Annotated in this window: 51 protein-coding genes (1 of these 51 running past the window's edge); all 51 read right to left on the bottom strand. The window is 39.7% G+C overall.

Annotation, left to right across the window (positions count from 1 at the left end):
• Positions 1-784 carry the start of a molecular chaperone DnaK gene (gene dnaK, locus PHC29_04030; protein ID MDD5108663.1) on the bottom strand. The gene continues 1,139 nt to the left of window position 1, outside the view, so 784 of the gene's 1,923 nt are visible here — the first part of the coding sequence; the start codon lies at positions 782-784; the stop codon falls past the left edge of the window.
• A gap of 27 nt (positions 785-811) precedes the next feature.
• Entirely contained in the window at positions 812-1,327 is a 516-nt protein-coding gene (grpE, locus tag PHC29_04025; protein ID MDD5108662.1) for a nucleotide exchange factor GrpE, read from the bottom strand.
• A gap of 5 nt (positions 1,328-1,332) precedes the next feature.
• Positions 1,333-2,067, bottom strand: a complete 735-nt coding sequence (locus PHC29_04020) for a hypothetical protein (GenBank protein MDD5108661.1) — start codon at positions 2,065-2,067, stop codon at positions 1,333-1,335.
• Positions 2,068-2,195: 128 nt separating this feature from the next.
• Positions 2,196-2,453: a MerR family transcriptional regulator gene (locus tag PHC29_04015; protein MDD5108660.1), complete on the bottom strand. Its 258-nt coding sequence runs from the start codon at positions 2,451-2,453 to the stop codon at positions 2,196-2,198.
• Between the two features lie 79 nt (positions 2,454-2,532).
• Positions 2,533-3,792 carry a GTPase HflX gene (gene hflX, locus PHC29_04010; GenBank protein MDD5108659.1) on the bottom strand — a complete coding sequence of 420 codons (1,260 nt, stop codon included), beginning with the start codon at positions 3,790-3,792 and terminating at the stop codon, positions 2,533-2,535.
• Positions 3,774-4,694 carry a tRNA (adenosine(37)-N6)-dimethylallyltransferase MiaA gene (gene miaA, locus PHC29_04005; GenBank protein MDD5108658.1) on the bottom strand — a complete coding sequence of 307 codons (921 nt, stop codon included), beginning with the start codon at positions 4,692-4,694 and terminating at the stop codon, positions 3,774-3,776. The genes hflX and miaA overlap by 19 nt, the downstream gene beginning before the upstream one ends.
• A gap of 5 nt (positions 4,695-4,699) precedes the next feature.
• Positions 4,700-4,912, bottom strand: a complete 213-nt coding sequence (locus PHC29_04000; protein ID MDD5108657.1) for an SPOR domain-containing protein — start codon at positions 4,910-4,912, stop codon at positions 4,700-4,702.
• Complete coding sequence (locus PHC29_03995; protein ID MDD5108656.1) at positions 4,869-5,468, bottom strand: tetratricopeptide repeat protein; 600 nt, start codon at positions 5,466-5,468, stop codon at positions 4,869-4,871. The genes PHC29_04000 and PHC29_03995 overlap by 44 nt, the downstream gene beginning before the upstream one ends.
• A complete protein-coding gene (miaB, locus tag PHC29_03990; protein MDD5108655.1) occupies positions 5,462-6,661 on the bottom strand; it encodes a tRNA (N6-isopentenyl adenosine(37)-C2)-methylthiotransferase MiaB in 1,200 nt (399 codons plus the stop codon). The genes PHC29_03995 and miaB overlap by 7 nt, the downstream gene beginning before the upstream one ends.
• Positions 6,658-6,945, bottom strand: coding sequence for a GIY-YIG nuclease family protein (locus PHC29_03985; protein MDD5108654.1), 288 nt, complete (start codon positions 6,943-6,945; stop codon positions 6,658-6,660). The genes miaB and PHC29_03985 overlap by 4 nt, the downstream gene beginning before the upstream one ends.
• A 71-nt stretch (positions 6,946-7,016) precedes the next feature.
• Positions 7,017-7,694, bottom strand: a complete 678-nt coding sequence (locus tag PHC29_03980; GenBank protein ID MDD5108653.1) for a hypothetical protein — start codon at positions 7,692-7,694, stop codon at positions 7,017-7,019.
• Between the two features lie 104 nt (positions 7,695-7,798).
• Positions 7,799-8,284, bottom strand: coding sequence for an NYN domain-containing protein (locus PHC29_03975; protein ID MDD5108652.1), 486 nt, complete (start codon positions 8,282-8,284; stop codon positions 7,799-7,801).
• Positions 8,229-9,215, bottom strand: a complete 987-nt coding sequence (locus PHC29_03970; GenBank protein ID MDD5108651.1) for a lysylphosphatidylglycerol synthase transmembrane domain-containing protein — start codon at positions 9,213-9,215, stop codon at positions 8,229-8,231. Before PHC29_03970 ends, PHC29_03975 begins: the two co-directional genes overlap by 56 nt.
• A 14-nt stretch (positions 9,216-9,229) precedes the next feature.
• Positions 9,230-10,114, bottom strand: coding sequence for a phosphoribosylaminoimidazolesuccinocarboxamide synthase (locus PHC29_03965; protein ID MDD5108650.1), 885 nt, complete (start codon positions 10,112-10,114; stop codon positions 9,230-9,232).
• The gene (locus PHC29_03960; protein MDD5108649.1) at positions 10,104-11,900 is read right to left on the bottom strand and encodes a phosphoenolpyruvate carboxykinase (GTP); all 1,797 of its coding nucleotides are present in this window, start codon (positions 11,898-11,900) and stop codon (positions 10,104-10,106) included. The genes PHC29_03965 and PHC29_03960 overlap by 11 nt, the downstream gene beginning before the upstream one ends.
• Before the next feature lie 4 nt (positions 11,901-11,904).
• Positions 11,905-12,813, bottom strand: a complete 909-nt coding sequence (trxB, locus tag PHC29_03955; GenBank protein ID MDD5108648.1) for a thioredoxin-disulfide reductase — start codon at positions 12,811-12,813, stop codon at positions 11,905-11,907.
• A 15-nt stretch (positions 12,814-12,828) separates the two neighbouring features.
• Positions 12,829-13,347: a peptide deformylase gene (def, locus tag PHC29_03950; GenBank protein MDD5108647.1), complete on the bottom strand. Its 519-nt coding sequence runs from the start codon at positions 13,345-13,347 to the stop codon at positions 12,829-12,831.
• Positions 13,322-13,672: an aspartate 1-decarboxylase gene (locus PHC29_03945; GenBank protein MDD5108646.1), complete on the bottom strand. Its 351-nt coding sequence runs from the start codon at positions 13,670-13,672 to the stop codon at positions 13,322-13,324. The genes def and PHC29_03945 overlap by 26 nt, the downstream gene beginning before the upstream one ends.
• Before the next feature lie 88 nt (positions 13,673-13,760).
• A complete protein-coding gene (locus tag PHC29_03940; protein ID MDD5108645.1) occupies positions 13,761-14,816 on the bottom strand; it encodes an acetate kinase in 1,056 nt (351 codons plus the stop codon).
• The gene (locus tag PHC29_03935) at positions 14,816-15,745 is read right to left on the bottom strand and encodes a phosphate acyltransferase (GenBank protein MDD5108644.1); all 930 of its coding nucleotides are present in this window, start codon (positions 15,743-15,745) and stop codon (positions 14,816-14,818) included. Before PHC29_03935 ends, PHC29_03940 begins: the two co-directional genes overlap by 1 nt.
• A 1-nt stretch (position 15,746) precedes the next feature.
• On the bottom strand, positions 15,747-16,835 hold the full coding sequence (locus PHC29_03930) for an AAA family ATPase (GenBank protein MDD5108643.1): 1,089 nt from the start codon (positions 16,833-16,835) through the stop codon (positions 15,747-15,749).
• 75 nt (positions 16,836-16,910) lie between these two features.
• The gene (gene trxA / locus PHC29_03925; protein ID MDD5108642.1) at positions 16,911-17,231 is read right to left on the bottom strand and encodes a thioredoxin; all 321 of its coding nucleotides are present in this window, start codon (positions 17,229-17,231) and stop codon (positions 16,911-16,913) included.
• Between the two features lie 171 nt (positions 17,232-17,402).
• Positions 17,403-18,971, bottom strand: a complete 1,569-nt coding sequence (locus tag PHC29_03920; GenBank protein ID MDD5108641.1) for a hypothetical protein — start codon at positions 18,969-18,971, stop codon at positions 17,403-17,405.
• A gap of 301 nt (positions 18,972-19,272) precedes the next feature.
• The gene (locus PHC29_03915; GenBank protein ID MDD5108640.1) at positions 19,273-27,537 is read right to left on the bottom strand and encodes an AarF/UbiB family protein; all 8,265 of its coding nucleotides are present in this window, start codon (positions 27,535-27,537) and stop codon (positions 19,273-19,275) included.
• 277 nt (positions 27,538-27,814) lie between these two features.
• Positions 27,815-28,180: a DUF1573 domain-containing protein gene (locus PHC29_03910; GenBank protein ID MDD5108639.1), complete on the bottom strand. Its 366-nt coding sequence runs from the start codon at positions 28,178-28,180 to the stop codon at positions 27,815-27,817.
• A 549-nt stretch (positions 28,181-28,729) separates the two neighbouring features.
• On the bottom strand, positions 28,730-29,089 hold the full coding sequence (locus PHC29_03905) for a YHS domain-containing protein (GenBank protein MDD5108638.1): 360 nt from the start codon (positions 29,087-29,089) through the stop codon (positions 28,730-28,732).
• A gap of 152 nt (positions 29,090-29,241) precedes the next feature.
• Positions 29,242-31,956: a calcium-transporting P-type ATPase, PMR1-type gene (locus PHC29_03900; GenBank protein ID MDD5108637.1), complete on the bottom strand. Its 2,715-nt coding sequence runs from the start codon at positions 31,954-31,956 to the stop codon at positions 29,242-29,244.
• Positions 31,937-35,173 (bottom strand): CusA/CzcA family heavy metal efflux RND transporter, encoded by a 3,237-nt coding sequence (locus PHC29_03895; GenBank protein ID MDD5108636.1) that lies wholly within the window; start codon positions 35,171-35,173, stop codon positions 31,937-31,939. Before PHC29_03895 ends, PHC29_03900 begins: the two co-directional genes overlap by 20 nt.
• A gap of 18 nt (positions 35,174-35,191) precedes the next feature.
• Positions 35,192-36,331, bottom strand: coding sequence for an efflux RND transporter periplasmic adaptor subunit (locus PHC29_03890; GenBank protein ID MDD5108635.1), 1,140 nt, complete (start codon positions 36,329-36,331; stop codon positions 35,192-35,194).
• A 10-nt stretch (positions 36,332-36,341) separates the two neighbouring features.
• On the bottom strand, positions 36,342-37,595 hold the full coding sequence (locus PHC29_03885; protein ID MDD5108634.1) for a TolC family protein: 1,254 nt from the start codon (positions 37,593-37,595) through the stop codon (positions 36,342-36,344).
• A gap of 1 nt (position 37,596) precedes the next feature.
• On the bottom strand, positions 37,597-37,881 hold the full coding sequence (locus tag PHC29_03880) for a metal-sensitive transcriptional regulator (protein MDD5108633.1): 285 nt from the start codon (positions 37,879-37,881) through the stop codon (positions 37,597-37,599).
• A gap of 189 nt (positions 37,882-38,070) precedes the next feature.
• Positions 38,071-39,183 carry a 2-iminoacetate synthase ThiH gene (gene thiH / locus PHC29_03875; GenBank protein ID MDD5108632.1) on the bottom strand — a complete coding sequence of 371 codons (1,113 nt, stop codon included), beginning with the start codon at positions 39,181-39,183 and terminating at the stop codon, positions 38,071-38,073.
• On the bottom strand, positions 39,180-39,962 hold the full coding sequence (locus PHC29_03870; GenBank protein MDD5108631.1) for a thiazole synthase: 783 nt from the start codon (positions 39,960-39,962) through the stop codon (positions 39,180-39,182). The genes thiH and PHC29_03870 overlap by 4 nt, the downstream gene beginning before the upstream one ends.
• Before the next feature lie 2 nt (positions 39,963-39,964).
• Positions 39,965-40,165, bottom strand: a complete 201-nt coding sequence (thiS, locus tag PHC29_03865) for a sulfur carrier protein ThiS (protein ID MDD5108630.1) — start codon at positions 40,163-40,165, stop codon at positions 39,965-39,967.
• Between the two features lie 98 nt (positions 40,166-40,263).
• Positions 40,264-40,455 carry a 4-oxalocrotonate tautomerase family protein gene (locus PHC29_03860; protein ID MDD5108629.1) on the bottom strand — a complete coding sequence of 64 codons (192 nt, stop codon included), beginning with the start codon at positions 40,453-40,455 and terminating at the stop codon, positions 40,264-40,266.
• A gap of 100 nt (positions 40,456-40,555) precedes the next feature.
• Positions 40,556-41,149, bottom strand: a complete 594-nt coding sequence (gene metW / locus PHC29_03855; GenBank protein ID MDD5108628.1) for a methionine biosynthesis protein MetW — start codon at positions 41,147-41,149, stop codon at positions 40,556-40,558.
• The gene (locus PHC29_03850) at positions 41,139-42,299 is read right to left on the bottom strand and encodes a homoserine O-acetyltransferase (protein ID MDD5108627.1); all 1,161 of its coding nucleotides are present in this window, start codon (positions 42,297-42,299) and stop codon (positions 41,139-41,141) included. Before PHC29_03850 ends, metW begins: the two co-directional genes overlap by 11 nt.
• Complete coding sequence (gene cysK / locus PHC29_03845; protein MDD5108626.1) at positions 42,296-43,231, bottom strand: cysteine synthase A; 936 nt, start codon at positions 43,229-43,231, stop codon at positions 42,296-42,298. The genes PHC29_03850 and cysK (PHC29_03845) overlap by 4 nt, the downstream gene beginning before the upstream one ends.
• Before the next feature lie 56 nt (positions 43,232-43,287).
• Positions 43,288-44,583: an O-acetylhomoserine aminocarboxypropyltransferase/cysteine synthase gene (locus tag PHC29_03840; protein ID MDD5108625.1), complete on the bottom strand. Its 1,296-nt coding sequence runs from the start codon at positions 44,581-44,583 to the stop codon at positions 43,288-43,290.
• Positions 44,584-44,796: 213 nt separating this feature from the next.
• A complete protein-coding gene (locus PHC29_03835; GenBank protein ID MDD5108624.1) occupies positions 44,797-47,139 on the bottom strand; it encodes a sulfurtransferase TusA family protein in 2,343 nt (780 codons plus the stop codon).
• Positions 47,123-47,530, bottom strand: coding sequence for a M67 family metallopeptidase (locus PHC29_03830; GenBank protein MDD5108623.1), 408 nt, complete (start codon positions 47,528-47,530; stop codon positions 47,123-47,125). The genes PHC29_03835 and PHC29_03830 overlap by 17 nt, the downstream gene beginning before the upstream one ends.
• Positions 47,527-48,333, bottom strand: a complete 807-nt coding sequence (gene moeB, locus PHC29_03825; GenBank protein ID MDD5108622.1) for a molybdopterin-synthase adenylyltransferase MoeB — start codon at positions 48,331-48,333, stop codon at positions 47,527-47,529. Before moeB ends, PHC29_03830 begins: the two co-directional genes overlap by 4 nt.
• The gene (thiS, locus tag PHC29_03820; GenBank protein MDD5108621.1) at positions 48,333-49,772 is read right to left on the bottom strand and encodes a sulfur carrier protein ThiS; all 1,440 of its coding nucleotides are present in this window, start codon (positions 49,770-49,772) and stop codon (positions 48,333-48,335) included. Before thiS (PHC29_03820) ends, moeB begins: the two co-directional genes overlap by 1 nt.
• A 62-nt stretch (positions 49,773-49,834) precedes the next feature.
• Entirely contained in the window at positions 49,835-50,770 is a 936-nt protein-coding gene (gene cysK, locus PHC29_03815) for a cysteine synthase A (protein MDD5108620.1), read from the bottom strand.
• Between the two features lie 17 nt (positions 50,771-50,787).
• A complete protein-coding gene (locus tag PHC29_03810) occupies positions 50,788-51,762 on the bottom strand; it encodes an inorganic phosphate transporter (protein ID MDD5108619.1) in 975 nt (324 codons plus the stop codon).
• A gap of 2 nt (positions 51,763-51,764) precedes the next feature.
• A complete protein-coding gene (locus PHC29_03805) occupies positions 51,765-52,490 on the bottom strand; it encodes a phosphoadenylyl-sulfate reductase (GenBank protein ID MDD5108618.1) in 726 nt (241 codons plus the stop codon).
• A gap of 35 nt (positions 52,491-52,525) precedes the next feature.
• Entirely contained in the window at positions 52,526-52,966 is a 441-nt protein-coding gene (locus PHC29_03800) for an Rrf2 family transcriptional regulator (GenBank protein MDD5108617.1), read from the bottom strand.
• Between the two features lie 139 nt (positions 52,967-53,105).
• Entirely contained in the window at positions 53,106-55,301 is a 2,196-nt protein-coding gene (locus PHC29_03795; GenBank protein MDD5108616.1) for a CHAT domain-containing protein, read from the bottom strand.
• Between the two features lie 4 nt (positions 55,302-55,305).
• The gene (locus PHC29_03790) at positions 55,306-56,013 is read right to left on the bottom strand and encodes a hypothetical protein (protein ID MDD5108615.1); all 708 of its coding nucleotides are present in this window, start codon (positions 56,011-56,013) and stop codon (positions 55,306-55,308) included.
• Positions 56,014-56,054: 41 nt separating this feature from the next.
• A complete protein-coding gene (locus PHC29_03785) occupies positions 56,055-56,702 on the bottom strand; it encodes a sigma-70 family RNA polymerase sigma factor (GenBank protein MDD5108614.1) in 648 nt (215 codons plus the stop codon).
• A 118-nt stretch (positions 56,703-56,820) separates the two neighbouring features.
• A partial coding sequence (locus PHC29_03780; protein MDD5108613.1) for a sodium/proton-translocating pyrophosphatase occupies positions 56,821-57,671 on the bottom strand: 851 nt, incomplete at its 5' end.

Here is a 57,671-nt window from a genome sequence, read left to right as displayed (position 1 = left end):
AAGGCAGGTTGATATCTGTGCTAACAGTAGACGACAATTCAATCTTAGCCTTTTCAGCAGCTTCACGCACCCTCTGCACTGCCATTTTATCGCTCATTAAATCAATACCTGTTTCGCGCTTAAATTGTCCGACGATATGGTCAAGAAGAACTTTGTCCATATCTGTGCCGCCAAGCTGAGTATCACCGCTTGTTGACTGAACATGAAATACGCCTTGAGCCATCTCCATAATTGTAACATCAAGGGTTCCGCCGCCTAAGTCAAAAACCATAATTTTTTGTTCTTTACCGGCTTTTTCTAAACCATAAGCGAGGCATGCTGCCGTAGGCTCATTAATTATACGCAAGACCTTCAGCCCTGCAATCTCGCCAGCATCTTTAGTTGCCTGACGCTGATTATCATCGAAATAAGCAGGACAGGTAATTACCACATCTTCAACTTTATCCCCAAGATAACTTTCAGCATCTTGTTTAATTTTCTGCAAAATAAATGCAGAGATCTGCTGGGGAGTATATTCTTTACCATAAGCCTTGAATTTAAAATCCGTGCCCATCTTACGTTTAGCCGCTTGAATTGTCCCTTCAGCGTTAATTGCGGCCTGGCGCCTTGCCGGCTCGCCTACCAGGCGAGTGCCATCTTTGGTAAATGCAACATAAGACGGAAATGCCTTACCTGAAGCAACTCCTGCGCCTTCTGCCGAAGGAATAATCACCGGCCTGCCGCCTTCCATAACCGCAGCCGCCGAATTAGACGTTCCTAAATCAATACCGATAACTTTTGCCATGTTTTCCTCCTTTTACGAGTCAAAGTATCAAATCTTGGAAACTTTGACTTTAGCGGTTCTAAGCACCCGCTCATGAATTAAATATCCTTTTTGTAGAACTTCAATTATTGTATGCTCCGGTAAATCTTTATTCTCAACCTGCATTAAAGCTTCATGATAATTGGGGTCGAATTTTTTTCCTTCAGCCTCAATAGGTTTTACTCCATGTTCCTTTAACATCTCATAAAGATGCGCAAGGATCATTTCTACGCCCTTTAAAAAAGCAGGCAAGTCCTCTTTACTAGCCTCTGCTAAATTTACCGAACGCTCCAGGTCATCCAACACGTTAAGTAAATCCAACACCAAACCCTCATTGGCAAATTTTACAAATTCCTGTTTTTCTCGATCAATACGTTTACGCGTATTCTCAAGATCAGCCTGATTCCTGAGCATTTTATCCCAACTCTCTTTGCCTTTTTTTGCTTCTTCTAAAAGCGCCAGGTATTCGGCTTCTTTTAAGGTAACTGTCTTTTCCTCTTCTTTATTATTCTTTTTCTCTTCCATATTTGTTAAAAATCTTCCAATACTTGACTTAAAACTTCTGAGATATACTCCATAGTTGGAATAATATGGTTATATTCCATACGCATCGGGCCCAGTACCGCAAGCCTACCCGAAGGCTGATCTTTCATCTTAAAACTGGAAACTACTAAAGAACAATTTTCCATTTCTGGGAAACCTAATTCGCTTCCAATATAAACCTTCACTTTACCTGAAAAATCGCGATTAATAATGTCTAAGAGCCGTTTTTTATCTTCTATTAACCCAACCAAAAGGCGTATTTTATCAACATCTCTAAACTCCGGCTGATCCAATATTCGGCTAATCCCTTTATAAAACATTTTCTCCTGCCACTCTAAAAATGAAACAATTCCGGCAAAGTGGGTAATTTCAGAGATTACTTCCGAGGTGTTTTCCAGGGCGTCTTCAAGCCGGCGCATTTTTTTTCTGCAATCTTTTAAAATACGCTGTTTTTCATCATCCATAAGCTCAATCTGCTGGGTGAGAAAATCTACATAATAACGATACCCTTTACCTGTAGGAATTCTTCCACCCGAGGTATAGGGATGCTTCAAATACCCTGAATCATCAAGCTCAGAGAATATATTCCTTATAGTCGCCGAACTTAAATCAAACTCCTGAGCAATATCTTCAGAAGCAACAGGAAGCGCATTCTTGATATAACGGTTAATTGCCGAACTTAATACCGACTTCCTGCGGGAACTATAATCAACAGTACGCACTTATTTCTCTCCAATTCAATGGTTTATCTACATTATTACTAAGAGAGAAATTTTAACACAATTTACTATTTTGTCAATAAAATTAGCAGTTAAATCCCAAGAGTGCTAACTTATAGGTAAAAAAAATTTTATTCCTCCTTTCTTAAGATAATTTTTATTCCATGGATATTAACGCGTTTTTTTTCCATCAAATAATGCACATATTCCAGTTTCTTTAAATCCTTTAATGAATAAAGCCGGCTTTTTTTACCAATACGCTTAGGGACAACAACTCCTGCCTTATCTAGCTGCCGCAATGTCCAAACAGGAATGTCAACCAGCTTACAAACCACACTAATTACATAAACCGGTTCTTCAGGGGGAATCTTGAATCCAAACACTGTCATCTTTTTCCCTCCTCACGTAAGTAATATTAACATATTCATTAATATTTGTCAAGTAAAATAATTATTTTTGTTAGATAATCTAATAGATAATTTTTATATCTTTATCTTCACCGATTTTATTGTAGAGTTCCCGAGAAATCGTTAGCTCTATTCTTATGCCTTCCTGTAAATAATCGATCTTATTTACTTTGGCCATTCGATAAAAAAAATCTACTAATTCCATGCGGCGATGTGGAATAATTATTTTTAAAGTTATCATAAGGCTGGAAAAATATCCTTCTATCTTAAAAACCAGCAAATCTAAGTTCTCTCCTGTTTTGGCTGATATAAAAACAGATTCTCCAAAATCCTGTTTTGAAACTTCTAACCAGCTACGGTCCTCGATAAGATCGACTTTATTTAATGCTACAATTATTGGCACACTACTTGCCCCCAACTCCTTCAGAACACTTTGTACCGCCTGATTATGTTGGTAAAGCCGGCTATCAGCTGTATCTAAAACATGGATTAACAAATCAGCTTCATTGACCTCTTCCAAAGTTGCCTTAAAAGCTTCTATCAAATGATGGGGAAGATCATGTAAAAAACCGACAGTATCAGAAACAATGATATTTTGCCCATTTGGAAGCTGTAAACTCTTAGAAAGAGGATCCAAGGTAGTAAATAATTTCTCTGAGGTAATTTGAGTAGAGTTAGTAAGAAGATTAAGCAAGGTGGATTTGCCTGCGCTAGTATAACCAACCAAAGCAACCAAAGGTAAATTGTTAGCCTTTCTTTTTTTACGTATTGTCTGCCTATGAAAACTGAAATTTTTTAAATCATCCTTTAATTTGTCAATTTTTTTTCTTATTTGACGGCGGTCCATCTCAAGTTTAGTTTCACCAGGCCCCCTAGTTCCAATACCGCCTCCTAAATCAGAAAGCATTACCCCTTTACCGCTAAGGCGTGGAAGCAAGTACTGCAGTTGAGCCAATTCTACCTGCATCTTGCCTTCAGGGCTTTTTGCGCGCCGGCTAAAAATATCTAAAATCAACTGCGTACGGTCAATTGTTTTTTTACCGATAGCTCTTTCGAGATTACGCTGTTGGGTACCACTTAGGTCATGGCTAAAAATTACCGTATCAACACCTTCTTCATTAGCAATAGCGCTGATCTCTTCAACTTTGCCTTTTCCAATAAGGTAATTAGCCGTGGCATTTTGGCAAATAGAAATTATATTTTCAATTACCTCAACAGAAGTTGAACGAGCCAACTCCTCCAATTCTGAAGAAGTATCTTCAATACGCCAGTGGCCTTTATCTGTTTTTATCTGAATGCTAACTAGAAGAGCTTTTTCCATAACTTTAAAGCGATCCTTTGAGGTGTTTCATTATTATTAATATTCATCCACACAACACGTTTGTCTTTCCTAAACCATGTAAGTTGACGCTTGGCATAATGGCGGCTATTTAACTGTATAAGGCACTTACAATCCTCTAAAGAATGTAGACCGTTAAAATAATCTTTTAATTCACTGATACCGATAGCGCCTGTAGCAGTTTTGCTCAATTTATGCTTAAGGAGAGATTTTACCTCATTTATTAAACCCAGATGAAACATTCTATCAACTCTTCGATTAATTCTATCATAAAGCAATTGTCTTTTTAAATTCAATCCAAAAACTTCTATTTCATACTCCCTGCCTAAACCAACCCTGCTTTTTTGTAAAACTGAAATTGGTGTACCTGTTTTTAAATATACTTCCAGTGCACGAATAATCCTCCTTGCATCATTAGGATGAATTTTCTTAGAAGCATCCGGATCAATCTTAGATAGCTTATCATGAAGATAGCTACTTCCTTTAATGCCTAGTTGTCTATTTAATTTTGCGCGAATCAATTTATCTTCCGGAACCTTCGGGAATAATCCGTCTATAATAATCGAATAATATAGCCCAGTCCCTCCGACAAACAATGGAACCTTACCTTTTAAAATAAGCTTATCGCAAATCGACAACGCATCTTTACGATACCTAGCCACATTATACTCTTTGCTCGGCTCAACTATCCCAAGCAAGTGGTGCCTGACTTTTTTCCTCTGGGCTAGTGTTACTTTAGAGGTAATAATATCCATTTTACGGTATACCTGCATGGAGTCGCAAGAGATAATCTCGGCATTAATTTTTTTAGCCAAATTGATTGCTACCGCGGATTTACCTATACCGGTGGGGCCAACGAGAAAAATTATTTTTTTCTTTAGCATAAAATCTACGGGTAGATCTTGGTTTGATAACCTTCTTTGGAGAGCCTGTCTTCTAAATCCTGGGCCTCTTTAAGCGACTTTAACCTGCCTACTTTAACCCTGTAAGCACCGCCGGAGTTTTCAATATAAGCTGGAAAATCTGTAGCCAGTAATTTATCTTTTAAAATATCAGCATTAGTGCTGTTGGAAAAAAAAACCCACCTGCACAGAGTATTCACCTGTATCTGCTATAGAAGCTGCCGGTTTATCCCTGAAAACTAAACCTCTATTTAATCTTAACTCCGGGCTTAAGGGAAACTCCCTTCTTAATTTCGATAAATAATCATTTGACTGCTGGTTATTGCCCTTTTTAAACTCTAACTGGCTCAACCGGTACAGAATCGCCGCTTTTTGGCTGCTATCTGGCGCATCGCTAATCAGTTTGTTGTAAATAACCTCTGCTTCTTGGAATCTACCTCCGATTAAATAGGTATCTGCTAATCCCAATTCAGCCTGCTGTTTAAACTTACCTGATAAACCACCTGATATGCGTTTAAAACAATCCTGGGCTTGCTCTAATTTTAGCTCCTTAAGATAGCTTAAGCCTAAAATGTAGTTTAATTCATCAGCTCCCACAATATTAAGATGGTCTACTTGAGCCTGCGCTTCAAAAATAACCCTGAGATAATTACCTTCTAAGAAATCGACCTTAATACTATCCATATTCGCTGCCCAGCAAACAACAGGAATTATAAAAAGAGGAAAAATAATTATAAAGAATTTATCTTTTAGCATGTTTTACGCTTCTTACCTAATTTATTGGAGATACTCCTTTGTAAGTCCAACAACTCTCTATGCCGTTTTTCTTTTTTATCAAGGCTTAAATCTTCAGTAATCTTTGCCGCTTCGGTTTTTGGCCGAGGCGAATATTTAAAAATATAGGCAGAGTTAAATCTAATTTTTCTGACTAAATCAGAAGTTTCTTTAAACTCTTTATCTGTCTCAGTTGGGAATCCAACAATAATATCTGTAGTCAACAAACCGCCTTTAACAATTCTACGATAAGAATCGATTAAAACCAAGTATTCTTTTGCAGAATAACCCCGATTCATCAATTTAAGGATCCTATCCGAGCCTGATTGCAATGGCAAGTGCAGCCTTTTAGCTAATTTATCCAGATCCCGGATTGCTTTAAATAAATCAGCTGTAGCATCTTTTGGGTGGGAGGTAAAAAAATCTAATTCTTTCAAGCCTTCAAGCGCATTAATCTGCTCAAGCAAATTAGTAAAATTAACTTTATTATCCTGATAAGCGTTCACATTTTGCCCTAAGAGGGTTATCCGGGTAATCCCCTGCGCTATAGCTTCACGTATTTCTTTTAATATGCTTTCTTTTGTTCGATGGCGCAGCGGGCCGCGCACATATGGCACAACGCAATATGAACAAAAATTAGAGCAGCCTTCAGAAATAACAACGAACCCGTGGTTTTTCTCCTGATGGAATCCCGTATGATAAATCTCATCCGGCCGAATACTATTATCCGTTTCCCAAATCTTGCGTTCTAATAAAAGGGGACTGTCCCCGTCTTTTGGGGACTGTCCCCTTGTTTTTAATATCTTCTCAAGTATCTCAGGAATTTTCCCAATATCCTGCGGCCCAACCACAAAATCTATATTCGCATCTCTCTCAAAAGCCTTCTCTTTATAATTCTGAGCCATACAGCCAACCAAACCAATAATAGGGACTGTCCCCGAACGGGGACTGTCCCTAAGATTTTTTAACGCCCCGATTAAACTCCACACTCTGTCTTCTGCGTGTTTTCGCACCGAACAAGTATTAAAAATAACAACCTGCGCCTCGTTATCATCAATACAAATTTCATAGCCAGCTTTCTGAAGTAATCCTGAGATAACTTCAGAATCTCTGGTGTTCATTTGACAGCCGAAGGTGCGTATAAATACTTTTTTTTGTTTAAATTCCTTATTCATAATCTAATACACCTTATTCCTACCAATTCTTCCTTCTGTGCTCTTGTCAATGACTGAATCCGCTTTTCCTCTAAAAATGCTTTCCTAAAATAGCTATACTTCCTACTCCACACCAACTTAACCGGCCCTCTACCTCTGATATATTTTGCACCTCTACCTTTATTATGCAGCTCAATGCGCTTGCCGATATCAGAACTATAACCTGTATAATAAGTGCCATCACTACACTCGAGTATATAAACCCAAAACTTTCCGCTACGCTTAAAATTACCATTTCTTACCATAGCTTTAAGTATAAAAATAAACCCCGCACCAAAAGGCACGGGGTTTATTTATTAAACTAAGACCAAGAACATTATTTTTTCTTTAGTTTTTCCACCATCTCTGCCACATACTTTCCGGCAATATCCTTGCACCCTAAACCAAAAGCCAAAGCTAAACCCAAACCCAAAGAACCTAGGATTATGGAAATAGTTAATTCGGTTATAGTAATACCAATCTTTAGTTGTTCTAATGCAATAAGGACCGCAAAAACAATCACTATGGTTTCAACAATCTGGGCCAGAAGCTTACCCTGGTTTAAACCGGCATTGTTAGCCGCGGTCTGCACGATATTCTTCAATAAAGTCGATACAAACATCCCCAGGATCAAAATAAACAACGCTGCAATAACATTGGGGATATAAAGGATAACTTGTTTTAATAAATCAGCAGCAATAGTTACTCCCACAGCATTAATCGCAACCATAAAGGTTATCAAAAGGCCAAGCCAATAACAAATCCCGGCGATCAGATCGGATAAAGAATAGGTTATTCCCCCTTTTCCAAGCAGTTTATCAAGTTCTATGCGTTCAGAGATATCATCGATCTTGATTAGCTTAAGAGCTTTACCGACAATAGACCTAATAACCTTGGAAAGTAACCAACCAATAACCAGGATAATGATCACCAGTAACGCATTAACCATAAATTGGCTGATTTGAGACAATACTGTTCGCGCAGGTTCTAATAGAACCACTTGCCAACTACTCATATTACCCTCCTTTTTTAGTGCTACTATTTATATAACGTTAACATAACTAGACAGTTATGTCAAGAATTTAATACAGCTTCAACTTATAGAGCACTCCAATCTGTCTATCCTAACCATTTCTTTTTGAGTTCCGCATTTATCTTCTGCATCGCAGAATAAGTCAACTTCAAATCACCTGCATCTGAAATTTTAGCGCAAATTATCTTTTTATTCTCCTTACCGCAAATAAATTCCTCCACACTAGATACCCTAGCATGCAAAAACTTACTCATTATCTGAACTTCTTTATCGTCAGTAACCACAATAATATTCCTCGGTTGAGAAGAATTTTCAACTATTTTTTTTATCAGCTCATCAGCTTCTTTTTTTTGCGAAAACACACAAGTTAAATTAGCTTCTTCAGGGATCTCTCGTCCTGCCGGAGGATACCCGTCAAAAACAAGAATAACTTCGTTATTTTTACTTCCAGATAATTTGTTGAATCTGATAAAATCTGCCAGTGAATACTGGATGTTAATTGATTGTTTTTGTGGCCTAAACCGGGGATGATTTATCAGGTTGTATGCGTCGATGATGTACTGTAAGGACATAGATGAGTCCTCCGATAGCTCCATAAAAAACGATAAAGGAAAAAGATAAAAGTGACATAGCCAAAGCTAATTGTTTTACAACTGCCGCTTTAGCAAAATATACCACAAACAAACCTTCTCTTAAACCTAAACCTCCGACAGCAATAGGAAGTAAAGTAATTGCCCCGATTATCGGTAAAAAAATAAGGAAATAAATAAAGCTTATTTTTATCCCCAAAGAGAGCCCAATATAATAAACACACAGAGGTGAAAGAACTTGTATGAGAAAAGAGGTAGCCAGATTAAGAATAATTATCTTCTTATGATTGCCAAAAACGTGAATCTCTTGATGCACATCTTTTATAACTTCCCTTATCTTGCTTGACTTAGGTGTAGTTAAAAACTTGGTAATCTTGGAATAAATGTAATTATTAAATAAGACCAACAAAATAATAACTAATAATGCTATAATGAAAAAAACAGAGCTGAAAACAACTTTATCCAATATCAATTTCCTACCTAAAAAAAGTGCAGGTAAAACTACAAACACAAGGCCAATATAGCCACTTAGCCTATCCAAAAAAACAGTAGCAATAACCTCTTTTGCCTTCTTTGTGTGTCCGGCAAGATCAACAGTTCTGACAAAATCACCTCCGATTGTCGAAGGTAAAAAAACACTAAAAAAAATACCTCCCGAAAAAGAACTAATCAAGCGACCCAGAGGGATATTAATACCGGCTGCTTTAAGTAACATTTGCCAACGTAAGAAACCAAGGAGATAAATGAAAAAGAAGGCTACAAAACCTACTGATAAAAAAAATTTATTTGCTCCTTTTATATCCAAGATCAGCGTGTGGACATCAATCTTGTTAAACTTAAACAAAAGAACCAGAAGTATAACACTTATTCCGATTCTTAATAAAACAGCTAATACTCCTTTGAATCTCTTCATTTTTATTCTTAAATTTATTTTAAGGTCAATTTTCGGTAAGCTTCCAAGTATTTTTCTCTTGTTTTATTGATTATTTCTTCAGGCAATTCAGGGGCAGGCGGCGTTTTATCCCAGGCTAAAGTTTCCAAATAATCCCGGACAAATTGTTTATCAAAACTTGGGCAAGGCCCTGCGGGTTTATACTGATCAAGCGGCCAAAAACGCGATGAATCCGGAGTAAGCACCTCATCAATGATAATCATCTGATTATCATGCATACCAAATTCAAATTTTGTATCGGCAATAATAATCCCCTTCTCCAAAGCGAAACTACTGGCACGATTATAAACATCTATGCTTGTTTTCTTCAGGCACTGAGCGGTTTCTACGCCTACCGAATCCTCAACATATTTTTGGTCAACATTTTGATCATGGCCAACATCTGCTTTAGTAGTGGGAGTAAATAAAACCTGGGGTAATTTATCTGATTCCCTTAACCCCTTAGGAAGTCCGATTCCGCAAACCGATTGCTTCTCTTTATACTCTTTCCAACCTGAACCAGATAAATACCCTCTCACAACACATTCAATTGGAAAAGGCTTAGTTTTCAAAACTAACATTGAACGGCCCACTAAATCTTCTTTATATTTTTTTAATTCAACGGGATATTTATCCACATCGGTACAAATCAGATGATTCGGAATAATATCTTTAATAAGATCAAACCAAAATATTGAAATATCCGTTAAGATCCTACCTTTATCTGGAATACCGGTGGGTAAAACTACATCAAAGCAAGATATACGGTCTGTTGAGACTATTAAAAGCTTATCACTTAAATCATAAACATCCCGAACCTTACCGCGCCGCCAAAGCTTTAAATCTTTAAAATCTGTTTTTAAAAGGAGCTTATTTGGCATTATTCTTAAATCTCTTCTCTAAAGCATGATACTCCTCCCAGAGCTCTTTAGGCAGGTCCTTCTTAAAGTTACAGAAGAATTTATTTATTCCCTTTAGCTCCTCCGACCACTCCTCTTTATTAATCTTAAAGAGTTGCTCGGATACATCTTCAGAAAGATCAAGACCGGTCATATCAATATTAAAAGGATACGGGATATAGCCAATTGGCGTTTCCATCGCGTCTACCTTATTATTGCAGCGATCCAATATCCACTCTAAAATCCTTAAGTTCTCACAGAAACCAGGCCATAAAAATTTACCTTGTTCATCCGTACGGAACCAGTTAACATGAAAGATTTTTGGGGATTTGACCATAAGTTTTCCCATGTTCAACCAATGTTTAAAATACTCGGCCATGTTATAACCACAAAACGGAAGCATAGCCATAGGATCGCGGCGCACTGCCCCAATCTTCCCCACCTGGGCAGCAGTTAATTCTGACCCCATAGTAGCACCTACAAATACACCATGCTGCCAATTAAATGATTCATAAACAAGCGGAGCAACATGTGCCCTCCTGCCACCAAAAATAATCGCTGAGATCGGCACCCCATGATGTTGTTCCAGCCTAAATGAAGCCGAAGGACAATTTGTAATCGGAGTCGTAAAACGAGCATTCGGATGGGCTCCTTTAACGGATTTTCCTTCCGCATCCAAAGTATTAGGCTTCCAAGGCTTGCCTTTCCAATCAATACCTTGAGTGGGTATTTCTTCATCAGCACCTTCCCACCAAACGGTATTATCCGGTTTTAAAAGCACGTTAGTATAGATAGTATTCTTTTTTATTGTCTCAACCATATTCGGGTTTGATTTAGAATTTGTTCCAGGAGCAACACCAAAGAATCCTGTTTCAGGATTAATCGCCCAAAGCGAACCGTCGGAATCAACACGCATCCAGGCAATATCATCCCCCACAGTCCAAATACGATAACCTTTACTCTTAAGGCCTTCAGGCGGAATCATCATCGCCAGATTAGTTTTACCACAGGCACTGGGAAATGCCGCGGCAATATATTCAACATGCCCATTAGGCTCTTCTATACCCATAATCAACATATGTTCTGCCATCCACTTTTCTTTTTTAGCAATAAAACTGGCAATTCGCAAAGACAAACATTTTTTTCCTAAAAGAACATTTCCCCCATAACCGCTACCTACACTCCAAATGGTATTATCTTCTGGAAAATGCAGGATCAATCTCTTTTTTATATCTAATTCGGCTTTTGAATGAAGGCATTTGGTAAAACCATCGTCTTTTTCCAGCTGCCTTAACACCGCATCTCCGCAGCGGGTCATAATTAACATATTCAAAACTACATATTGTGAATCAGTTAATTCTACTCCGATTTTACTAAAAGAAGAACCCACCGGACCCATCGAAAAGGGAATAACATACATCGTCCTGCCAGCCATTGCTCCTTTAAAAATTGCCTTGGCCTTTCTGTAGGCAGCAGCCGGAGACATCCAATTATTATTTGGGCCAGCATCGTGTTTTTTCTTGGTGCAAATAAAAGTTAGATGCTCGGTCCGGGCAACATCATCCTGGGCGCTGCGATGTAGGAAACACCCCGGCAACTTTTCTTGATTCAAGCGGATTAATTCACCAGAACTCACAGATTCTTTCTCAAGTGCCAGCTTTTGCTCATCAGAACCATTAATCCAAATTATCCTGTCCGGCCCGCAAAGCTTAACCATTTTATCTACCCAATCAACTAATTTCTTATTTGTCGTAGGATACTGCCCCATGCGTTTACCTCTTATTTGCAATGAATTTATAAGCAGAATCAGCTGCCACTGCGCCATCTCCGCAGGCATTAATTACCTGATATAACCCTTTTTTACGGCAATCTCCGCAGGCAAACACCCCTTCAACCGAAGTAGCCATATTTTCATCCGTAAGAATTAGGCCTGTTTCATCCATTTCTAATTTACATTTCAGAAATACTGTTTCCGGAACATATCCGATGTAAATAAAAACTCCGTCACAATTAAAATCACTCTCTTTTCCGGTTAAAATATCTTTAATTGTAACTGCCTCCACCTTCTGCGTTCCCTTAATTTGCGTAACCACGCTGCTTAAAATAAAATTTATTTTACTATTCTGCCGCATCTTTTCCTGCAAGATTTCTGTAGCGCGTAGATCCTGACGGCGGTGAACCACGCTCACTGAGTTGGCAAAACGGCTCAGATATATTGCCTCTTCGGCAACGGCATTTCCTCCCCCAATAATTACCACCTTTTTTCCCTTAAAAAAAGGCGCGTCACAAGTAGCGCAATACGAAACACCACGTCCGGTATATTTTCCTTCACCTTCAACATTTAATTTTCTAGGAGCTGCACCGCTGGCGATAACAATTACGCTGGCTTCATAGGCCGTGCTGGTAGTCTTAACTATTTTTTTAGAACAATCTAGATCCAAAACTTCATCATTTATAATTTTGACTCCTAAATCCCTAACTTGCGCCTCCATCTTCCCCATCAACTCATGCGTAGAAACTCCACCAAGAAAACCCGGATAGTTTTCTATTGACTCACTCATAAGTATCCTGCCGCCGACAGCCATTTTCTCAATCAACAATGTATCCAGCCTGCTACGGCCAGCATAAAGAGCCGCGGTTAAACCCGCAGGCCCTGCGCCAATAATAATTAAATCATGCATTTTACAATATCCTTTTTAAAGCTGCAGTTTACAAACCCGAGCACCTGTTTTCAATGCCATTAACTTTTTTTTAATACGTAACTTTTCTAGAAATGACGCGTAATCAATTATGAGCTTTCCTTTTAAATGATCGATTTCATGTTGCAGGACACAAGCAAAAAGATCATGGGCTTCGATTTTTAACGGATGGTTATTTTCATCTTTAGCTTCTACCCAAACATGTTTTGCGCGCTTGACCTTAATACAAACACCCGGTACGCTTAGGCAGCCTTCGCTAATAGCCTGGCTGCCTTGTTTTTTTATAATTACAGGATTGATCAATTTATAAAGCCCTTCTCCGATATCGACAACAATTAACTGCTGGCTTATGCCAATCTGGGGAGCAGCCAAACCGATACCTGAACCTTCGTACATAGTACCGGCCATTCGGCTTAAAATCTGTCGATGTTCAGAAGAAATCTGCGTAATTAATTTAGCTTTTTTCCTCAAAATTGAATCGCCAAATACTCTAATTTTTAATTTTGTTTCTTTCATCTACTTTAATAATTTTCGATTCTATAGACTTAGCTTCTTTATCTTCTACTGATATATAAGAAACAATAATCACCTTATCTCCGGGGCAAGATCCTCGTGCCGCCGGCCCGTTAAGACAAACCACTCCACTTGCGGATTTTCCTTTAATTACATAAGTCTCGATACGCTGGCCATTATTAAGATTCAAAACTTCAACTTTCTCATGTTCAAGAATATCGGCTGCCTGGATCAAATCGGAATCAATAGTAATACTACCCTCATAATTAAGATTTGCCTCTGTCACCGTTGCTCTATGAATTTTAGATTTTAACATAGTCCTTTGCATATTATCTCCCTTTATTAAACTCTAAATCCTGAATCTTGGGACCGTTTCTATTTTTCTAAATTTAGAAAAATAGAAACGGTCCCGTGTTTTATCTTTTTATTAATTTATAAGTTTGCCGGGCAATCATTAACTCCTCGTTAGTAGGGATAACCAAAATTTTCGGGTTTATTCCTAAACAGGCAAATAAACCTTTGCAAATTTTTTCCCGGATATTGGGCTGATTTTCACCAATACCTGCAGTAAATATTAAGGCATCCAACTCGCACAATACCGCCAAATACGCTCCGATATATTTTCTAATGCGATAAACAAAAATATCTACGGCTAATTTCGCCCGAAGGTTACCCGCATTAGCCTTTTCTTCAAGTAAACGCATATCATTACTGATACCGGATATACCTTTTAAACCGCTTTCTTTATTCAAGATACGATCCATTTCCTTTGTATCGATTTTTTTCTTACGCATGATATGAGTAATCAAAGCAGGATCAGTATCTCCACAGCGAGTACCCATAACCAAACCCTCAAGAGGAGTAAAACCCATGCTAGTATCAACGGATTTTCCTTTATCGACCGCAGTGATACTACAACCATTTCCCAAATGACAGGTTATTAATTTTAATTTATTCAGTGGCTTCCTCAGGATACGGCTGGCTTCCGCAGTCACATACTCATGGCTTGTGCCATGAAAGCCATATTTTCTAATCCCAAACTTTTGATAATAATCATAAGGCAAACCATATATATAAGCATGTTCGGGAATACTTTGATGAAATGCGGTATCAAAAACCGCAACCTGCTTTTTCCCAGGCAGAAGCTTTTGACAGGCGAGTATACCGGCTAAATTAGCCGGATTATGCAGAGGAGCGATTGCGCAACACTTTTTTATCTCTCTAATTACATTTTTATCGACTAATGTAGGCCTTTTAAATTTTTCCGCACCATGGACTACACGATGGCCAACCGCATCCACCAATTTAATCTCTTCTAATATAATTTTTAAACCAGAATAATGGTTACTAAACTTGGAGCCTGCTTCACCAATATGGCCAATGGAACCTTTTGAAATTAACCTCTGTGAGGGCATATCAAAAAGCTTATATTTAATTGATGAACTTCCGCTATTAATCACCAGTATCTTCATTATTGCGCCCTAATTGCTGTCACCGCTACACTATCAACAATATCTTCAACAAAACAACCGCGCGATAGATCGCTTGCCGGTTTATTTAATCCCAAGAATAGCGGCCCAATTGCACGGCAACCGCTCAAACGTTGTACAAGTTTGTATCCGATATTGCCAGCTTCAAGATTTGGAAAAACAAGCACATTAGCCCTACCGTTAATCGGACTATCGGGACATTTTATCTGCGCTACTTCAGGTACAATGGCAGCATCCGCCTGCATTTCACCGTCGGCTAATATATTAGGCGATTGTTCTTTAAGCAAAACTAAGGCTTCGGTGATTTTTTCCACGGATTTTGTTTTAGCTGAACCCTTTGTGGAATAACTTAAAAACGCTACACGTGGAGTAAGATTTAAAACTTTTCCGGCTAATTCAGCAGCAGTTAATGCAATACAAGATAACTGGCGCGCATTAGGATCAGGAATCACTCCGCAGTCGGCAAAAATAAATGTCCCATTATCCCCATACTGACAATTTGGTACATCCATAATGAAACAACTTGAAGCAATGGTAAAACGTTCATCTAAACCAACGCAACGGATACAAGCACGCGCGATATCCGCAGTAGTATGAATTGCCCCAGCAACTAAACCATCAGCCTTACCCTCTCGGGTCATCATTGCCGCATAATAGAGATTATCGGAAAAAAGATTCCTTACTGTAGCTAAATCTATATCCTTTGATTGATATAATTGATAATACTCCTGAATATAACGCTCTAATTCATTCTTATCAATCACATCCGGAGTTAAAACTAAAGGAACGGCCAGTGCCTCCTGCTGAACAATACGCGCAGCTTCAATCGTTCGCTTATCATCATACTCCGGTAAAACTATTTTTTTAATTTTTTTCTGTGCTTGCTTGTGAATCCTGCTAATTGCATCCATCTTAGATCCCCTTTAGAATTTTATTAAAGTCCACATTTTCCTTAATTAATTTCACTACGGCATTAATCTTCTCAGTATCACAACTCCTGATCTTCACCGTTAAATCATGTACGCAAGTAGCCACATCATAAGTATCGGATTTGGCTAATAAAACCGGAATCTGGGCTTTGGACAAAAGATTCATAGTCGGCTCATCCGGAGTAATACCACACGTTAAAACTATTCCGCAGATTTTTAGCTTTTTATTAACTAAATCACGGAAACAGTTCAAGGCAATAGTAATCATATCCTGCCGGTCGCCTGGAGTAATCATTAGGCTATCTTCGGTGATGTAACGTGCGGCATCGCGCGGCTCCATTGCCGCAACAATTACCTTTGAAACTGACCGCTCCAGGTATTCTTTACCACAAATAACCTCAAAATCCGTTTCTTCTAAAATCTGCTCAATTGTCGGCCGGGCAAGCATAGGATCATAAGGCAATACACCTAAAACATCAACCCCTTTTCTTTCCAATCCTTTTCTTACTAACCGGTTAATTTTGTCAAATTTAGTCGGCAGGACTTTATTTACAATTACTCCCAAAACTTTAACTCCTTCTTTTTCAAAAAGGGCCTTATTTAAAATAACTTCATCTATCGGCCTACCAACACCGCCTGAAGAAATAATAATTACTTTTGAACCTAGAAGCTTCGCAACTGTTGCATTAGAATGGTCAAATACCGAGCCCACACCGGCATGGCCAGTACCCTCAATTACAACCAACTCCTGATTTTTAGAGACCCTGCGGAAAGACTCTTGAATTTGGCTAGAGATATTCTTTTTATCGGGCTTGGCTATGTATTTTTCGGTAAAACCTTTTTCTACCGCAATCGGGCTCATATCCTTAAGCCCGGATTTTATCCCACAAACCTCCTCGATAAGAATAGAATCTTCATCAATCTTTAAACCCTCTTCTTCAAGATAGCGCTGGCCGATAGGCTTAATAAAACCTACCTTGCCAAATTTTTCCTGCAGATTCCTAATTATCCCTAAAGAAACCGTAGTCTTGCCGTCATTTTGCTTAGTAGCGGCAATAAAAATTTTTCGCATCCCACACCTTTTCTTTTATTTATTCATTAAGCCCTACACCTTCAAACTTTAGATATAAAGAAGGTGCGGGACACATTAAAGGTTTTCTTCGATCTTGCGCTTCAGATCAGACTTACTGGCTACTCCGACAAGCTGGCCCATAACTTTACCTTGTTTAAAAAATATTATCGTCGGTATTGACATTATCCCGTACTGGGTAGGAATCTTAGAATTGTTATCAACATCAACTTTACCAATTTTAATCTTTCCCGCATACTCTTTAGCTAACTCATCAATGATTGGAGCGATTTGCTTACAAGGAGAACACCAAGCAGCCCAAAAATCCACTAAAACCGGTATTTCAGATTCCAAAACCTCTTTTTTAAAATTTGTATCCGTAAAATGTTGCGTACTCATAACCTTAATCCTTTACATTAATAGGGTTAATAATATTGGCAGGTTTATTTAAATTATCATAAAGATAAGATAATTGCAAGAAAAATTGGGGACAGCCATTTTTGAAATAATGGGACCGTTTCTATTTTTCAGCTCAAAACAGGTAAAAATAGAAACGGTCCCATTATTTTCTTATACTTGAGTCGCCAGTTTTCGAAGCTGCTCTGAGTAATACCCGGCTGTAAGGGAATCAAGTGAAGCGGTCAACTCCTGAAGTTTTAACTGCTTATCAAATCTTTTGCTCCTATCTTCAATAGCTAGATTATCCAACTCTGATTTTACCCTTAAGCGCTCAAAATAGAGCTTATTTACCTGGTCTAAAATATCATTACGCAGTTCCACCATAAGCTTTGAACGCACGTCAATACTAGTTTGAGCGTCATTCCAAACTACATTGCTTAAATCCCAGCTTAATGAAACATCCCAATCAACGGCATCGCGGCCTCTGCGTAGTGTATCGTCGTCGCTTCTAGTGGTTGAGCCGCCTTCCCAGTGCCATAAATCAGTTGAATTCCGGTCCACTCCTACGTTTACCTGCGGCAATAAAGCTTTCTTGGCCGCTTTTTTTCTCCATTGGGATATTTTTTCCGGGCTCACTTCGGCGTATTTTATTGCCGCATCCTGTACTTCTTTAATTTTGGGCTCATTCTTAAGGTATTCCTGTAAAAAAACCTGCGTGCCAAAATTTACATGGTTACTCATCTTGGCATTAAATACCCCTCTTTCTCCTGCTGCGTAAATATTTCCTTTATCATCCAACGCAAAAGATTTTAGTTTTCCTGCCAGTAAACCAAAAGAAACCTCCGCCCAGCGCTCATCGCCATAAAGAAAAATTCCTGATTCGCTAAGTGCCAAAACTTGAGAATTATCCGATAAGCAAACTACTTTGACATCCCGGTTTAACAGGCCATATTCGGGTAACTTTTGCCAGTTCCTGCCTTGGTCCAAACTTTTATAAACCCCTTTTGCGCTAGATAAATATACCAAGTTTATATTATTAATACCAGCCTTTACAAAACGAATATCAGAAGAATTCTCAGGCACATCCACATCTTGATCAACAGAACCAACTTTGTTGTTTTCGCGGGAATAACTTGAGAAAATCCTTTCCCAACTCCTGCCACTATCTAAAGATTTAAATATCCCATTTACTGCGGCTAGATAAATAATCATATCTTTCTTAGAAACAAAATCAATGTTGAGTATAGCGTTCTTATCAATTTCACCCCTTTCTTTATTCCAACTGCGTCCGTTATCCCTGCTGATAAAAAGCCCGGCTTTTGTCCCAACAAATAACGTATTCAATGTGCCAATAATGCTTGTGCATTGCTTCTCTAAGTTATTTTTGCCCTGAAAGATTCTTTCCCAGCGGTCGCCCAAATTATTACTTCGGTATAAACCATTATCGGTAGCTGCGTAAACACAGTTGTAATTAATCGAATTTACCGATAAACAATTGATGTTACGCATTGCTCCTCTTAACGTCAATACGCTGCGCCAGCTTTTTCCCGCATCCTCGCTTTTTAATATACTTCCAGGAATCCCTATAAAGATAGTGTTATTGTCAGCTTGATTGACTAAAATTACCCCTGCATTATGGTTTCCACAACTTATATCCTGCCAATTCAATTCCTGCGCCCTAAGATTAGCAACCAAAAAACATACCCAAATCATTGCAAAACCAATAACTATCCTATACATTTTGCCACCTCCTAAGGCAATTGACGTAAGGCGGCAAAAAATCTAACTAATTATTTTTACAAATAAAAAAGGGCGCTTTTTTGGAGGAACCTTTATGCCGGTAGGCTTTAAAGGAAAGCACCCTTTTTAATCTATGTCATAGTGAAACATTACTCTATCGTGTCATTGTGAAGAGTCCGCCATTGATTCAGTGGCGGACGACAAAACAATCCCATTACTAATCCCGTCATTCCCGCGAACAGACTGTGTCAATAGTCTGGGGAATCCAACATAAAGGTGACTGTCACGCTTTTTGTGACTGTCACCTTCTAAATACTACCCTTAATTCCTCTCCACTTCTACCTGAACCTAACACTACTAATATGTCTTTTAGGGTTGGATCGGTTAAACAGCAGGTTTCTTCTTGCATCCTAAGGATCTCTGATATACAAGAGAGTATTCTTTGGGTATCTTGCTTATCCAGGTTACCTTTAAAGCAACTGGCGGCAAGGTACTCCTTGAGGCGTTCTGTTGATGGGGTAATTCCTGAATTAACTAGACGCTCGATGTCTGACCACTCTTGGGTTAGGTTGATGCGCTGTAGGGTGCTTTGGGGCATGTTCCTTATCCCTGCTTTGAGGCTATCCATAGACTGAGTAACAATAGGCAGGAAGCGGAAGTCGATGCCGCCGGGAGCCGATCCTGATTCCACTATTAATTCAGTTGCGGATGAAGAATCTACGATCAAATTATTAGCACCATCTTTTTCTGATGATATCAAATGACTATTCTTCCAATCGGGAAATTTACCCTCTACCTTATAATAACCATCACCATAAGGAATTATTCTAACCTCCGATAAGCCACTCCTTTGCCAGGATTTAGCCGCTGATTCAGTAGTAGTATTTATTTGAAATTTCCATCCACCAAATCGACTAATAAACTCGGGTTCTGTTACCATCCATCGGTAGAGCAGCGGAAAAATTCTTTTCCCCCTTAGCTCGTTTGAGTAAAGTGAATTAACCGGGATAGTAAGCAACGGATTACCGGATTCATCAGCACCGGTATTTAAACCCAATTCTCCAACAACATTACCTTTTTCATCTATAACCTGTATTGCCAAATATAAATCATCTCTTATTTCCAAACGGAGGCCTCTTAAACTAAGAGCTTTTTCAACTATTTGATGAACTTGTCTAGGGATTCCCAGTTTATCTATTTGGGCTAACGCTTTATCAACTAATTTTGCATCATCACTAATCAAAGCATCAACCAATACCAAATCATCATCCGGACTGCTGGTTACGGACAGAATAATTTCCAGATTGGGTAACAAATATTTTTTATCAAAGTTGCGCGGTTTTTTTTCACCGTCAAATAGTATGCTTATCATATCATCTCTATAGCTAGTTATCTTGCCTGCCTTGTTAATTGACTTATGGTATACCCTGGTGCCTGCGGTTAGCTTAATTTCTACCTCTAGGCCTGCGTGGTCAGTTTTACCAACGTAGCTTTCTAATATCTTTATTATAGGCGCAAATTTAGAATCGCCTGCCTGTCTTAAGATATCTATGGCAGTTTGAAGATTTACAATATACTCTGGCTCAGTTAAATTCATTAAAGCATTTATTATCATCGAAGCTGCTCTCCGCGCAGTAATCTGGCCTGAGGTAAGTTTAGTGTATGCATCCAATATAACTGACTGCATAACCTCATATTCACCGGTTGAGCCGAATGAGGGCGGGGTGATTTGGGGGGATGAATCAGCTCCGGGTGCCTGCCCTACTGTTGATGAAGAAGCTGAATTCTCGTCTTGCCCCTGATTAATAGCATTATTCAACTGATCAGCTTGAACAAAATCTTCCTGCGTTTCACGAGTTGTTAATGAGTTAGAGTTCCCATGATCAAACAAAGCCTGGCCCGTTGCAAAAAAACGCATAATGTTTAATAATTCATTAGGTATTACAATGCGATTCTTCTCAAGAATATGAAAGAACCACAACAATTTTTGTCCAACGCTAATGTTTGCTTCCAATACCTGTTTGGTCAGTTCGCTTCGGATATCTTCATTTAATACCCCTCCAAGCCGTTGAACAATATCTTCCAAAACATCTTTTTGGCCATCCCGGACGGCCACCATTAACTTTCCCAGCAACTGCCGATTACTCTTGTTAAGTCCAAAAGAAGCTCCCGCATCAATCAAAACAATGCGAACTCGACCGTTCTTTCCCTTCTGCACAAGAATATTTCCCAAGTGAGGATCGCCGTGGTAAAAACCTTCGTAGAAAATCTCCCGCAATAATTCGTTGGCTACTGCCAATTCAATATCCTTCTGATCAAATCCTGACTCAGCCATACGTGCTTCATTCGACAGTTTAATACCCTCAATATATTCCATAACAATTGCTGAATTGTTTATGACTTCAATTATCTGCGGAACATAAAATTCATAATCCCCATGAACCTCTCCCAATTTAGTGTCGCCAAATAATTTCCGCAAAGAAAACTCCTTGATCTTCTTAAATACGGTTCGCTGAACTCGCGCCCCTAACTCCGCCGTATTCTTAGCCTCGTGCTCGAAATCTAGCTCCTGCCGAAACCCCTCTTCTATCTGTGTTATGAAATTATCCGGTATAACAATTCCTTCAGCCATAAAAGCCAAGCGAAGATCACCATCGAAAACATCCCTCAAAAACTTCATGTCCGCTTCAATGGTTTTATCGACTTCCGCTCGCTTAACCTTGATCGCCACAACTCTGCCATCACGCATTTTGGCACGGTAAACGCCGGCAATCTTTGCGCTTCCCAATGGCTCCTCAATACTCTCAAATTGTCCGCTCAAACCAAACTTTTCTAACATATCAAAAACAACACCCTTATCCATACGGGCAGCGCTATCCTGCACCAAAGACAATTCATCCCGCATAATTTGCGTAACCCACAAAGATCGAGCCAAAACTTGTGCCAATTGGCGTCCGACTAATCCCAATGACTCCAGAAACATACGTACGGCACGAGCCTCTTGTCTGTCCAACTCTATGTTCTGCTGATTACTTAGTTCGCCACGCTGCAATGACAAAGTCCAAACCAGTGCCATAAAAATTTCTTCTCTGCGAGATTGATCTGCCTTTTCAAAAACCTTATCGAAGACCTTCTTTAGAATACTCTTGTTTGGGCCATCTTTAATCAAGAAATTAAACATACCCTCCAGTAAATTTGACATGGCCTTTGAGTCATTAAAGATACCCTTCTCGCCATACAGAAACGGCTCAAGAGCCTCGCGTTGCGATGACTGGCCTGCCAACGGATAATATTTACTTTGCCTGCGTCCAAAGTCTTCACGCATGCTGTCTGCATTAACGTGAAAATTATATTCGAAATCAACAAGGAAAAATGGCTTTTCATCTGTAATACCCATGAGCCAAAGAAGAAAGTGCGATTTTTCCGCGGGGCTGCGATTCTTTGTCCACGCGCGAAATGCATCAGCATTCATCGCCGTACGCGCTGTCTCTTTTAAATCCAAATCTTTAGTTTTCTTAAAAGGGTCAAGATATAATGCTCGTACTTTTTCATATTGCTCAGGTGTCTTAGCCAAAAATTGCGCTGTTTCCGAGAGAACATCATCCCTGATCAACGAAGCTTCCGGAAAGAATCTCTTAATCTTTTCAAGCACATCACTCAAATTACCAAATTCCTCGGAATGTTCTGTGCGATATTGATCAAAAGCACTTAAAGCCAAATTGTCCCGTAATTCACGGCTGTTGATCATCCCCAGCAATTTCTCAATTTCTTCAACCGACTTATTTCTACCTTCAGATTGAATTGCCGCCTTAATCCACCTATCTCTTGCCGAAGATGACTGAAAGTAGTATTTCTCGATAATCTCTCGCTTTGCGGCCAAAGATAACTCAACAGATTCTACAGCAGCCTGAATTTCACTATCAGCCAAACGACTGACAAAAATATACAACTGAGCAACAGGCCCTCCGGGAACGGAATACATCATATCGTTATAATTGCCGATCTCTTGATCATGATCTCGTCGAATAGCAGCCTCATCTAATTTTGGAGCATTTTTGGAATATCGATCTCTCCAATAAGCCGCCACGGTTATTTTGTTAGACTCTTCCATTACCTCATCATGGACAAAATGAGGCATAATAGCGGCTATTGCTGAGAGAACATTTGCTCTCTCAACCGCCGATAGCCCAGCAATATGCTTTTCCATCCTTTTAATATCAAAAATCGCGTTATTATCACCAGTATATCCAGTCTGATTAATAAGCACCCGGTTAACAAAAAGTACATGGAGAACAAAATTACGGAATACTGAAGGCGGTATCCCTCGAACCACCGTATCAACAGCTTCTTCATAGTTAGCAGGAAGCAACGCGATAAAATCAAACAACCGCATAAAATCATCAAAGGATACTTCCTCTTTCATAAAGCGTACCGCGTTCCTGGGACGTTGTTTAGCGGCGAGTTTTTCATAATCGGATTCCTCCAACACTCCCTTACGAGCTATATCTCCGGCAAACACCTGCCAAGCACTGCTTCCAAATCTGACATCATCTTCTTTGAGCCTTATACCGTAGCCAAGCTCTACAAACAGCGCTTGTAAATAAAATGGTGCCGCGTATTTCCCAAAAGCTTCTTCCTGTTGTTCAGGCGTCGAGTCTTTTTCGGATAGCACTTGTCCAATCGATTTACGATAATGCTCCAGTAACGCCTTGATCAACCCGAACTCATTATCGTTAACATTTTCGATTCTCCTCTTAGGATTAATCCTATTCCATAACTCATGAACTCTAGGCCGATCTTCAGGCTCAAGAGACTGGTACCTTTCTTCTACAGAAGTCAAAACCTCATTAGGAGTACCTCGTCTGACTGGAAGGGAATTAATCATCTGTTTAATTTGAACATTTGAGAAAAAATCATCATCCTCTCTTTCCCTGACTTGTAACGCACCGAAAATAAAATCTCTCAAATCTTCACCTGACGGGATGGCTCCTAAAGCAATAATATAAAAAACCGGCCTTAGTTCACGGCGTGTTCTTTCAAGTAAAGACCGCAACTCCGTAGGTATATTTTCGGAAAGGACTCTTTCAAAAACATCACCAGCAAACATCTGAGTATTTTCACGCGCCATAAACCAAAGATCGCGAAAAATACCTAGATCATCGTTAATATGCTCTTGCTTTAATTTTAAAAATACCTTCTGGTGCATAACAACAAGATCTTCCGCCGAAATATTGTTGGTTTTTTTGTGGACAGCCTCGATAAAAAGCTTTAGCACATCTTGCATGTTTCGAACGATGTTTTCATTGGCCAATAGGTTTTCCAAATATTCCATCCTGCTTCCCTGAAAAACAATGCTTTGTCCTTTCTCAAACACAGCTTTTATATCCAACTTAATGAACTCGGCTCTTAATGAATTCCAGCCATCACTCCGGCGTAGAAGCCAATCCATTAGCTCTTTTTTTGCATCCGATGGAACTTCCTGGGCAAGTTCGTATAAACTCTTGGCTAGCGCGTCTGCGTGTAGCACATAATTAACCTTGGTGCCTAAAATTTCATAAACCCTAAGCAGCAGTTGGATGTCTTCCGGTTGCATCTGGCTTCGATAGACTCTTGATGAACTCAAAGCGTTGGCCATACCATTTAACGGCGTAGTAAATAAATATCCTTCAAAAAATCCCTGCGATTCTTGCATATTTACCAAATCGGTAAGAAATCTTCGGGCTTGCTCCAAGCTCAATGTCCCTTGCTTGGCATCATTGATCATTCTTGTATACAATCCGTATAAGAAACCGCTAGCATACATTTTAAATCGGTCGCTTGCGCGCGATTGGCCGTTTAGCGAATACACAGCGTGACGAAGACGCGAAAGAACAGCTTCTCCTTGTTCATGACGTTTATTTTCCTGCAACTTATCGACATTAATCGATAAAGAGAAGATATTCGGAACTCCCAATTCATAAATACGAAGAATTGTTTCAACAGATAATTGTTCGCCTAAACGTCTAAAAGTATCCAGGCTTGGCTCTGTCATCCACCCCAACATCACATAAATTTCATTTTTCATATATTCAAACAAAACTTTTCTAGCATCATCTTCACCGGCAAACTCTCTTGTCCGCTGTTCAAACACTATCTGAACCTGGCTCTGAGATAGCTTTTCAACATCAGGCAAAACCTCAAAACCAATAAGCATTGCAAAATGCAACTCTTCAATAGACCTTGCCTGATTCAATAAGGAAATAAGGCCAGATGCGCTTGTGACATTAATAACTTGTTCTTGAAATTCTCTGAACCGCGTTCTTTGTTGAACAATAGAGACAGAATTCAACGTAGTGGCTGGAACATCCTGATTTTGCCAGTGATAAGTCAAAATTTGATGCTCCAACTTTCTTAAACGCTCTTCTATTTGTGGATGGGTACCCCAGACGGTATCACGCTCGCCGCGGGCTCTCAGCCAATGATCAATACCGGCAAGAACGTGCGGTGCTGATCTGACTGAAAAACCGCCGCGATCCATCAACCACAACGCCAACAAATCACTTTGATACTCTTTCCCTCTATCTTCCGCATGCCGGTCGACTAATCCCTTCTTTTCATCAACACGCCCTTCATCAATTTCGCGACGGTTCTGTACGATATGCAAAATTTCATGAGACAGAACCCAAGCCAATGCATCTTGCGTTACATCAATATTATTGGCTCGGGAATATTCCGTCAGCATGCGAATCAGCCCTAAATTTACGACAATAGCATTGTAATAATTCACGACATATGCATTGGGGCTGACCGTATCTGCGAGGAAAAACTGAAACTCTTGTGGATTCAGCCCCTGAGCGATTAACAAACGGTCTATGACGCTACGTACCTCGTTATATAGCTGCTGAAATTTCTCGAAGCCTTCAAACCCAGGAGCAATAAAACGATCAACCATATCCTGTTTCTTTAGAAACTTTTCTTTAAGATCGACGTCGCGGTTATATTCATTCTGTGATTTTAAAGGTATTCCTGGAATAGTTTTTCCTACTTTTTCCCTCTTTGCCTTGGTAGTCTTTAATGTTTTCGCCCTAATTTCATCCTGCCTGCCGTCACCACCGGCAATGCGTGGCACCGCGAATAACTGGCCGCCTTGCTCAACTACAGTAGCCTGCCCTGAATCAACCAGTTCTCTAATTTCTTCTTGTGTCTTATCTTTTAATGGACCCATTCCTCTTATCTGGGTTTGATCAGTAGAATTTGGAAACACTCCTGTTGTTTGTGCTACAGCAGAAGTTGTGCTCGGAGTACTCTCCCCCGCGCCTTGGGCCTCAATCTGCACTGTATCGTCACTATCAACTTTAACTCCCAAGTCATGGTTACCCATAGTTAGAGGTTGGGCAACCGGAATAACTGAACTATTACCCGCTGCTCCCATTTGCCTGGTTAATTCCTCAGATAACTGAGGAGAACTCATAAGACTAGATATCCCTCCCGAAAAATAACTCCTGATGGTTTGACCATAAGGAGTAGTGATTGGTTCCTGGAGGTTGTATTGACCTTTAGTAAAGTTCTCCTTGTAGGCATTGAAGTAGGTAGCTACGGAGTAGGGGATTTTGGATTTAAGGTTGGTGAGGTTTTTGGAGTTGATGAGGTTTGAGATTGCTTCGTCGCCGACTTGTTGTTTAGCAGCTCCTCGCAATGACACGGAGTGGGTTTGACCCTGCTCCAATGACATGAAGCGTGCTTTGAACCATTGGGCTAGAATTAAGGAGTAGTAAACCTGTCTGAGTGGTGCATAGCGTTTAGCGTTGTTGATTTGTTTAATGAGGTTAGGGATGATCTCTTCTCTTAGGAGTTGAGCAGAGTATTCATTGAGTTGTTTTTCTCGGTCGTCTTTAAAGGAGTAGGTGGTATTGTCTTTTAGGTAGTCTTGTTCTAGCATTACTTTAAGGGTGGCTTTGTAAACATAAGCTGAATCTATTGATTCACGAATGATGATCTCATCCGGGACTATCCAGGGACGGGTAAGCGTGGGGATGGTTACGTTTTGGGTGCCATAGAGCTCTTGGGCACGGGTGTAGAGCTTATTCCAGTAGTCTTTGCCTTGAGGAGTTGAGGGGTTAGTGGCGTCTGCGGTGTCTTTTTTAAGCTCTAGGTCTGCTTCTAAGAGTATCTTGCCTACTTCTGTTTGGGCAAGCAGTGGGTCAATGATGTCATTGGGAGAATCGGGGCGTAGGTTGACCCAGAAGGTGTCGTTGGGTAGGGCTAAGCCTATGAAGAAGTAGTTGAGTAGGCCTTGGGTGATGGATTGAAGTTCAGGGACTGTCCCCGTAGGGGACTGTCCCTGAAGCTGCTTAAACTGGTCTCCTTTGTCTAGGAGGAGCTTGAAGTTGTTAGTCAGGCTGTCGTAGGAGAGGCTTCTTAGGTGCAGGGGGCGGAACTTCTCGATAAAGATATTGGAATGCAGGTTCTGCAGGTGACCGGCGATGTTAAGCTCTGCATTGGCTACTTGAGCAAAGCCGGTCTGCTGTAATAAAAGAGATATACACAGGAGGATGGAAAGAATTTTAAAGGTTTTGGATTGCTTCATTGGTTTGCCTACCGGTCTTTTAATGAAATTGTTTATGTAGAGACGCAAAATTTTGCGTCTCTACATATATATAAGTATGCTATATAGGTAAGCAAAAACAAGGGTAAATAAGGGGGGAAAAGAAAGGGGTTTCAAAACAAAAGGGGACGGTTCTCTTCTTCATAAAACCGATTAAGAGAACCGTCCCCTTTATTTGTTTAAAGTTATCCGGCTCCTTTTTAAAATCAGGAATACATTCGACGCAGTAGAAATTATAAATCTTATCTCATTCCCTCGCCTAATCATTTACTTCTGCCTCAATTCTAGCGTTAACATCCGGATAAACAGGATCATTACTGAATACTGAAACCTCCCTAATTAGTTTACCGGTTTTTACGTGCTCGCTGCTAAGATCTATTATTAATTCTAATTCGCCGCTTTCTTGGGGATTAATTTCTATCTGCCAATTTTCAGGAGCCCCTTCAGTTCCAAAGTAGGCAGTTTTATCTTTTTTAAACTTTAGAGAGGCAGCCGCGCAAGGGCAGGATGTTTTAAGATTTTTGATAATCAACGGCGAATTGCCTTTATTGAATAATTTAAACGCCTTGCTAATTTTGCCCTGTTTTCTATTTACGCTCCCAAAATCAAAAGAAGCGGGCTCCAGAAAAATCTGAGGCCGGTTCTTGCCTGCCTCTTTAATCAGCCTTTTTTCGGCTTGCGACTTAGTTTAGGCATCCGATACCGTATTCAGTGAAAATTTTTTAGCCACCCTATAAAAGATTTCTTCCTTTTTCGCGCCGCTTTCTAAAAGCGCCTCAATATAGGCCCTCATCTCTTTTGCCTCAGGACAACCGCATTTATCAAAAGACTCCTAGCAATTGCAGCATTTAAGCTTAGAGTATACCTCCGACTTCAAAACGCCGCTATCATAAGCAAACAAAGCCTGAAAAGAAAATACCGCACAAACAAAGAACAAAAAAATAAAACTTATTTTCTGATACGCGCGCATTAATTAATCCCTTTCTATCTCTATTGCTCACTATTTTAAACTAGCTTCGCGGCCCGATATTCCTATCTAGTGGTGATGGCCTTGATGGCCGGATGAACTACCCCAGCTTCCCCCATCGCCTCCTTGTTCGGTAGCGCAACCAGAAATCATAATAATCACTAAAAAGCATAGCGCCAATGTAATTTTTTTCAATTTACCTTCCCCTTATGGTTTAGCTTGCAATTCTTCATTAACTTTCTTTATGTATTTATCCGGGTCCTTTTTAAATTCCGAGATACATCCGGAGCAGCAGAAATTATAAACTTTACCCTCATATTCGTAGGTAACCTTTAATTTCTCATCAATCTTTTCTCCGCTTACAGGGCAGATTTTGTTGCCAACATTGACGGATTCTTTTGTTGCCGTATCTTCTGTTGCTTCTGCCGCGCCATGCTCATGCCCACTATGAACTTGCGCCAATTGCTGGCTACCGCTATGTTCGCCGCACATCATAGCAAAAGATAATTTGCTCATTCCAAAAACAAATAAACTTACTATTAGAATTAACGATATTTTTCTAAACATTTATTCCTCCAGTTTTTTATGTATACGTTATACCAGGCAGTTTAAGGTCATGCCCGGGACAACCTACTACAACCCTCTTTACAATGAGCTGCCGGCCTAATCAGCCAGCGGATATTGTTTCTTGCCATATCGATACACCTCCTTTATAAAAATTAAACTTCATAAACCTTTTTCTTGTTATTTATAATCTTCACAATTTCCATTGCCCAAAGTGGAAAAGATGAAATTAACAACACTAAAAACCAGTCAAATATCCCTAATGCTTCTGTTTTAAATATTTTCTGGGCAAAGGGCAGATATACGACAGCCATCTGCAAGAAAAATGATATTGTGGTTGCCAGTATCAATTTTTTATTAGTGAAAATCCCTATCTTAAAAAGTGATTCAGTCATATTCCGGCAATTAAAAGAATGAAATAGTTGTGAACAAGCAAGCACGATAAATGCAGCGGTCCTTGCCCGCTCAATGCCCTCCTTTTCGATAAACAAGACCAGGCTAAAAGCAAATAAACTACAAAAGGCAATAAAGGCGCCTTGCCATAGCATCAAGTATGCCCTTTGTTTAGTGACTACTGCTTCGTTGGCCTTGCGCGGAGGCCTTTTCATTATACCCGGGCTAACCGGATCAACTCCCAAAGCCAAGGCAGGCAGGCCGTCAGTAACCAGATTAATCCAAAGAATATGTATAGGCAAAAGCGGAGCAGGGAAACCTATCAGGGAAGAAACAAACATTACTAAAATCTCTCCGGCATTGCAGGATAAAAGATAATGCACAAATTTCTTAATATTATCGTAGATGCCTCTTCCTTCTTCAACAGCAGCAACTATAGAAGCGAAATTATCATCAGTAATAACCATATCTGAAACTTCTTTAGTAACATCGGTTCCGGTTATGCCCATGGCAACGCCGATATCCGCCTCTTTTACGGCAGGGGCGTCATTTACCCCGTCACCGGTCATCGCCACTACTTCCCCCCGCTTACGCCAGGCACGCACTATCCTTAACTTATGCTCAGGGGACACACGGGCGTAAACCGGAATCCTTTCTACCTCCCTATAGAGTTCATCGTCGCTTAATTTATCCAGCTCCTCTCCAGTCAAAGCTAAAGAATCTTCTCTGAAAAAACCAAGCTCCCTGGCAATGGCTACCGCGGTATTTTTATGGTCTCCGGTTATCATTACGGTTTTTATTCCCGCCTCAGAACACTCTATCATTGCCTTTTTAACTTCTTCCCGAGGAGGGTCGATCATGGCGATTAAACCTGCGAAAGTAAGATCTTTTTCAATTAGTTTTGCTTCGTATTTATCAGGAGCAATATCAAAAATTCTATAAGCCACAGCTAATACGCGCAAAGCCTTATCGGCTAAATCATTGTTTACCTCCAGAATCCTGCCTCTGTCGCCGCTGGTTATGCCTCTTGCCTGCCCTTTATCGTCAATATTCATGCAATCATTTAGAAGCACATCGGGCGCCCCCTTAACAAAAGCGATAAACTTGTTATTTTGGGTTTGGCGCACAATAGTCATTTTTTTACGTTCAGAGTCAAAAGGAATCTCTTGCGCAAAAGGAAATTCCTGCTCCAGTTTCTCTTTCCAAAATCCAAGCTTCCCCGCGGCAGTTAGAATTGCCCCTTCTGTAGGATCTCCCACTATCTTAAAACTTGAGTTATCTTTTACTAATTGCGCCCCATTACAAAGAACACCCGCGTTAAGCGCCTTAACTAAATCCGGATAATCACCTATATTAATTCCTTTTCCGTCAAGCAGGAATTCGCCTTTTGGTTCATATCCGACGCCGGTTACCTTGAATAAAGCGCCTTGGGCGTAGATTGCCTGCACAGTCATTTCATTTTTAGTCAGTGTTCCGGTCTTATCTGAACAAATTACAGTTGAACAACCTAAAGTCTCAACTGAAGGAAGTTTTCTGACGAGGGCATGACGCTTAACCATCCTCTGCACACCTAAAGCTAAAGCAATAGTAACTACTGCCGGCAGGCCTTCTGGAATAGCCGCTACCGCAAGGCTTACCGCGGTTAAAAATACATCGACAAGCTTACCGCCGCGCAGCCACTCTAGAAGGAAAACTAAACCTACCAGAATAAAGCATAGGTAGACAATCCATTTGCCAAATTGCTCTAACTTTTTCTGTAGAGGCGTAGATTCCTGTTCAATTTCCTGGATCATTCCGGCAATCTTACCTAACTCAGTCTGCATGCCGGTTTCAACCACTACCGCCCTTGCTTTGCCGGAGGATATTGATGTCCCCATATAGGCCATATTTGCCCGGTCCGCCAATGGGATTTTTTTTTCATCTAAAGCAAGAGTTGTTTTTAAAACAGGCGTTGATTCTCCGGTGAGCGAGGCCTCTTGAACTCCAAAATTAGAAGTAAGCCAAATGAGGCGGCTATCGGCGGGAATATTATCTCCTGCCTCTAATTCTATTAAATCCCCCGGCACTAATTCACCGGAAGGGATAATATTGTGCTGGCCGCTACGTATGACTTTAGAAGTTGGCGAGGATAGTTTTTTTAGGGCGGCTAAAGATTTCTCCGCGCGGTATTCCTGGATAAAGCCCAAGATAGCATTAAGAACAACTATGGCGATTATAGCTAAAGCATCAACCCACTCTTTTAAGAAACCGGAAACTAACGCGGCTGCGATCAAAACCCAAACAATAAAATCCTGGAATTGTTCAAAAAAAATACTTAAAGGAGAACGGCCTTTTTTCTCTTTTAATTGATTTGGCCCGTACTTATTCAATCTAAGCCTTGCTTCCTGGAGAGAAAGGCCTTTGTTTGAATCTGTTTCTAATCGCTTAATTGCTTCCTGAGTATCTAAATGCCACCAATTATTCACTCGATCCCTCATTTCTATTTACCCTTAACCCCTCAACGGAAGAATCGGGGCTTTTCCTTCTAAGGATCCCAAAATCACCCCTCCAAATTACATAGAATACCGGCAGAATAACCAATGCCAAAACAAGCGCGCTGAATAAACCAAAAATTATGGGCGCGGTGTAGCGCTTTAAAAATTCAGCGCCAATTCCGGTAGCAAACATTGCCGGCATTAACCCCAGGATATCCGCGGAGCAGGTCATCATCGCCGGCCGAAGCGCGCGGGCAGCGCCGCTAGAAACAACTTTATAAAGTTCATCCATTGAATTTATTTGTTTTCCTTCGCTAGTTGCCTTTTCCCACTCCGCATGAATAAAAGTAGTGATCAACGCGCAAAGCGCGGCCCCAATCCCCACCACCTCCAGCATTCCGGCATAAACCGCGATGGACATATTAAATTTAAGAAACATAATACTCCAAACCGCCCCTATTGCCGTAAAAGGCATTGCCAGCATAATGAATAGAGTAGAAACTATAGATTTGAAATTAAAGTAGTAGATAAGGAATATAATTAAAAGAGTGGCGGGAATAAGAATTCCTAACCTCTGCCTCACCCGCTCCATATATTCGTATTGCCCGCTCCAGGTAATGGAATATCCGGCAGGAAGCTTAACATTCTGACGCACTGTTTTTTTGGCATCGCGAACATATCCGCCGATATCTCGCCCAGCCATATCCACATAGACATATCCGGAAAGCAGCCCATTTTCATTTCTAATCATTGCCGGGCCTAAAACCAGTTTTATATCGGCAAGTTGCGCCAATGGTACCTGCATTCCCGACATCGTGGGCACCAGTACCCGTTTTAATTTTTCAATATCATCCCGAAACTCGCGCGCGTAGCGCACGTTTACTGAATAACGCTCCCTACCCTCAACTGTCGTAGTGATATTTTCTCCTCCGACAGCAGACATTATCACCATCTCTGCTTCTTCAACCGACAAACCGTAACGGGCTAACTGCTCACGCTTTAAATCAAAATCAACAAAATATCCTCCGGCAGTGCGCTCAGAATAAATACTACGTGTTCCGGGGACATCCTTTAAAACCATCTCAATGTGCTCGCCTATCTTTTCAATCTCTTTTAAATCCGCGCCAAAAATTTTAATGCCAATAGGCGTCCGCACTCCTGTAGTTAACATATCAATGCGCGCCTTTATAGGCATAGTCCAGGCATTGGTTACGCCGGGAAATTGCATTTTTTTATCCATTTCGCCGGTTAATTCCTCAAAGCTTAAAGGCCTCTTAAAAAAAGGCAAAAACTTGCCAAACATCGGCACTTTTCGCCAGTGCTCCCGGGATTTTAGGATTACCGTTGTTTCCATCATGGAAAACGGCGCAGGGTCTGTAGATGTCTCAGCCCGGCCTGCCTTGCCGAAAACACGTTCAACTTCCGGAAAACTCTTTAAGATCTTATCCTGTGTCTGTAATAACTTCTGTGTCTCGGTAACCGAGATTCCCGGTAAAGTAGTAGGCATATAAAGGATGCTTCCTTCATATAAAGGCGGCATAAATTCTGAGCCGAGTTTCAAGAAAACAGGCACAGTGACAGCTAAAGCTATAATTAAAAACGCAATGATAAGCTTACGCCTTCTAAAAGCGGCCCTGAGCATTCTTTGGTGATGTTTCATCAGAAAACGGGAGGCAAAATGATCCTCTAAATTTCTGGGCTTGGCCTTGGCTAAGAATATCATAATCAAAGCAGGGATTAAAGTAATAGAAAGCACAGCTCCGCAAAATACCGTAAATATCTGAGTTGCAGCCATAGGCCTAAAAAGCCTGCCTTCCTGGCCGACTAAACTAAAAAGCGGCATAAAACCAATTACCGTTACCATTAACGATGAGAATATCGGCGGACCGACTTCCTTCATTGCCTCAATCATAATCGCCTTACGCTCGCCCTTGATTAACCCAAGTTTTAAATCATTTAATTTGGTATGCACATTCTCAACTAACACCACTCCCACATCCACCATATCGCCGATAGCCAGAATTATGCCCATAATAGACATAATATTTACGGTAAGCCGCATTCCCAACATAGGAATAAAAGCAACCAAAGCGCCGATGGGAAGAATGATAATTGGCATCATAGAGGAAGGAATATGCAAGAGGAAAAAAATAATCATTGCTGCCACAATGAGAAAATCTTCAATTAATACTTCATTGATAGTTTCAATGGACTTATTGATAAGCTCGGTGCGGTCGTAAGTGGTAACAATCTTGACCCCTTCCGGCAGGCTTGGCTCGATTTCTTTTATTTTTTCTTTTACTCTATCTATGACCCGCAAAGCGCTCTCGCCGTGGCGCATTACCACAATTCCGCCTACCACATCGCCCTTGCCGTCAAGGTCAGCAACACCTCTACGTATATCCGGACCTAAAACAACGTTACCGATATTTTTTACCAATATGGGCGTGCCGGACTTCTGGTCGACGGCTAAAACAATATTCTCGATATCTTTCACCGAACGCGCGTAACCTCTGCCACGCACCATATATTCTGCCCCGGAAAACTCTAATAACCTACCCCCCACATCGTTATTGCCTTTGCGTATGGCTTCAACTACTTCCGTAATCGGGATACGATAAGCAAGCAGTTTATTCGGCTCAATATTGACCTGATACTGCCGGACAAATCCTCCAATGGGCGCTACTTCTGCTACACCGGGAACGCTTTGGATATAATAACGCAGATACCAATCCTGAAAGGTTCTTAATTCCGCTAGTGAATGTTTACCGCTCTCATCCACTAAAGCATATTGAAACACCCATCCTACTCCTGTGGCATCCGGGCCTAATTCTGTGCGTACTCCTTCTGGAAGGCGGGGAATTATTTTTGAAAGATATTCCAACGTCCTTGAACGCGCCCAGTAGATATCTGTCCCATCCTGAAAGATAACATAAACAAAAGAATAACCAAAATCAGAAAAGCCTCGGATAGCCTTAACCTTGGGTGCGCCCAATAAAGAGGTAACAATCGGATAGGTTACCTGATCTTCCATAATATCAGGGGAGCGATCCCAGCGGGAATAAATAATAACTTGGGTATCAGAGAGATCAGGCAGGGCATCTAAAGGGAGGCTACGCAAGGCCAAAACTCCAGCCAAAGTAGCCATGCCTACCAGGACAAAAACAATAAATTTATTCTTAGCGCAAAACTCAATTATTTTTTCAATAAAAGTTCGCATTGTCTTTACCTATATTTATTATTGGTTATGCTGGTGGCCTGTGCCCTCCAGCGCAGATTTTAGCTTGCTTTCAGAATCAATGAGAAAATTACCTGAAATAACTACTGTGTCGCCTTCTTTGAGCCCATCTAATACTTGAACATACTCTTCAGTTGAAACACCGGTTCTAACTTCAAGCGATTTAAAACGTCCGGGTTCAAGAACGAGAAAAACAATCTTGCGCAACCCTGAGTCCATAATTGCCTCCCTGGGTACAGCTAAATGCCCCCCTAAATCAGAAGACATTTGCACATCTACATACATATCAGGCTTTAACAAACTATCTTGATTATCCACTTTAATTCTTGCGCGCACTGACCTAGTCATCGCATTAAACACAGGGTCAATTGCCACAATAGCACCCTTAAATTCCTTCCCAGGGTAAGAAACGGCCGTCACGACAGCCTCCTGGCCAAGTTTGACCCATTCTAGTTCATATTCATAAATCGTCGCATATACCCAGGTAGTGTCCGATTCCAAAGAAGAAATAAGCAAGGACTGGTCGTTCTCTTTTGTTTCTCGTAATTCCTCAATCTGTTTTATATCTAAGCCTTGTAACTTTAATTTTAGCTTTGCCGCCTCAACCAACGCTTCAGCCCTGCTAACAACTATTTCTTGTCCGGATTCCTTTACAGAATCATTCGTTTTAAGCGCCTCGATATATTCTTGTTGCGCTTTATACAGCTCGGGGTCAAAAGCAACTCTGCCTACGGTCCTTATTATTTTGCTTAACGGCCTGTAGATTACCTTATCTGTTTTAACTCCAATTAATTGCTGTTTTTCCAGGCTCACATAAAAACCCTCTTGCCCTTCCTCCGGCACTCCGGATTCTTTCTCTATTGCCTGCGCCTCTTCCCTGCCTGCCGGCGAGGCAGGTTTTTTTACCAATTTCATATTACAGATAGGGCAATCGCCTGGTTTATCGGAAGTATAAGATGGATGCATTGGGCAGTAGTAAATTGCTTTTTTGGAAACAAGCTTCTTTTTTTTAGAAGTAGCTTTTTCTTTTGTTTCAGCTTGCATCTTATGGCCATCATGCTGAGCAGATACATATTTAGGCACAGCAAAAGAAACGCTTAAAATAATTATCGCCGACAAAACAGAAATTTTATTTTTCATACACACCTCTTTATTTTAAATTTATGCCAACTTTCCTTTCTAAATCCGCCAAGTTCATATTATATTCAACCAATGCCTGATAATAACTCATCCTGGTTTCAACAAGCATTCGATGGGCGTCTAAAAGCATCATAAAATCACCTTGCCCGGAACCAAAAGCAGCTATTGATGACTCAATTGAACTCTCTAATATAGGTATAAGCGAAGATTTATAAAGCCTGATTTTGTTTTTAGCAATCTCTATTTTTGCAGCCAAATCCTTGACTTCACTGAATGCCCTATTCTGCATTGCCTTATAGGCAGCCTCTGCCTCTTCAAAATTGGCGATTGCTTCTTTTACTCCATAACGCTGTTTTGTCCAAAACCATAGGGGCACGGTAAATGCCAACATCAAATCCCAAGGCCCTATGGTTCCGGTGGTAAAACCTCTCTCGGCGATTTTAGCCATTAAATCCGGAAAAAAGCTTCTTTTTGCCAATGACTTGGCATATTTATTTTTTTCTATCGCATAAGAGAAAATAATAAGTCCAGGTTGGTTAAGCAGGGTATTTTGGTATAAGGACTTAATATCTTCTTTAAAAGTAACCTCTTCAGTTAAATCAGGTATACCGAATGAACCTTCCGGATCCCTATTTAATAAGGTATTAAGCCTGGTTTGTTTTGCGAATTTTTCCTGTTCCAAATTCAGGAGGCCATTATTGAGGCTGGCAATTTCTGAATGTATCTTGAAAACTTCTTCTTGTGTAATATCTCCCAGCGAATAGTTGGTTTCGGCAACCTTAGCAATACTTTCCAATAATTTAAGGCTTTCTCTTTTTAGTTCAATTCCCTTATAATTCATAAATAAATCGTAATAGGCGTTCTTAACTTGGTTGATAGCTTCTAACTCCTTATTTTTATATTCAGCGGCAAACATTTGGGATTCAACCAAAGCAATTTTCCCTTTTAAGGACAATTTACCAAAAAAAGGAAAAAATTGGGAAACAGCGAGCATCCTATCTTCAGGCATAGTTTTATTTAATTGAAAGGGGCTGCCGGGAGCCTTTTCAAACTTAAACTCCAATATGGGATCATCAGGTGATTTTGCCTGGGGAATCCTGGCTTGCGCCGCCTCCCAACGCTTCTTTGCCGCCAAAATATCAGGATTATTTTCCCTTGCTTCTTTTAGCAGTGGCTCAAGCAAGAGCTCCTCTTGAGAAAAAGAAAAACCATAATTTAAGATAAATATATTCACTAAAATTATGGTCACAATTCTTTTTAACATTTTAAGCCGTCTTTCTAAAACGTGAGATTAATTCCACGACTTCGGCTACCTTTTTCTGTTTTTCAGCTTCCGACCTTCCTTTCAAAGCGCTTATAACACAACCGTCAACATGCTTTTTGAATATTTCATCCTCTACTTTATGCAACGCGCCGATTACCGAATGGATCTGGGTAATAATATCCACACAATAACGGCCATCCTTAATCATCTTCTGTATGCCGCGGACTTGTCCTTCAATCTTCTTTAAAAATATTAGCTGCTCATTATGTGTAGTAGGATTTTTCATGGTATTTCTCCTTTTGATTTAAGTATACCATACCCCCCTACCCTATGTCAAGAAAAATCTTACTAAAGTTTAAATCCCGGGGACAGTTCTATTTTTCCCTCATGTCATTCCCGTGAAAGTGGGAATCTAAAATTATATCCCCCCGCTTCCGCGGGGATCACAGAAAAATAGAACCGTCCCCTTGTTTTTCTAAATCTGTATCCAATCCTTTAATACAGGCTGATAACCCCTGGCTTCAAGCATAGCCTTAATATCAGACACATTTCTTTTATCCTGAATCTCAAATTGGCTAGGTTTATCATCATCTTCTTTATAAATAGTATGGCCCCCAACACAGGTTGTGGAACCAGCGGAAATTTTAGTAACTCCAAGAGGTAAAATATTTTCCCTAAACGAGGCCTTCTCGCGCGTTGATACCGTAATCCCTAAACGAGGCAAAAAAATCCTAAGTGCCAGTATTATTTGCACAATATTCTTATCAGTCACTTGGCTAACAGGTTTAAAATCGTTAACCTGCGGCTGAATCCTGGGAACTGACACTCCAATCTCAATATCTGGAAATTTATCCTGGAGATATCTAGCATGAAGGCCAAGAAAAAATACCTCCCTCCTCCAGTCTCCCAAACCAAGCAGAGCACCAATAGAAATACTCCTCATTCTAGCTTTTGCTCCTCTTTCAGGGGTATCCATCCTAAATTTATAATCACTTTTTGGGCCGCAAATGTGTAATTTCGCATAAAGGTCTTCATCATAAACTTCCTGATAAATCGTTAAACCATCCACGCCTTCTGCAGCTAACTTGGCGTATTCATCAAGAGATAGAGGATAAACTTCAATAGAAATTGACGTAAAATATTTTTTCAGGATCCTAACACAATCCTGAATATAACTAATTGGACTCATAGCGACTGATTCACCAGTTAAGATAAGAATATGTTTTAATCCTGAGGAAGATATAAATTGCGCCTCCTTTTCTACTTCTTCTAAATTAAGTTTTCTTCTTTTAATATTATTGTTTGATTTAAAACCACAATAAAGACAAGAATTATCGCAGTAATTCGATAAATACATCGGAGTATAAAGCTGCATGGTATTACCAAAATAATTTTTGGTTACCTCATGCGCTCTCTGAGCCATAACTTCAAGATTATTTTCTGCCTGCGGAGAAAGAAGCCCTAGAAACTGCTCTGCATCAAGCTTGTTTCTATCCAAAGATTTTTCGATAGAGGCGGGTGAAATTGAAATAAAAATATTCTTTAAATTTAGTTCTTTATTTCGAGAATATATTTCATAAAAACTCATTGTGAATTTTTACTTTCTCTTAAAAACCCGGTCAAAGGGCTTGAGGCGCTGGCTTTCCCTATTGCTGGTATGCCCGCTAAATAAGCAAGCCTGCCTGCAAAAACTGCCCTACTAAATGCTCCAGCCATTTTCACCGGGTCTTGTGAGACCGCAATAGCAGTATTAATCAATACCGCAGCGCACCCTAACTCCATACACTCGCAAGCCTCTGATGGCTTTCCCAGGCCAGCATCGACTATAACCGGCAGATCAATCTCATTAATCATAATCTCGATAAGTTCGCGGGTTCTCACTCCCCGATTACTCCCAATCGGAGAACCTAAAGGCATAATTGCGCTGGCCCCTGCATCAACCATTCTTCTGGCTACCGATAAATCAGGGCTCATATAAGGAAAAACCGCAAAACCTTCCTTGACCAAAATTTCTACTGCCTTCAATGTTTCTATGTTATCAGGAAGCAGATACTTATTATCACGGATAACTTCTAGCTTAATCCAATTTCCTGCCCCGCTTTCTTTGGCAAGGCGGCCAATACGCACCGCCTCCTCTGCATCTCTGGCACCTGAGGTATTTATCATCGTCAGGCATGATTCTGGGATATAATCCATAATATTTTCTGTTTTTGAACCGCTATCTACTCTTCTTAAGGCAACTGTTGCCACCTCTGCTTTGGCCGCTTCCAAAGCTTGTTTCATTAACGATAAGCTGGCGAATTTTCCTGTTCCGATAAAAAGCCTGTTGCTTATTTTTTTACCTGCTATCTCCAATATATCTTCCATAATTACCCACCCCCGACAAAACTTATAATCTCAATGGAATCGTTCTCCTCTAAGAAAGTATCCTGCCATTCTAGCTTAGGTACTATACGTAGGTTATGCTCGACAACTACATGTTCTGGACGTAAACCTTTTGCTAAAATAAGCTCGTTAATACTTGATCTTATTCCTATTTCTTCAGATTTACCATTTATAGTTATAAACATAGTTTATGCCTTTTAAACATAGAAAAGTGACAGTCACAAAAAGCGTGACAGTCACTTTTGTCATTCCCGCGCAAGCGGGGATCCAGTCTTGATGAATTTCAAACAATCCCATTATCCAAAAATTTCTCTCCTTTTGCCCAATTCTCGCCACTCACCTCATCAATAACTAAATAGGTAGCCTCCTTGGGTTTTCCAGCAACTTTTAAAAGTGTATCTGAGAATTCTTTGGCAATTTTTTCTTTTTGATCTTGCGTAAGTTTACCAACTAATTTCAAGTTAATATAAGGCATTTATTCCTCCATTTTCAACCGTCATTCTGAGTCCGCCATTGGTTTTAGTGGCGGACGAAGAATCTAGATCCTTCGGGCCTGCAGCCCTCAGGATGACGATCTATTTAGAAATCAAAAATATTCCCGTTTGTGCAAACAAATTAGAAAAAAAAGGAATCCTTTTGTTTTCCCCAATAGCAATACTTTCCTCAACATTAATATCCTTGGAACGGCAATAATTTCTAAAATCGATTATGCTTAAAAAATGAAGGTTCGGCGTCTCATACCATTGATAAGGTAAACCTTCGGTTACAGGCGCCCGGCCCTGAAAAAACATTTGCAGCCTTGATTTGTAATAGGCAAAATTGGGGAAACCAACAATCACTTTCTTCCCTACCCGCAAAGCATCAGCGAGAACTTTATCCACATGAATAATTTGCTGCATACTTTGGTTAAGCACCACATAATCAAAGGACTTATCGCTAAATTCTGCAAGGCCGCTGTCGATATCGCCATGAAAAACATTCAGCCCCTTAGCCACGCACTTGTAGATTGCTTGCTCATCGATTTCAATCCCTTGTCCGCGGATTTTTTTCTCTTTAATCAAAAGATACAAAAGATCTCCGGTTCCACAGCCTAAATCTAGAACCGTAGACTGCGGTTGAATTAAATTCAATATAACTTCATGATCCAATTGAATAACCTTAGAAGCCATATTCACCGGTCACCTCATAAGCATAAAATACTTTTTTAAGGAAATGCCTGATTAAATGCGATTCCTCTTGAACTTCCAAGAGAAAAGCATCATGCCCATATGTTGAATCAATTTCACAATAGGTAGTAGCAACACCAGCAAGCTTGCAGGCTTTAACGATCTCCTTTGATTGGTAGGCCGGATATAGCCAGTCGGACTTAAAAGAAATAACCATGACTTTCGATTTGTTCTGGCGCAAAACATCCTCAAAACGAGCGCCGCCTGATGCATCAAAATTATCCATTGCCTTGGTAATGTAGAGATAAGAATTGGCATCGAAACGTTTCACAAAATTATCACCGCGATAATGCAGGTAGCCTTCTACTTCAAAATCGGCGGTAAATTTAAAAGGATGGCCGTTTTCTTTTTTCTGTCTACCGAATTTTTCAGCCATTGACTTATCACTCATATAAGTAATATGTCCAATCATCCTGGCCACTGCCAAACCCTTTGAAGGGACCGGACCGTCATAATAGTTACCGGATTTCCAATGCGCGTCAGCCATAATTGACTGCCTGCCTACTTCATTAAAGGCAATCTGCTGCGGAGAATGTTTAATGGTTGTGGCAATAGGAATTGCACTGCATATATTATCAGGATAATTAACCAACCAGGATAAAACCTGCTGGCCGCCCATTGAACCCCCAATCACGGAAAGTAATTTCTCTATTCCTAGATGCTCAATTAAGCGCTTCTGAGCGCCAACCATATCATTAATACTGATTATCGGAAAATCCAAAGCATAAGGCTTGCCGGTTTTAGGATTTATGCTTGAAGGCCCTGTAGATCCTTTACATCCTCCCAATATATTAGAACAAATAACAAAATATTTATCCGTATCTACTGCTTTCTGTGGGCCAATAAAAGCATCCCACCATCCGCAAGTATCTTCCTTTTCATACACCCCTGCAGCATGAGCATCTCCTGAAAGAGCATGCACAACAAGGACAGCATTACTCTTATCTTTATTCAAAACACCGTAAGTCTCATAAGCCAAAGTAACAGGCCCAAATTTCTCTCCACTCTCAAGCTTTAACGAATCAAAAGTAAAACTTTGAGTTTCTACATTACCTACTGAATTATTTTGAACTATTTTATTTTCTCTGATCATACTTTTACATCCTGAAAAAGCCAAGTACTTAGGTATCGTTCTCCTGTATCCGGAAGAATGACTACGATAATCTTGCCTTTATTTTCTTTACGTTTAGCTACTTCTAATGCCGCCCAGACAGCCGCGCCGCTTGAAATCCCAGCAAGGATTCCTTCGGTTTTAGCAAGTTGCCGTGCAACTTCACCAGAATTATCGTTAGTTACCCGAATAACCTCATCAATAATAGCACGGTTTAGGACTTGCGGTATAAATCCTGCGCCAATCCCCTGAATCTTATGTAACCCCGGAGTTCCTCCGGATAAAACCGGCGACGCATCAGGTTCAACTGCAATTGCTTTAAAACTCGGTTTTCTTTTTTTAATTACTTCAGCTACGCCAGTAATTGTGCCACCTGTGCCGACTCCGCATATTAAAATATCAATTTTGCCGTCAGTATCATTCCATATTTCTTCAGCAGTGGTTTTACGATGAACCTGAGGATTTGCCGGATTATTAAACTGTTGTAAAATAATGGAATTGGGAATTTCTTTAGCCAATTCCTCCGCTTTTTTTACTGCTCCCTTCATCCCTTCTGAGCCAGGAGTTAAAACTAACTTAACGCCAAAAATCGCTAACAACTGTCTTCGCTCAATACTCATGGTATCAGGCATAGTCAGAATTAATTTATATCCTTTTGCGGCGGCAACAAATGCTAGAGCAACTCCGGTATTACCACTAGTAGGCTCAATAATCGTAGTATCTTTCTTAAGCACCTCTCTCTTTTGTGCATCTTCGATCATCGCTACCCCAATCCTGTCTTTTACGCTTGAGAGCGGATTAAAAGATTCTAGCTTTACTAATATAGTCGCCTCTAAACCTTCGCTAATATGGTTAAGCTTAACTAATGGAGTATTACCAACTGTCTTAGTAATATCAGAAAATATTTTTCCCATTAATTCCTCCTTACCAATAAAGGGGATGGTTCTCTTAAAGAAGAGAACCGTCCCCTTTATTTTACTTTTGCTAAAGATTGTTCAATATCTGAAATAATATCATCAATATGCTCAATACCAATCGATAAACGAACAAAATCCGCAGTTACCCCTGTTGAAAGCTGCTCTTGAGCGGATAACTGCTGATGCGTTGTGGTTGCCGGATGTATTGCCAGGCTTTTGGCATCTCCAACATTAGCAAGATGTGAAATTAATTCCAAAGAATCAATAAATTTCTTCCCGGCTTCTAAACCACCTTTAATCCCAAAACCCAATATTGCTCCCTGGCCTTTTGGAAAATATTTTTTAGCCCTCTCTTTTTCAGGGCTATCATCTAAGCCCGGATAATTTACCCAGGACACTTTAGGATGCTTCTTTAAATATCTTGCTACAGCCAAAGCATTCTCAGAATGCCTGGGCATTCTCAAATGTAACGTCTCAAGCCCCTGCAAAAACAAGAAAGAATTAAAAGGCGATACTGCCATCCCTAAATCACGCAAAAGAGTAACTCTGGCTTTAATAATGTAAGCGATATTACCTAAGGGCTTTAACGCCTCAACAAAATTAATCCCGTGATAACTTGGTTCAGGTAGGGCTATTAGAGGAAATTTCCCATTAGCCCAGTCAAATTTTCCGGAATCCACAATTATCCCGCCTAAACTTGTGCCATGGCCGCCGATAAATTTAGTCGCTGAGTAAACCACAATATCTACGCCATAATCAATCGGCCTAAGCAAATATGGAGATACTGTGTTATCAAGCACAAAAGGTATGCCATTTTTATGCGCTAGCTTGGAAATACCTTCTAAATCAGCGACATCAAGTTTAGGATTTCCGATTGACTCTGCATATATTGCTTTAGTTTTAGAAGTAACTGCCTTCTGTATAGCATTGAGGTCATTTGATTTGACGAAATTAACTTTAATTCCTAAACGTGAAAAAGTATAATGAAAAAGATTATACGTACCACCGTATAAATTATCCGCAGATATAATTTCATCCCCGGCTTGGGTAATATTAAGCAAAGCCAGCGTGATCGCCGACTGGCCGCTAGAAACAGCCAAAGCCCCAACACCGCCATCCAATAGAGCCATCCTCTTCTCGAATACATCAGAAGTCGGATTCATTAAACGGGTATAGATATTACCGAATTCCTTTAAACCAAAAAGATTGGCAGCATGAACAGTATCCTTAAATTGATACGAAGTTGTCTGATAAATAGGTACCGCACGTGATCCTGTTACAGGATCTGCTTCCTGTCCTCCATGCAAAGCTAAAGATTCAACTTTTAGTTTTGAATCAATTTTAGTCATTTTAAGCCTCCCGAATTTTACTGATTATTGTAATTATTATACTACTAAATCCAAATAAATCACTATGAAAGGTTTTACGTAGATAATCCATTATTAAAACGGATAAAACAAATAACCGTGTCATTGCGAGGAGCGTAGCGACGAAGCAATCCAAAACGAGATTGCTTCGGGCACTTCGTGCCCTCGCAATGACACTCCCCCTTAACTAACCTTCTATTTCTTCTCAATAGTCACTGCCCAATAATTATCTATACGTTTCTGCCCAAGCACCTTATGCCCCTCAGCTTTAACTGAACCAGGAACATTCTCAATAGGAGCTCCATCATCAAGCCATATTTCCAGAAGATCTCCTGTTTTTAATTTAGCAAGTTCGATTTTAGTCTTTACAAAATTAAGCGGACAAGTAACTCCCCGAAAGTCTTTGACTATGGTTATGGCTACTTCCTTTTTACTAGCTTCTGGCATAACAACAGGTTTTTTAAAATTAAAACTATTATCCATAGTTTCATATAGCGCCTGTACAGCCTTAGCCAATTCGAGCACCTGGGCTTGCTTTGCTAAAATCTTATCAGTATCACCACGCTGAGCGTCCGTAATAATATCGCGGAATGACTCATCAACAAGCCCCGTTCCTATAAAATGACTAAGAAATCCTTCATATGACTCCTTGTGGTTTTTTGCGTCAAGCCCGCGGGTAATCAAAAGCGCACGGCTTGCATAAAATACAAGCTCACCCAGTAATTTCTCTTTTTGACCAACATCCAGTGTATCTTTTGCCAATGCAGCTTGAGTATTTCTTATGTTATTTAAATCCATTTCAAGTAGATCAAAGAATCCAGCAGAGCATTCACCCGCCTTGCGTTCAGCCAAAGAAAAAATGGTATCCGCTCCCCAGTCAAAATAATATTTTTTGTCTTCGCCAAAACCAGGTACCTTAGAATAACGCAAAATAATTTCCTTTAAATCCACCTTTCCGCTTTCGCGAATATATTCACGAAAGTTCGTAAAACTTTCTGCTTTGGATATAAAGGCACTTAGAAAATCCTTTACCAATAAAATTAAAGCTTTAGCAGGAATTTCACCGATATATTCTGCAAGTTTAGTTTGCCCGTCATTAATAATTGCTCCGGCAAATACACTATATGCCGGATACAGTCCATCAAGATTTCTTAAAGCCTTTCCGGAAAAACCCAAATCAGCTACCGGATGGTGGCCGCAAGAATTAGGGCATCCGGAAAAATTAATCTTAATATCTCCAATTTTATCCAGATTCAAATTACTATTTTTAAGCTCATCCATCAAGGCCCGCGCAGCTTGGCGGGAAAAACAAATACCAAGCTGACAAGTTGAAGCCCCGGTGCAAGAAAGAATTCTTGCGTAAAGTGCCGGTTGATTTAGTTGGCTGATAGTATTTTTAAGAAAAATAAAGAGATCGAATAGATAATCTGACGGGATATTCCTAACCAGAAAATTCTGGTCTTTTGTCATACGCAACACATCACTGCCAAAAGGCTTTAAAAACCTTGCCAGCCCAGCCACGCTGTCGCAGGAAATAAAACCAAGCTCTATTGGAATTAATACCGAATACAAACCTTCTTGTTTTTGCGGTTTAACAAAACGTGTTTTCCATACTAAAAAATCCTCCTGGTCAAAAGATATCTTTTGGCCGCCAGCCGTAGGAGCCACTACTTGTACTTGGTCTTCGATAAGTAACGGGGTTACTCCTTGCGCATTGATTATCGCATACTCTTCAGAAAAACGTTTTCTAAACTCTTCCTCACCTAAGTTTTGCCATAAAGAACGCAAACGTGCGGCGTGTTTATTCCTGCGGTTTCCGTATTTAAAAAAAACGTTTTTCAATGCCTTAGTTACCGGATAAACTTCCTCCGCATCGATAAAATCTAGCAATAATTTTCCTTCTGCTGATTTAGCGCCTAATCCACCTGCCGCATAAACCCTAAACCCTTTTCTTCCATCTTTTATTTTTGCAATAAAACCAACATCAGAAATAGTAGCATACCCCTCATCTTCTGCTGAGCCGGAAAAAGCAATCTTAAATTTTCGGGGTAAATTCCAGGAATCACTTTCAGCAATCAATCTCGTAGTCAAAGCGCTTACATATACAGAAACATCAAATATTTCCTGAGGGTCAATTCCCGCGTCCACTGCACAGGCTATATTACGAACTGTATTACCACCTCCACCGCGAGTTGATAATCCAATTTCTTTAAGGCGCCGCATAATAGCAATAATATCATCAAGTTTTACATAATGAATCTGTAATTCCTGACGAGAAGTAACATGTACATCTCCTATGCCGTATCGCAAAGCAATAGCACTAACCCCTTCTAGTTGTACAGGCGTAATAAATCCTCCAGCACACCTGATACGCACCATATAGGTATCAGTTTGCCGCTGTTCGTATACACCAAACGGAACACGGTGAGCCTTAAGTTCAGTTGCCGAAACCTCACCTAATCTATGCTTACGAATCAATTCCTCAAGTGAATCGATCTCCGCATCTAACCCAAGAGGTAACTCATACCCTTTTATCATCAACGGCCTCCAAACTAATTTCGTTAACTTCGCCATTTTTTATTGAAAATACCCGCACATCTTCTTTCACCCCTAACAAAGAAACAATAAAATAATTCATAGCCGGGTCATATGCCAATTTTATATCTTCTTGTGATGGACGGGCAAGACTGGATGGATGGCTGTGATACACAGCGCACAAATCCAATCCCTGTGCTCGGGCATCTTTAACTGCTATAAATTGTTCTTTTGGATCAAAAGAAAAATGCTCGCTGCTTTTATCAATATTGGTCAACGTAAATTTTTTAATGATTATGCCGTCTTTAGCGCCAAGATACCCACATGCTTCAAGTGGGGATTCTTTTTTAGCGTGATCTATTATCTCCCTAATAACCTTATTTATTATTCTCATTTCTTTTTCAAATCACAAGCAGGCAATTCTTCATCAACCAATTCTTTAATAGTTGGATTATTACCACAAACCGGACAATCCGGATTTCTTCTAAATTGTGCCTGGCGAAACTTCATATCCAATGCATTAAAAATCAACAGGCGATTTATAAGAAGATCTCCTTTTCTGAGAATAAATTTTAATGCCTCAGTTGCCTGAATTGTACCCAACATCCCGGCAACAGCCCCAAGAATACCGGCTTGTGAACAAGTGGACACTGCGCCTTTTGGAGGAGGTGAACCGAATACACATCGATAGCATGCCTGGCCAGGCACATAAGTCATACTCTGTCCGTCAAAACGTAAGACTCCTCCATGGGAAAAAGGCTTAGCAACAAATACACAGGCATCATTAATCAAAAATTTAGCGGCAAAATTATCTGTGCCATCAATAATGAAATCATAATCCTTAATAATCCCTTCAATATTACCTGAATAAACCCTAGTTTGATACGTATTTACTTTTACGTCGGGATTTATTAAAGATATCTTTTCTTGAGCAGAAAACACCTTAGGTTTACCAACATCAGGATTAAAGTGTATTACCTGACGTTGCAGGTTTGATAATTCAACGTTATCGCCATCGACTAACCCAATAGTGCCCACTCCTGCAGCTGCCAGATATAAAGCGGCCGGTGCACCAAGCCCACCAGCTCCAATAATAAGCACCTTACTGTTTAAAATTTTTTCCTGGCCCTCAACACCAACATCACTAAGAATAATGTGGCGGCTATAACGCTCTATCTGTTGTTCAGTAAAATCCATTATATACCCTCCAAGGCCTGCTTGATATCGGAGATTAAATCACGGCAATCTTCAATCCCGACAGCCAGCCGGATCAATGTATCGCCAACCCCCATCTCTTTTTTTAACTTATCATCATATTCGCAGAAGATCGTTGAAGCCGGATGCAAAATTAAAGAACGGCTATCCTGCAGATTAGTGGCACGTCGGATAAGTTTTAAATTATTCAGAAATCTAAAACATTCGCTTTTTGACCCCAGGTTAAAAGTTAAAACCGCACCCGGTTTTTCACCGAACTGCTTGCGGGCGATTTTATAAAAAAGTGATCCTTTAAGCCCAGGATAATTCACGCTTTTTACCTGCTTTGCTTGCTTCAAAAATTCAGCAATCTTCTGAGTATTGGCGCAAGCAACATCAAGTCTAAGCGGCAATGTTTCAAGGCCTAGGCTTTGCAAATAAGCATTATGCGCAGACATACAGGCTCCAATATTCCTATATACTTCACGCCTAAGCCGGCTGATAAAAGCAAAAGGCCCGAATTTGACTGCATCGTTTTTGAGCTTATCATTCTTCTTCCAATCATAGATACCATAATCAATAATCAATCCGCCAACACTAGTAGCACCACCAGAGATCCATTTGGTGCTTGAGATAACTTCGATATCCACCCTAAAATCGCGAGCCGAAAAAATATACGGCGGTGTCATCGTGGTATCGGCGATAAGTAAGATATTTGTTTTTTTGGCTATTTTAGAAAGAGACAAAATATCAGCCACCTCAAGTTGAGGATTGGTAATTGTCTCTAAAAATATCGCTTTTGTTTTATTGTCAATAAGGCTTGCCACATCCTTAGGCTTAGTTAAATCAGTATAGCGCGTCTTAAGCCCCCAATCCTTTAAAGTTTTTTCAAACAACGAATAAGTATTGCCAAAAAGATGCTTGCTGGTAATAATATTATCCCCTGCTTTTGCTATAGTTAATATCGTATTAGAGATCGCCGCCATCCCAGAAGAAAGAGCCATAACTCCTAAAGCATCAGACATCATTTTAACCTTTTGCTCGAAATGCTCAACTGTCGGATTACTTATTCGGGAATACATATGCGCCTGCTTCCTACCTGAGAAGGCCAACTCCAAGTCTTCAGCAGTTTTAAACTCAAAAGTCACATCATCATAAACCGGCATATGTAAAGATCCATGTGGGTCCTCTTTAAGGAATTTCGTATGCAAGATCCGGGTAATAAATTTTAACTGGCTTCCGCCTCCCATAAAGTAAAGAAAATCCAGCTGATCATTCTCTTTCAGTCGAATCTTATCAAATTTTACCTTATCCACAAACTCGCCATTGAGTTGGACAGAAACCATTTGGGGGTTTTCTACATTAGCTATCCTCAGTAAATTAGTAATCGATGAATTTTGATCATCAATCAACCGATCTTTACCATTTAATTTAATTTTCATACATTTCCTCTCTTGCCAGTAAGACAACACCAACGCAATACCTCTTAATGCTAAGTGAGTTGCTAAGCCTCGAAATATTGGTGCATAGAGAAATATCTTTCTCCAGTATCCGGCAATACCGTAACTACTGTTTTACCTTTTCCCAGTTCTTCCGCAACCTTTAAAGCAGCCCACACAGCTGCACCAGCAGAAATCCCAGCGAAGATACCCTCATCCTTAGCAAGTAACTTTGAAACCTTAAAAGCATCTTCATCTTTGACTTGAATTATAGAATCAATAATACCTAAATTTAATATCTCCGGAATAAACCCAGCACCAATCCCTTGAATTTTATGCGGGCCCGCTTTTCCGCCTGACAAAACAGGGCTATTCTTAGGCTCAACAGCAACTATCCTTATAGATGGATTATGTTTCTTTAAAATTTCACCAACTCCAGTAATTGTTCCTCCTGTACCGACTCCTACCACAAAAGCATCTAAATTACCTTGGGTAGCTTCTAATATCTCAACTGCCGTTGTTTTACGATGCGCCTGCGGATTAGAAAGATTTTTAAACTGATGCAACATAAAAGCATTAGGAGTTTTCTTAAATATTTGTTCAGCTTTCTTTATTGCTCCGTTCATACCTTCCTGAGCCGCAGTTAGCACAACCTGGGCTCCATAAGATTTAAGTATATATATTCTTTCCAAACTCATTGCCTCTGGCATCGTGAGAATACACTTATATCCCTTAACTGCCGAAATCATCGCTAAACCAATCCCAGTATTGCCTGATGTCGGTTCAATAATCGTAAATCCTTCTTTGAGTAACCCTTTTTTTTCTGCATCCTCAATCATTGAGAAACAAATTCTGTCTTTTAAGCTCCCTCCGGGATTAAAATACTCTAATTTTGCTAAAACTTGTGCAGAATCCTGTTTGACCAGACGATTAAGTCTTACCAATGGAGTATTACCAATCAACTCAATAACATTATTAGCAATCTTATTAGAAAAAGGCATTCGACCTCCTTTTAATCCTATCCAATCTTGTTTATTAGAAATAATAACAAATATGATATTGCTATTGACAATATAGGAGTAATAGCCCACACAAAAAATGTTTTTTTAGCTAAATGAGAGTCTAAAGTGGTTTTATGGCCGTTTTTTAGTGAACTAATAGCAAAAATAGAACACATATTAAGTTGAACCAATGATTGTGGTATCCCTAATAAAGACGCAAAAATTAAAAGCGTAGCAGTCACAAAGGACACGATAGTACTAGAAAGTATACCTAAAGGAACTATCTCTTTACCGGCCGTATCCATATTACCTTCTCCCAGTAATATAGCACCTATTCCAAAAAGTGGTCCCACAATAATCAATCCCGGCATTATACCAACAATATTTGCGCCAAACAAAGGACCAACAGCATTGGCCACATTATTCGATCCGATAGCGAAAGCAACATAGCAACTTACCAAAATTCCGGTAATTTTTATCTTCTTATCATGCGCAAATAATTTTTCATAAATATATAAATTTCCATGTCGGGGAGGGTAAATAATCCTATATAAAAAGAAAGTAAAAATATATGATGCTGAAGGAAGGATAATCCACATAGGAATTATCTTAATTAACAAAACTTTAAAATAAAGGTATTTGAAATATAATCCCACTCCCGTAATAGCCCCTACCGTTACCTGGCTGGTAGACTGAGGTATTTTTAAAATATTGGCTAGAAATAGGCTCAAAGTTGCAGAAGCAATAATTACTAATACCGTATTAAAAGTCAGGAATTCTTTTGGTAACAAATTCTTACCTAATGTAAGACTGACATTACGGCCCAAAAGAATCGCTCCTAAAACAACAAAGATGCTAAAGAGGATTATCGTCTTCTTTTTTTTGATTAACTTTGCCCCATAAACTGCGGCAAACGAGGGGGCTATACCGCTAGCTCCCATGTTTATAGCAAAAAATATAACTAAGCCTATTAATAAAGACAGCTTAATCAATATTAGATCCCCTTTGCGCTTATTCCAGTTTTTAACGATCGGGTATGTATACCGCACTCTCCGCCACATTTACTAGTGCCAATCCAGCGGCCGGCGCGCTCATTATCATCATTGGTAATCTTTGTGCAAGGCGCACAACCAAGCGAGCGATATCCTTCTGCATACAATGGATTAACCGGCACCTGATACAATGCCAGATACTGCCAGACTTCACGCTCTTTCCAAATAAGAATAGGATTGAGTTTAATCAACCCCTTATCCCTTTCCTCTACTTCTTTAAAATCAGTACGAGTGCGCCCTTCAGTACAGCGTAATCCCGTTACCCAACATTTCACATGCATCTCTTCAATAGATCTTTTCACAGGTTCAACTTTTAGAATATCACAACATTTATCCGGCTCAGTTTCATATAATTTATCTGGAATCTGGGAATCATTTTGATAAACTTTTAATTCAGGATATCTTGCTACTTCTTCCTTCATAAATGCTATCGTTCCCGCAGGTTTAAACCTAGTGGTAACGATAAAACCGCGGATTTTTGGATCTACCTTTTTTGCTAAATCCCATACTGCCACCGAATCCTTACCCAAACTATTCGCGACTACCAGCGAATCTCCATAACACGCATAAGCTTCTTTGATTAGCTGTTTTGATCTGTCTACCTTCTCCTTAAAATTTAACGTTTCCACCAACTCTTTTAAATCATCCTTATTATCTAATAAGCTCATTTCCGTCTCCTTTTTGTTTAGGTTTTAACTCTTAATTAAATTTGATAAGCTACTGTTTTTCTGCTGGCTTGCATATCACTGGCAAGTTTCTCAAATGTAATATTATCTACTATTTCCGAAATAGCGATACCTACATCGGACCAAATTTCACGGAATACACACTTATACACATCAGCACAGCCAGTATAATTTTTTTCAACACAAGCTATCGGTTCAATAGGCCCATCGATAAACCTTACGATCTCTCCAAGTGTAATTTGGCCTGGAGCTTTTGCCAGTAGATAACCTCCAACCTTACCTCTCCTACTCTCCACATAACCACCATTTTTCAACTCCAGAAGCACCTGTTCCAAGAACTTAACCGGAGCATTAATACGCTTAGCAATATCATGAATAGTTGATAAACCATGCTCATAATGTATAGCTAAATCCAGTAGCGCTTTCAATGCATAATCACCTTTATATGTTATTCTCATTTTTTGCCCTCTTCTATACTATCTCTATAAACTTAGTAGAGTATAACCTAAAAATAATACTTGTCAAGCCTTTTTTTAAAAAAATGGGACCGTTTCTATTTTTTAGAAATAGTAGAAAAATAGAAACGGTCCCATTTTTTTAAATAGCGTCTAACTCCAGCAATTGTGTCCGGGTTTCCTGAAATCTATCTGGATCAACTACTCGATATATCTGTTGTGCTTTGCGCCAATATTCTCTGGCAAAGTTCTTCCTCCCTTGTTTCTTATATAATAGCCCAAGGTTATAATTAGCATTTGCCAAATCAAGGCGGCTATTAATCTCTTCTGATAATATGAGCGATTGTTTAAAATAGTTTTGCGCCGCAGCAAAATCATCAATTTCCAAATAAAGTTCTCCTATTATATTATAACCGCTAGCTAAATTAACTTTGTTATTTTGTTCTCGATCTAATTTTAATCCTCTAAAATAATAATCTAGCGCTTTCTGATACTCATGCTCGTAAAAATAGATCTCCCCCAAATTAAAATAACAATCGCTTAATTCATTATTAAGTTTTAACCGTTGGAAAATCTTAAGGCTTCTAATGTAAAAGTCTTTTGCTGCTGGGTAATCATCTTTATTAGCGAAAACTAAACCGATATCAAAATAATCGCTTGCTAAATTCTTAGCATTTTCCGTATTATTAGGGCTCTCCAGGTTAATTGAAGCACTTTTGGTCAAAAGATCCAAAGCTTGCTCATAATTTTTCTTATCGATATGCCAAACAGCTAACTTCCTTAGTGCCACCGCTTCATTTTGCTTATCTTTTAATTGACGGCTTAAGCTTATCGACTTTTCGTATAATTCTTTTGCCTTAGAATATTGCCCATCCAATTGATAAAACCAACCCAGTTTGATATAAGCCTGAACAAGGTGGATTTTATTATTAGCTTTCTCACTTTTAAGCATATAATCAGAATAGTATTTTAGCGCTTTATCTCTATAACCAAGACGCTGGTAAGCATTGGCAACTACAGGATAAACCGCAAGGAAATCTTGATCTTTATTAATTAGCTGCTCCCCTAGTGAAATCGCTTCCTGATTATTTCCTCTGCGGTACTGAACCTCCGAGTTAAGAAATAAATATATTTTTCGTGGATTAATCCTAGGCAACCAAAACACCAGAAGGATGCTCATACAGACCAGAAAAATAAACAAACTAGCCCTAATTATAAGTTTCTTATAGAAAACTCCTGCTTTGCGTTTAGCTTCTCTATGCCGTGGGATTTTAAAAAAGATAAATCCAGGATCACCATAGAGTAAATAATTTACCCAATGTAAACTATTCAAACCGTATTCCTTTACTAGCTTTAATTTAGACAAACGTAAAGATTCCCCTACACTTATTCCCGTAATAAGCTTTGAATAAAATTCCCGTGCAAATACAAGGCTAGCATTATCTTCAATTTTACGGATAGATCCAATATAATGCCTGACTCCGGCAAATAAAAAAGCGCTGGACATACCGTAGCTGGCTCTTTGATAGTCGGAATCTATCAAAACTGGCTTGACTTGCGCGCTATGGCAGGCATTGGAGAAGACTAAAGCCGGCAAACTACAACTCTGCCCCATCTTAAGAATATCCTCAACTTTAAAGATCCCGTCGCTTAAAACCCATCCGCTCTCTTTATCCTCTTTTCTATCAAATTCACAGTGGCCGGCAAAATGCACGATATCATAGTCACAAAGATTCTTCTTCACATAGTTTTTATCAATATTAGTAGATTTAAAATCAACATGAACTCTTTTAGTTTTATGGCCGAATTGATTTTTGATATTTAAACCCTCAGCATAAGCGGATTTTAAGTCATTATTGGGATTAACCAAAATTAACATCCTTAAGCTAGCTGGTAGATCGCGATACTGCAGTAAGGTAGAATCACCCTTACTACGCACTAATCGTCCAAGGCTAAATTTCAGGCATAAAAAATCAACACCATCAAAAATCAATTCCCATGGTATAAAAATAAGTTCATCATCCAAACAAAGAGTTAATACACAAGGAGGGTTATTTTTAAGTTTTTCCTTAATTGAACGGCTAAGCAGATGATCCCAAAACAAACGGCCAATCTTTTGCAGGCTTTTTAACTGGTCAATCTTAGAAGGTTCATCTTTGGGAAGGCGGTTCAAAATACCAACCATATCCATGCTTAATGACTTCAATTCAACAAAAGAAACTCCTACCTGAGTATAATGGCGCAAGGTAGGAGCAGTTTGGCTCTGGTCAAACAAGCCCATCTTAAGCGAATCATCCTGCTTAAAGACTTCTAAAATTAGATTTTCCGCATGAGGCATAAAATTAGGTTTTTACTTTTAAATCAATTACAGCTTCTCTCTGATCCTGGCGGCTAACTTCTACCATATAGTTACCTGGTAGAATATTTTCAAAAAAACTGCTTCCGGCTGAATCAGTTATGTATGATTCCAATTCAATTCCATCTCTTATAAGAGTAACCCGTAAATCCTTTTGTATTTTTTGGCTCTGCTTATCCTTAACACTTATTGTGAGATTAAAACTCTTGTTACCCTTATTTTGAATCTTAGCCAATATTCTGACTCGTTGCAAATCCTTTAAAATGCTCACTTCTTCTTTGAATTCATCAATCTTCCTACTTCTCAGAACCGGAGCAGGAACTAACTCCTGGCCAACCAGCACATCCCCAGTAGTTTGAATAATCTCCATAGCTTTTTCCTTAAGTTTAATAAATATCTCTATTAAATTTCCACCAGCTTCCTCTCCAAAGAGTTTTTCAACATCCTCTAACAGTTGGGTAGGAACAGCCAGGCTTAGATGCGGTTTTATCTTAAGCTGAGTACTTAAATATTCGGCGCAGATATCACAACTAAGCAAGTGTTTTTGAATAATATCCTTATCTTGCCCCTGGAGCTTGCCTTCAAGAAAACAAGCCAAATCTTCTTCAGTCGGATGATCTTCTCCCTTAAAACTGAGGCTCTTTTTACGCTCCCGGTAAATAATTTTTGTTATTTTTTCTAAGTAATTAACCATTTCTCTTCTCCTACCTCAATAGACGAATTATTTCAATAAATCTAACCTAAAAAGCCTTTGTTTTTAAAACAATCCTGTAGTTTCCGGAATATCCTGCTCTTGCGCATATCCACAGCCCCGCGATTAATTTTAAGACAATCCTTTATCTCTTCCAAGCTCAACTCCTGATTCAGAAGTAATTCAAGAAAAAACTGTTCATCAGGCTCAAGTAAACCAATACACTCCTGCAAAGTCTTACGCCTATCCTTATCATTCAAGAATTCAACAGCATCGGCTGAAAGATCCTCTACGGTATCGCCTAAACTAAAACCATCCTCATTCTGGGCGTCAAGAGAAACTGTGGATTTAAACTTTCGCAGATAATCAATGGTAAAGTTAATAGTAACTTGCCTGAGCCAACTAGCTAGGGAACAACCATTTTTTGCCTTATAAGTAGCCAATTTCTTACAGTTATCCTTAATCAAAACATGAAATATCTCCTGAAAGATATCTTCAACCTGTTCAGCTGAAACACTTCTACCCTTAACGGATAAAACACTATAAATATAGTTATAAATTAGGTGAGAATAATGAGAAATGAACTCAGACCAGGATTGTTTGCTACCTTTAATACAGCCTTGGACAAACTTCAAGTCATCCATGGCTATAATTATAGCATTAAAAACATCCTGACAACAAAAAAATAACAAAAAAAGACCCTGTTTCCCGATTATCCAGGAAGCAGAGTCTTATAAGTAAACTACTTAAAAATCAAGGGGACGGTTATCTTTTTCTAATCTTCGCAAAAATAGAACCGTCCCCTTGATTTTATTTAAATAATGTATTTTTAATGATAAAGGAGGCAAAAACAATAGAAACCATGGACATAAGCTTTATTAATATATTCAAACTTGGGCCAGAGGTATCTTTAAAAGGATCCCCCACTGTATCACCGACTACAGTGGCTTTATGCGCCAATGACCCCTTACCGCCATGGTGCCCCTCTTCCACAAACTTCTTGGCATTATCCCATGCGCCACCGGAATTGGCCATCATAACCGCCAAAACAAATCCGGTAACCGTTGCCCCTACCAAAAGCCCAGCAACTGCATCAATTCCTACCAACAACCCTACGCCTATGGGAGCTGCGATTGCTAAAAGTGAAGGGGCAATCATCTCTTTCTGCGCTGCCGCAGTAGCAATACTTACACAACGCGCATAATCAGGTTTAGCCTTACCTTCCATTAAACCAATAATCTCTTTAAACTGTCTACGTACTTCTACGACAATTTTACCTGCTGCTCTTCCTACCGCTCGCATAGTCATAGAGCAGAATAAAAATGGCAGCATTCCACCTAAAAATAAACCTATCAATACCGTAGGATTCATCATATTAGAATTAATATCTCTACCAAAAAACAAGACCTGATCTTTATACGCAGCAATTAAGGCTAACGCTGTTAAAGCTGCTGAACCAATAGCAAAGCCTTTACCGGTTGCTGCAGTAGTATTACCTAAGGCATCCAAAGCATCAGTTCTTTTTCTAACTTCAGGCGGTAGCTTCGACATCTCCGCGTTTCCACCGGCATTATCTGCAACCGGGCCATAGGCGTCAGTAGCCAAAGTTATACCTAAAGTAGAAAGCATACCTACTGCTGAAATTGCTATACCATAAAGGC

This window comes from Candidatus Omnitrophota bacterium (genome assembly GCA_028712255.1).
Lineage (GTDB): Bacteria > Omnitrophota > Gorgyraeia > Gygaellales > Profunditerraquicolaceae > UBA6249.
This window is presented reverse-complemented; position numbering and strand designations above follow the sequence as displayed.

Excerpts from the sequence above, each read along its gene's own strand:
- trxB (MDD5108648.1), bottom strand. The coding sequence starts at position 12,813 with ATGCATGATTTAATTATTATTGGCGCAGGGCCTGCGGGTTTAACCGCG.
- PHC29_03790 (MDD5108615.1), bottom strand. The coding sequence starts at position 56,013 with ATGGTTAATTACTTAGAAAAAATAACAAAAATTATTTACCGGGAGCGT.
- PHC29_03795 (MDD5108616.1), bottom strand. The coding sequence starts at position 55,301 with ATGCCTCATGCGGAAAATCTAATTTTAGAAGTCTTTAAGCAGGATGAT.
- miaB (MDD5108655.1), bottom strand. The coding sequence starts at position 6,661 with ATGAATAAGGAATTTAAACAAAAAAAAGTATTTATACGCACCTTCGGC.
- PHC29_03895 (MDD5108636.1), bottom strand. The coding sequence starts at position 35,173 with ATGCGAACTTTTATTGAAAAAATAATTGAGTTTTGCGCTAAGAATAAA.
- PHC29_03900 (MDD5108637.1), bottom strand. The coding sequence starts at position 31,956 with ATGAGGGATCGAGTGAATAATTGGTGGCATTTAGATACTCAGGAAGCA.
- PHC29_03885 (MDD5108634.1), bottom strand. The coding sequence starts at position 37,595 with ATGTTAAAAAGAATTGTGACCATAATTTTAGTGAATATATTTATCTTA.
- thiH (MDD5108632.1), bottom strand. The coding sequence starts at position 39,183 with ATGAGTTTTTATGAAATATATTCTCGAAATAAAGAACTAAATTTAAAG.
- cysK (MDD5108620.1), bottom strand. The coding sequence starts at position 50,770 with ATGCCTTTTTCTAATAAGATTGCTAATAATGTTATTGAGTTGATTGGT.
- PHC29_03890 (MDD5108635.1), bottom strand. The coding sequence starts at position 36,331 with ATGAAAAATAAAATTTCTGTTTTGTCGGCGATAATTATTTTAAGCGTT.
- PHC29_03870 (MDD5108631.1), bottom strand. The coding sequence starts at position 39,962 with ATGGAAGATATATTGGAGATAGCAGGTAAAAAAATAAGCAACAGGCTT.
- PHC29_03860 (MDD5108629.1), bottom strand. The coding sequence starts at position 40,455 with ATGCCTTATATTAACTTGAAATTAGTTGGTAAACTTACGCAAGATCAA.
- def (MDD5108647.1), bottom strand. The coding sequence starts at position 13,347 with ATGAAAGAAACAAAATTAAAAATTAGAGTATTTGGCGATTCAATTTTG.
- metW (MDD5108628.1), bottom strand. The coding sequence starts at position 41,149 with ATGGCTTCTAAGGTTATTCAATTGGATCATGAAGTTATATTGAATTTA.
- PHC29_03975 (MDD5108652.1), bottom strand. The coding sequence starts at position 8,284 with ATGTCCTTACAGTACATCATCGACGCATACAACCTGATAAATCATCCC.
- PHC29_03965 (MDD5108650.1), bottom strand. The coding sequence starts at position 10,114 with ATGCCAAATAAGCTCCTTTTAAAAACAGATTTTAAAGATTTAAAGCTT.
- PHC29_03800 (MDD5108617.1), bottom strand. The coding sequence starts at position 52,966 with ATGAGAATAACATATAAAGGTGATTATGCATTGAAAGCGCTACTGGAT.
- thiS (MDD5108630.1), bottom strand. The coding sequence starts at position 40,165 with ATGTTTATAACTATAAATGGTAAATCTGAAGAAATAGGAATAAGATCA.
- PHC29_03995 (MDD5108656.1), bottom strand. The coding sequence starts at position 5,468 with ATGCTAAAAGATAAATTCTTTATAATTATTTTTCCTCTTTTTATAATT.
- moeB (MDD5108622.1), bottom strand. The coding sequence starts at position 48,333 with ATGGATTTTACTGAACAACAGATAGAGCGTTATAGCCGCCACATTATT.
- PHC29_03840 (MDD5108625.1), bottom strand. The coding sequence starts at position 44,583 with ATGACTAAAATTGATTCAAAACTAAAAGTTGAATCTTTAGCTTTGCAT.
- trxA (MDD5108642.1), bottom strand. The coding sequence starts at position 17,231 with ATGAGTACGCAACATTTTACGGATACAAATTTTAAAAAAGAGGTTTTG.
- hflX (MDD5108659.1), bottom strand. The coding sequence starts at position 3,792 with ATGGAAAAAGCTCTTCTAGTTAGCATTCAGATAAAAACAGATAAAGGC.
- PHC29_03850 (MDD5108627.1), bottom strand. The coding sequence starts at position 42,299 with ATGATCAGAGAAAATAAAATAGTTCAAAATAATTCAGTAGGTAATGTA.
- PHC29_03830 (MDD5108623.1), bottom strand. The coding sequence starts at position 47,530 with ATGAGAATAATAAATAAGGTTATTAGGGAGATAATAGATCACGCTAAA.
- PHC29_03970 (MDD5108651.1), bottom strand. The coding sequence starts at position 9,215 with ATGAAGAGATTCAAAGGAGTATTAGCTGTTTTATTAAGAATCGGAATA.
- PHC29_03905 (MDD5108638.1), bottom strand. The coding sequence starts at position 29,089 with ATGTTTAGAAAAATATCGTTAATTCTAATAGTAAGTTTATTTGTTTTT.
- PHC29_03930 (MDD5108643.1), bottom strand. The coding sequence starts at position 16,835 with ATGCGAAAAATTTTTATTGCCGCTACTAAGCAAAATGACGGCAAGACT.
- PHC29_04015 (MDD5108660.1), bottom strand. The coding sequence starts at position 2,453 with ATGACAGTGTTTGGATTCAAGATTCCCCCTGAAGAACCGGTTTATGTA.
- PHC29_03920 (MDD5108641.1), bottom strand. The coding sequence starts at position 18,971 with ATGTATAGGATAGTTATTGGTTTTGCAATGATTTGGGTATGTTTTTTG.
- grpE (MDD5108662.1), bottom strand. The coding sequence starts at position 1,327 with ATGGAAGAGAAAAAGAATAATAAAGAAGAGGAAAAGACAGTTACCTTA.
- PHC29_03880 (MDD5108633.1), bottom strand. The coding sequence starts at position 37,881 with ATGAAAAATCCTACTACACATAATGAGCAGCTAATATTTTTAAAGAAG.
- PHC29_03940 (MDD5108645.1), bottom strand. The coding sequence starts at position 14,816 with ATGAAGATACTGGTGATTAATAGCGGAAGTTCATCAATTAAATATAAG.
- miaA (MDD5108658.1), bottom strand. The coding sequence starts at position 4,694 with ATGCTAAAGAAAAAAATAATTTTTCTCGTTGGCCCCACCGGTATAGGT.
- PHC29_03945 (MDD5108646.1), bottom strand. The coding sequence starts at position 13,672 with ATGCAAAGGACTATGTTAAAATCTAAAATTCATAGAGCAACGGTGACA.
- PHC29_03980 (MDD5108653.1), bottom strand. The coding sequence starts at position 7,694 with ATGAGTAGTTGGCAAGTGGTTCTATTAGAACCTGCGCGAACAGTATTG.
- cysK (MDD5108626.1), bottom strand. The coding sequence starts at position 43,231 with ATGGGAAAAATATTTTCTGATATTACTAAGACAGTTGGTAATACTCCA.
- PHC29_03835 (MDD5108624.1), bottom strand. The coding sequence starts at position 47,139 with ATGATAAAAGGGTATGAGTTACCTCTTGGGTTAGATGCGGAGATCGAT.
- PHC29_03915 (MDD5108640.1), bottom strand. The coding sequence starts at position 27,537 with ATGAAGCAATCCAAAACCTTTAAAATTCTTTCCATCCTCCTGTGTATA.
- PHC29_03960 (MDD5108649.1), bottom strand. The coding sequence starts at position 11,900 with ATGGGGCAGTATCCTACGACAAATAAGAAATTAGTTGATTGGGTAGAT.
- thiS (MDD5108621.1), bottom strand. The coding sequence starts at position 49,772 with ATGAAAATTAAATTAAATGGTAAAGATCGGTTGATTGATGATCAAAAT.
- PHC29_03805 (MDD5108618.1), bottom strand. The coding sequence starts at position 52,490 with ATGAGCTTATTAGATAATAAGGATGATTTAAAAGAGTTGGTGGAAACG.
- PHC29_03935 (MDD5108644.1), bottom strand. The coding sequence starts at position 15,745 with ATGGATGCAATTAGCAGGATTCACAAGCAAGCACAGAAAAAAATTAAA.
- PHC29_03985 (MDD5108654.1), bottom strand. The coding sequence starts at position 6,945 with ATGGTAAGAAATGGTAATTTTAAGCGTAGCGGAAAGTTTTGGGTTTAT.